The organism is Nonomuraea sp. B5E05 (genome assembly GCF_039880665.1).
Classification (GTDB): domain Bacteria; phylum Actinomycetota; class Actinomycetes; order Streptosporangiales; family Streptosporangiaceae; genus Nonomuraea.
In genome coordinates this window covers 1-57030 of record NZ_JBDPMJ010000013.1, presented here as the reverse complement: position 1 = coordinate 57030, position 57030 = coordinate 1, and the positions used below count along the sequence as shown (strand labels likewise).

The 57030-nt window shown below is 71.0% G+C and carries 51 protein-coding genes and 1 tRNA gene (1 of these 52 only partly in view); 19 read left to right on the top strand and 33 right to left on the bottom strand.

Features of this window, described 5'->3' with window-relative positions:
• Together ABGB01_RS24180 and ABGB01_RS24175 are read left to right on the top strand one after the other, a co-directional pair.
• Positions 1-917: the 3' portion of a sensor histidine kinase gene (locus ABGB01_RS24180; RefSeq protein ID WP_347775825.1), read on the top strand. 823 nt of this gene lie to the left of the window's left edge; 917 of the gene's 1740 nt are visible here — the last part of the coding sequence; its start codon lies beyond the left edge, outside the window; its stop codon occupies positions 915-917.
• Entirely contained in the window at positions 910-1587 is a 678-nt protein-coding gene (locus ABGB01_RS24175) for a response regulator transcription factor (protein ID WP_347775824.1), read from the top strand. The genes ABGB01_RS24180 and ABGB01_RS24175 overlap by 8 nt, the downstream gene beginning before the upstream one ends.
• Before the next feature lie 14 nt (positions 1588-1601).
• On the opposite strand, the gene ABGB01_RS24170 is transcribed toward ABGB01_RS24175, so the two are convergent.
• The 4 genes from ABGB01_RS24170 to ABGB01_RS24155 form a co-directional block, all read right to left on the bottom strand.
• Positions 1602-2249 (bottom strand): GPP34 family phosphoprotein, encoded by a 648-nt coding sequence (locus ABGB01_RS24170; protein WP_347775823.1) that lies wholly within the window; start codon positions 2247-2249, stop codon positions 1602-1604.
• Positions 2218-2481 carry a hypothetical protein gene (locus ABGB01_RS24165; RefSeq protein WP_347775822.1) on the bottom strand — a complete coding sequence of 88 codons (264 nt, stop codon included), beginning with the start codon at positions 2479-2481 and terminating at the stop codon, positions 2218-2220. Before ABGB01_RS24165 ends, ABGB01_RS24170 begins: the two co-directional genes overlap by 32 nt.
• A 5-nt stretch (positions 2482-2486) precedes the next feature.
• Positions 2487-3335: an SPFH domain-containing protein gene (locus ABGB01_RS24160; protein WP_347775949.1), complete on the bottom strand. Its 849-nt coding sequence runs from the start codon at positions 3333-3335 to the stop codon at positions 2487-2489.
• 240 nt (positions 3336-3575) lie between these two features.
• A complete protein-coding gene (locus ABGB01_RS24155; protein WP_347775821.1) occupies positions 3576-4421 on the bottom strand; it encodes a fused MFS/spermidine synthase in 846 nt (281 codons plus the stop codon).
• A 42-nt stretch (positions 4422-4463) separates the two neighbouring features.
• Between ABGB01_RS24155 and ABGB01_RS24150 the strand changes: the two genes are divergently transcribed.
• The 4 genes from ABGB01_RS24150 to lat all read left to right on the top strand — a co-directional run bounded on the left by ABGB01_RS24150 (position 4464) and on the right by lat (position 8660).
• On the top strand, positions 4464-5981 hold the full coding sequence (locus ABGB01_RS24150) for a penicillin-binding transpeptidase domain-containing protein (protein WP_347775820.1): 1518 nt from the start codon (positions 4464-4466) through the stop codon (positions 5979-5981).
• 67 nt (positions 5982-6048) lie between these two features.
• Positions 6049-6696: a hemolysin III family protein gene (locus tag ABGB01_RS24145; protein WP_347775819.1), complete on the top strand. Its 648-nt coding sequence runs from the start codon at positions 6049-6051 to the stop codon at positions 6694-6696.
• 121 nt (positions 6697-6817) lie between these two features.
• Positions 6818-7333 carry an HdeD family acid-resistance protein gene (locus tag ABGB01_RS24140; RefSeq protein ID WP_347775818.1) on the top strand — a complete coding sequence of 172 codons (516 nt, stop codon included), beginning with the start codon at positions 6818-6820 and terminating at the stop codon, positions 7331-7333.
• 58 nt (positions 7334-7391) lie between these two features.
• Positions 7392-8660 (top strand): L-lysine 6-transaminase, encoded by a 1269-nt coding sequence (gene lat / locus ABGB01_RS24135; protein ID WP_347775817.1) that lies wholly within the window; start codon positions 7392-7394, stop codon positions 8658-8660.
• Positions 8661-8666: 6 nt separating this feature from the next.
• On the opposite strand, the gene ABGB01_RS24130 is transcribed toward lat, so the two are convergent.
• The 9 genes from ABGB01_RS24130 to ABGB01_RS24090 form a co-directional block, all read right to left on the bottom strand.
• Positions 8667-9887: an NAD(P)/FAD-dependent oxidoreductase gene (locus ABGB01_RS24130; RefSeq protein WP_347775816.1), complete on the bottom strand. Its 1221-nt coding sequence runs from the start codon at positions 9885-9887 to the stop codon at positions 8667-8669.
• A gap of 261 nt (positions 9888-10148) precedes the next feature.
• Entirely contained in the window at positions 10149-10373 is a 225-nt protein-coding gene (locus tag ABGB01_RS24125; RefSeq protein WP_132601090.1) for a helix-turn-helix transcriptional regulator, read from the bottom strand.
• A 158-nt stretch (positions 10374-10531) separates the two neighbouring features.
• Positions 10532-10604: transfer RNA gene (locus ABGB01_RS24120), tRNA-His, on the bottom strand.
• 67 nt (positions 10605-10671) lie between these two features.
• A complete protein-coding gene (gene orn / locus ABGB01_RS24115) occupies positions 10672-11265 on the bottom strand; it encodes an oligoribonuclease (RefSeq protein ID WP_347775815.1) in 594 nt (197 codons plus the stop codon).
• Positions 11266-11334: 69 nt separating this feature from the next.
• Entirely contained in the window at positions 11335-12468 is a 1134-nt protein-coding gene (locus ABGB01_RS24110) for a DUF2510 domain-containing protein (RefSeq protein WP_347775814.1), read from the bottom strand.
• Positions 12469-12581: 113 nt separating this feature from the next.
• Positions 12582-13940, bottom strand: a complete 1359-nt coding sequence (locus tag ABGB01_RS24105; protein WP_347775813.1) for a hypothetical protein — start codon at positions 13938-13940, stop codon at positions 12582-12584.
• Between the two features lie 131 nt (positions 13941-14071).
• Entirely contained in the window at positions 14072-15685 is a 1614-nt protein-coding gene (locus ABGB01_RS24100) for a protein kinase (RefSeq protein WP_347775812.1), read from the bottom strand.
• A 107-nt stretch (positions 15686-15792) separates the two neighbouring features.
• Positions 15793-18207: a protein kinase gene (locus ABGB01_RS24095; RefSeq protein WP_347775811.1), complete on the bottom strand. Its 2415-nt coding sequence runs from the start codon at positions 18205-18207 to the stop codon at positions 15793-15795.
• An 84-nt stretch (positions 18208-18291) separates the two neighbouring features.
• Positions 18292-18930, bottom strand: a complete 639-nt coding sequence (locus ABGB01_RS24090) for a pyridoxamine 5'-phosphate oxidase family protein (RefSeq protein WP_347775810.1) — start codon at positions 18928-18930, stop codon at positions 18292-18294.
• A 138-nt stretch (positions 18931-19068) separates the two neighbouring features.
• Here ABGB01_RS24090 and ABGB01_RS24085 point away from each other — a divergent pair, with 138 nt between their 5' ends.
• Positions 19069-20439: a PLP-dependent aminotransferase family protein gene (locus ABGB01_RS24085; RefSeq protein ID WP_347775948.1), complete on the top strand. Its 1371-nt coding sequence runs from the start codon at positions 19069-19071 to the stop codon at positions 20437-20439.
• Here ABGB01_RS24085 and ABGB01_RS24080 read toward each other — a convergent pair.
• Together ABGB01_RS24080 and ABGB01_RS24075 are read right to left on the bottom strand one after the other, a co-directional pair.
• Complete coding sequence (locus ABGB01_RS24080; RefSeq protein ID WP_347775809.1) at positions 20420-21553, bottom strand: DegT/DnrJ/EryC1/StrS family aminotransferase; 1134 nt, start codon at positions 21551-21553, stop codon at positions 20420-20422. The genes ABGB01_RS24085 and ABGB01_RS24080 overlap by 20 nt on opposite strands.
• Entirely contained in the window at positions 21550-22632 is a 1083-nt protein-coding gene (locus tag ABGB01_RS24075; RefSeq protein WP_347775808.1) for a GNAT family N-acetyltransferase, read from the bottom strand. The genes ABGB01_RS24080 and ABGB01_RS24075 overlap by 4 nt, the downstream gene beginning before the upstream one ends.
• A gap of 157 nt (positions 22633-22789) precedes the next feature.
• Here ABGB01_RS24075 and ABGB01_RS24070 point away from each other — a divergent pair, with 157 nt between their 5' ends.
• The 3 genes from ABGB01_RS24070 to ABGB01_RS24060 all read left to right on the top strand — a co-directional run bounded on the left by ABGB01_RS24070 (position 22790) and on the right by ABGB01_RS24060 (position 26152).
• A complete protein-coding gene (locus tag ABGB01_RS24070; protein WP_347775807.1) occupies positions 22790-23815 on the top strand; it encodes a phosphotransferase family protein in 1026 nt (341 codons plus the stop codon).
• Between the two features lie 90 nt (positions 23816-23905).
• Positions 23906-24658 (top strand): SDR family oxidoreductase, encoded by a 753-nt coding sequence (locus ABGB01_RS24065; RefSeq protein WP_347775806.1) that lies wholly within the window; start codon positions 23906-23908, stop codon positions 24656-24658.
• Positions 24659-24766: 108 nt separating this feature from the next.
• The gene (locus ABGB01_RS24060; protein WP_347775805.1) at positions 24767-26152 is read left to right on the top strand and encodes a xylan 1,4-beta-xylosidase; all 1386 of its coding nucleotides are present in this window, start codon (positions 24767-24769) and stop codon (positions 26150-26152) included.
• A gap of 37 nt (positions 26153-26189) precedes the next feature.
• Here ABGB01_RS24060 and ABGB01_RS24055 read toward each other — a convergent pair whose 3' ends face one another.
• From ABGB01_RS24055 to ABGB01_RS24005, 11 genes are all read right to left on the bottom strand, one after another.
• Entirely contained in the window at positions 26190-27422 is a 1233-nt protein-coding gene (locus ABGB01_RS24055) for a DUF418 domain-containing protein (RefSeq protein ID WP_347775804.1), read from the bottom strand.
• Between the two features lie 41 nt (positions 27423-27463).
• Entirely contained in the window at positions 27464-29704 is a 2241-nt protein-coding gene (locus ABGB01_RS24050; protein ID WP_347775803.1) for a hypothetical protein, read from the bottom strand.
• A 1049-nt stretch (positions 29705-30753) separates the two neighbouring features.
• On the bottom strand, positions 30754-32070 hold the full coding sequence (locus tag ABGB01_RS24045; protein WP_347775802.1) for a hypothetical protein: 1317 nt from the start codon (positions 32068-32070) through the stop codon (positions 30754-30756).
• Positions 32063-32866 carry a polysaccharide deacetylase family protein gene (locus ABGB01_RS24040; protein WP_347775801.1) on the bottom strand — a complete coding sequence of 268 codons (804 nt, stop codon included), beginning with the start codon at positions 32864-32866 and terminating at the stop codon, positions 32063-32065. The genes ABGB01_RS24045 and ABGB01_RS24040 overlap by 8 nt, the downstream gene beginning before the upstream one ends.
• Positions 32866-33804 carry a glycosyltransferase family 2 protein gene (locus tag ABGB01_RS24035; RefSeq protein ID WP_347775800.1) on the bottom strand — a complete coding sequence of 313 codons (939 nt, stop codon included), beginning with the start codon at positions 33802-33804 and terminating at the stop codon, positions 32866-32868. The genes ABGB01_RS24040 and ABGB01_RS24035 overlap by 1 nt, the downstream gene beginning before the upstream one ends.
• 11 nt (positions 33805-33815) lie before the next feature.
• Positions 33816-34649, bottom strand: a complete 834-nt coding sequence (locus ABGB01_RS24030; protein ID WP_347775799.1) for a glycosyltransferase family 2 protein — start codon at positions 34647-34649, stop codon at positions 33816-33818.
• Positions 34650-34795: 146 nt separating this feature from the next.
• Positions 34796-35923 carry a GNAT family N-acetyltransferase gene (locus ABGB01_RS24025; RefSeq protein WP_347775798.1) on the bottom strand — a complete coding sequence of 376 codons (1128 nt, stop codon included), beginning with the start codon at positions 35921-35923 and terminating at the stop codon, positions 34796-34798.
• Positions 35920-36288: a hypothetical protein gene (locus ABGB01_RS24020; protein WP_347775797.1), complete on the bottom strand. Its 369-nt coding sequence runs from the start codon at positions 36286-36288 to the stop codon at positions 35920-35922. Before ABGB01_RS24020 ends, ABGB01_RS24025 begins: the two co-directional genes overlap by 4 nt.
• 292 nt (positions 36289-36580) lie before the next feature.
• Positions 36581-38149, bottom strand: a complete 1569-nt coding sequence (locus ABGB01_RS24015; RefSeq protein WP_347775796.1) for a sigma-70 family RNA polymerase sigma factor — start codon at positions 38147-38149, stop codon at positions 36581-36583.
• A 111-nt stretch (positions 38150-38260) separates the two neighbouring features.
• Complete coding sequence (locus ABGB01_RS24010) at positions 38261-39940, bottom strand: substrate-binding domain-containing protein (RefSeq protein WP_347775795.1); 1680 nt, start codon at positions 39938-39940, stop codon at positions 38261-38263.
• Between the two features lie 227 nt (positions 39941-40167).
• The gene (locus tag ABGB01_RS24005) at positions 40168-40722 is read right to left on the bottom strand and encodes a cation transporter (protein WP_347775794.1); all 555 of its coding nucleotides are present in this window, start codon (positions 40720-40722) and stop codon (positions 40168-40170) included.
• Between the two features lie 227 nt (positions 40723-40949).
• Between ABGB01_RS24005 and ABGB01_RS24000 the strand changes: the two genes are divergently transcribed.
• From ABGB01_RS24000 to ABGB01_RS23980, 5 genes are all read left to right on the top strand, one after another.
• Positions 40950-41720, top strand: a complete 771-nt coding sequence (locus tag ABGB01_RS24000) for a DUF4184 family protein (RefSeq protein WP_347775793.1) — start codon at positions 40950-40952, stop codon at positions 41718-41720.
• Entirely contained in the window at positions 41713-42525 is an 813-nt protein-coding gene (locus tag ABGB01_RS23995; protein ID WP_347775792.1) for an RNA methyltransferase, read from the top strand. Before ABGB01_RS24000 ends, ABGB01_RS23995 begins: the two co-directional genes overlap by 8 nt.
• Before the next feature lie 80 nt (positions 42526-42605).
• Positions 42606-42869 (top strand): DUF4235 domain-containing protein, encoded by a 264-nt coding sequence (locus tag ABGB01_RS23990; RefSeq protein WP_347775791.1) that lies wholly within the window; start codon positions 42606-42608, stop codon positions 42867-42869.
• A gap of 52 nt (positions 42870-42921) precedes the next feature.
• Entirely contained in the window at positions 42922-44052 is a 1131-nt protein-coding gene (locus ABGB01_RS23985; RefSeq protein ID WP_347775790.1) for a histidine kinase, read from the top strand.
• The gene (locus ABGB01_RS23980; RefSeq protein ID WP_347618790.1) at positions 44049-44705 is read left to right on the top strand and encodes a response regulator transcription factor; all 657 of its coding nucleotides are present in this window, start codon (positions 44049-44051) and stop codon (positions 44703-44705) included. Before ABGB01_RS23985 ends, ABGB01_RS23980 begins: the two co-directional genes overlap by 4 nt.
• Here ABGB01_RS23980 and ABGB01_RS23975 read toward each other — a convergent pair.
• Complete coding sequence (locus ABGB01_RS23975) at positions 44695-45360, bottom strand: DUF2306 domain-containing protein (protein ID WP_347775789.1); 666 nt, start codon at positions 45358-45360, stop codon at positions 44695-44697. The genes ABGB01_RS23980 and ABGB01_RS23975 overlap by 11 nt on opposite strands.
• A gap of 177 nt (positions 45361-45537) precedes the next feature.
• Between ABGB01_RS23975 and ABGB01_RS23970 the strand changes: the two genes are divergently transcribed.
• Positions 45538-46527, top strand: a complete 990-nt coding sequence (locus ABGB01_RS23970; RefSeq protein WP_347775788.1) for an NAD(P)-dependent alcohol dehydrogenase — start codon at positions 45538-45540, stop codon at positions 46525-46527.
• 13 nt (positions 46528-46540) lie between these two features.
• Here ABGB01_RS23970 and ABGB01_RS23965 read toward each other — a convergent pair whose 3' ends face one another.
• Together ABGB01_RS23965 and ABGB01_RS23960 are read right to left on the bottom strand one after the other, a co-directional pair.
• Positions 46541-46849, bottom strand: a complete 309-nt coding sequence (locus ABGB01_RS23965) for a hypothetical protein (protein ID WP_347775787.1) — start codon at positions 46847-46849, stop codon at positions 46541-46543.
• A 126-nt stretch (positions 46850-46975) separates the two neighbouring features.
• Entirely contained in the window at positions 46976-47815 is an 840-nt protein-coding gene (locus ABGB01_RS23960; RefSeq protein WP_347775786.1) for a serine hydrolase, read from the bottom strand.
• A gap of 110 nt (positions 47816-47925) precedes the next feature.
• Between ABGB01_RS23960 and ABGB01_RS23955 the strand changes: the two genes are divergently transcribed.
• A complete protein-coding gene (locus ABGB01_RS23955; RefSeq protein ID WP_347775785.1) occupies positions 47926-48117 on the top strand; it encodes a DUF1508 domain-containing protein in 192 nt (63 codons plus the stop codon).
• A 13-nt stretch (positions 48118-48130) separates the two neighbouring features.
• On the opposite strand, the gene ABGB01_RS23950 is transcribed toward ABGB01_RS23955, so the two are convergent.
• Complete coding sequence (locus ABGB01_RS23950; RefSeq protein ID WP_347775784.1) at positions 48131-50416, bottom strand: LuxR C-terminal-related transcriptional regulator; 2286 nt, start codon at positions 50414-50416, stop codon at positions 48131-48133.
• Between the two features lie 274 nt (positions 50417-50690).
• Positions 50691-51224, bottom strand: a complete 534-nt coding sequence (locus tag ABGB01_RS23945; protein WP_347775783.1) for a VTT domain-containing protein — start codon at positions 51222-51224, stop codon at positions 50691-50693.
• 164 nt (positions 51225-51388) lie between these two features.
• Here ABGB01_RS23945 and ABGB01_RS23940 point away from each other — a divergent pair, with 164 nt between their 5' ends.
• The gene (locus tag ABGB01_RS23940; protein ID WP_347775782.1) at positions 51389-51895 is read left to right on the top strand and encodes a hypothetical protein; all 507 of its coding nucleotides are present in this window, start codon (positions 51389-51391) and stop codon (positions 51893-51895) included.
• Here the strand turns inward: ABGB01_RS23940 and ABGB01_RS23935 are convergent.
• Positions 51885-55259: a BTAD domain-containing putative transcriptional regulator gene (locus tag ABGB01_RS23935; protein ID WP_347775781.1), complete on the bottom strand. Its 3375-nt coding sequence runs from the start codon at positions 55257-55259 to the stop codon at positions 51885-51887. The genes ABGB01_RS23940 and ABGB01_RS23935 overlap by 11 nt on opposite strands.
• Positions 55260-55510: 251 nt before the next feature.
• Positions 55511-56569 (bottom strand): lysylphosphatidylglycerol synthase domain-containing protein, encoded by a 1059-nt coding sequence (locus tag ABGB01_RS23930; protein WP_347775780.1) that lies wholly within the window; start codon positions 56567-56569, stop codon positions 55511-55513.
• A gap of 146 nt (positions 56570-56715) precedes the next feature.
• On the opposite strand from ABGB01_RS23930, the gene ABGB01_RS23925 reads away from it, so the two are divergent.
• Positions 56716-57030: transposase (locus ABGB01_RS23925; RefSeq protein ID WP_347775779.1), on the top strand; the 315-nt coding region annotated here is incomplete at its 3' end.

Here is a 57030-nt window from a genome sequence, read left to right as displayed (position 1 = left end):
CGGTCGGCGAGGTGCTGTCGGACCTGGGCACCGCGCTGGAGGACACGCCCGAGCCGGTGGAGCAGCTCGGCCGGCTGGCCGCCGCGGTGCGCGCCGGGCTGGAGCTCAGATGGGCGGCCGTGACGCTCGCCGACGGGACACGCGTGGTGGCGGGCCGGGCGGAGGGCCCGGCCGCGCTGACGATGCCGGTACGCGGCGGTCTCGGGCACATCGAATGCGGCCCCAGGGACGCCGGACCGCTGACCGGCCAGGACCGGCGGCTCCTGGAGGCGCTGGCCGTGCCCGCGGGCCTGGCGATCCAGAGCGCCGGGCTGGTCACCCGGCTGGTCAACGCCCAGGAGGCCGAACGCCGCCGCATCGAACGCAACATCCACGACGGCGTCCAGCAGCAACTCGTCGCCCTCATCGCCGGCATCGAGCTGGCCCGCGCCACGGGAGCGGGCGCCGACATGCTCGCCCACCTGCGCGAGCAGGCCCGCCAGACGCTCGCCGACCTGCGCGAGCTGGCGGCCGGCATCCACCCGTCGTCCCTCAGCCAGGGCGGCCTGGTGGAGGCCGTCGAGGAGCGCTGCTCGCGCCTGCCCGTGCGCACGACGGTGACCTCGTCCCCGGACCTGCGGTCGAGGCGCTTCACCGACGAGATAGAAGGTGCGATGTACTTCACCGTGAGCGAGGCCGTGGCCAACGCGCTCAAGCACGCGAAGGCCGCCACCATAGACGTACGCCTGTCGCGGGCGGGAGGCCGCCTGACCGCCGCCGTCGCCGACGACGGGAAGGGCTTCGACGCCGCGCTCACGCGGCGCAGGGGGCTGGCGACGTTGTCGGACCGGCTGGACGCCCTCGGCGGCGGCCTCACCGTCGGCAGCGAGCCGGGGAAGGGGACACGGGTGAACGCGTGGGTGCCGGTCGATGAGTGAGCCGATCCGCACGGTCGTGGCCGACGATCACTATCTGGTGCGCGAGGGCACCCGCCGGCTGCTCGAGATGTCGGGCGAGGTGGCGGTCGTGGGCGCGGTGGGCAACGCCGACGAACTCCTCGACGCCGTACGCCGGCTCGGTCCCGACGTCGTGATCACCGACATCCGGATGCCAGGAGGGGAGTGGCGGCCGGGCTTCGAGGGCATCGACGCCGCCCACCGCATCCGCTCCGCCCACCCGGGCGTCGGGGTGGTGGTGCTGTCGCAGTTCGCGGACGCGTTGTTCGCGTTCGAGCTGTTCAAGCACGGCACCGAGGGCTACGCCTATCTCCTGAAGGACCGGGTGGGGGATCTGGACGAGCTGCTCGGCGCGATCAACGCGGTGGCCTCGGGCGGCTCGGTCATCGACCCGAAGGTGGTGGAGGGCCTGCTGGCCAGGCGTGACGTGCGCGGCCAGCGGGAGGAGCTGACCGGCCGCGAGCGCGACGTGCTGCGGGAGATGGCGCACGGCCGCTCGAACTCTGCCATCGCCCGGGCCCTGCACCTGTCGATCTCGTCGGTGGAGAAGAACGTCAACGCCATCTTCACCAAACTCGGCCTGGAGAACAGCGGGGACGTGCACCGCAGGGTGGCCGCCGTGCTCGCCTACCTGGGGCCCGACCCGTCCTAGCGTCCTGTCCCCGCTCAGCCCTCACTGGCGTGAGCGGCCTGCACGGCCTTGCGCAGCGCGGTGGCCACCGGTTCGACCGGCTCCGACAGCTGCTCGATCCGTCTCCTGCCGTGGTGGCGTTGCTCCCGCTCCGGCGGCATGATCTTCAGCCTGGCCGCCGCCGCGAGGGCCGCCAGGATCCGGACGTCCTGGTCGAGGCGGCCCACGGGCCGACCGCCGAGCGCGGCCCTGCTGACGCGCTCGGCGAGCTTGCGCGACAGGTACGGCCGGCGCGGCGTGATCCGCTCGACGGGGAACAGCAACACCCGCCGCCGCTCCACCCGGATGAGCCGGGCGGCCTCCAGCTCGTCGCGGACGAGGCGGAACGCCTCCGCGCGGTCCTTGCGGATCCACTGCCGCCACGACCGGGGCGGGGAGTTCGAGATCTGCTCCCACACGGCCGCCTGGAGCGGGCCGGGATCGACGGGGGCGATGACCGCCCGCGCCATGCCCGCGTCGTCGGCCAGGTTGCCGGCCACCAGCAGCTCGGCCAGCGCCGCCGCGCGCAGCAGGTAGCCCAGCTCGCCGCGGTTGGCCAGTCGTTCCTTGCGCAGGTCGAAGGCGAGCAGGAACGCCGACCTCGGCAGGGACTCATCCCGCTTCACCCGTATCTCCGTCTTCATCCGCCGGCTCCTTGTCCTCCTGGGTTTCCTCCTGGCCCTCCTGGTTCTTCCGGGGCCGTCCGCGGGGCCGCATCCGCCCCACGCCGTCGGGCAGGCGCCCGGCCTCCGACAGGGCCCTGCGCAGCAGGAACTCGATCTGCGAGTTGGTGCTGCGCAGCTCGTCGGAAGCCCACCTGGCCAGCGCGTCGTGGACCACCGGGTCGAGCCGCAGGAGGATCTTCTTCCGTTCCACGACGTTTACTGGTAGAGCGTTCCGGTGTTCACGATCGGCTGGGTGTCACGATCGCCGACCAGCACTACGAGCAGGTTGCTCACCATGGCGGCCTTGCGCTCCTCGTCCAGCTCGACCACGTCGTGCTCGGCCAGCTTGGCCAGCGCCGTCTCGACCATGCCGACCGCTCCTTCGACGATCCGCTGGCGGGCCGCCACCACCGCGCCGGCCTGCTGGCGCCGCAACATCGCGTGGGCGATCTCTGGTGCGTAGGCCAGGTGGATGATGCGGGACTCGATGATTTTCACCCCGGCCGCGGCCACCCTGACGGAGATCTCCGCGGACAGCTTCTCGTTGATCTCGTCGGCGTTGTCGCGCAGGGACAACCGTGGCTCGCCGTGCGAGTCGTACGGGTAGCTGCCCGCGATGTGGCGCACCGCCGTCTCCGCCTGGATGGCGACGAACTCCACGAAGTCGTCCACCTCGAAGACCGCCTGCGCCGTGTCCTCCACCTGCCAGACCACCACGGTCGCGATCTGGATGGGGCTGCCGTCGGCGTCGTTGACCTTCGTCACGTCCGTCTCATGGTTGCGGATCCTGGTGGACACCCGCCGCCGCAGGGTGATCGGGTTGACCCACTGCAGGCCGGGCGTGCGCAGGGTGCCGACGTAGCGGCCGAGGAGCTGCACGACCCTGGCCTCGCCCGGGGCCACCGCGGTGAGCCCGAAGGACAGCACGACGCCGACGAGGATCACCAGCGCGGACGCCACGAGCAGCCACACGCCGCCCTGCCCGGCCCTCGAGGCGAGCATGGCGATCGCCACGATGAGCAGGGCCACCCCCGCGAGCGTGACCAGCGTGGACACGCCGACCATCACGAACCCGTTGGCCGCCCGGACCGGGCGCTCGCTCGTGCGCGGCGCCGGCATGTCGATGACGGCCCCTTCGACCGCGACCCCGCCTGTTGTGCCGGTCATGGCTGTCTCCTCTGCTTCTCCGGCGATTTCACGTTGCTATCTAAGTGATATCACTTTTTTGACAAGAGGGCGAGAGGGATTTTCCGGGCACGCGTCGGCCACTCTCGAAGCGGGGCGTGCGGGCGGGGTGGTTAAGGATCAGCCGAAGACGGCGGGTGGGGGGACGGGCGCCAGGACGGAGTCGCCGTCGTTGATGGGGGCGGCCCCGGCGACGAAGTTGGTCAGCGCCTCGCCGTACACGCAGCGCGCCTGGGTCAGGCCCCCCGCCGCCCTCCGGCTCAGCAGGTCGAGCGGGAGCCCGGTGCGGGACGCGGCCACGATGAGGTTGCCGAAGCGGCGGCCGCGCATGATCCCCGGCTCGGCCATCAGGGCCACGTGGCCGAAGGCGGCCGTCACGGTGGCCAGCAGGCGCCGGGCGAACGCCAGCCCCTTGCCGTCGGCCAGGTTGATCAGCAGGGTGCCCGACGGGCGGAGGACGCGCGCGATGTCGCCCATGTACTCGGTCGTGGCCAGCTCCACCGGCATCGTCGCGCCGGAGAAGGCGTCGAGCACCACCAGGTCGGCGGAGGCGTCCCAGATCCTGGCGGTGCCCTCGCGGCCTCCCTCGACGATGACCTTCAGTTTGGGGACGGACCGGAGGTTCAGCTGCTCGCGTACGAGGTTGACCAGCAGGCCGTCGGGCTCGATCACGATGTGGCGGGAGCCGGGGCGGGTGGCGGCGACGTAACGGGGGATCGTGCAGGCGCCGCCGCCCACGTGCAGGCAGCTCAGCGGCCCTTCCGCCAGGAGGTCGATCACGTCCGCCATGAGCCGGACATACTCGAATTCCAGAAATGTCGGGTCTTGTAGGTCTACGTACGACTGAGGTACGCCATCCTTGGACAGCACCCAGCCGTCCTGCCTGTCCAGATCCCGGAGAAGTTCGATCTCGCCGAACGTCACCGGATAAAGGCCGGGCATCGGTTCCCGCTGTCCACGTGCCACGCTGATCCCTCCTGGGAGAACCGTATGCGACGAAGAAGACTGATGGTGCTCGTTGTCGCTCTTGTCGCGGTGTTAGGTGCGGGTGCGTTCGCCGTGATGGCGTCGAGCCGGGTCAGAGGTAGCGCGTCCGAGACCGCCGCGGCGTATTTCGCGGCGTGGCGCGAGGGCGACGTCCTGGACATGGTCCGCCTGGTGCACCAGCCGCCCTCCGACTTCTCCCAGCGGCACTACGCGCTCACGGAGGAGCTGCACGTCGAGTCCATCCAGCTCACTCCCGGCCAGGTGAAGAGCGCGGGAGGCGAGAGCGCCGAGGTGCCGTTCTCGGGGGTGCGCCGGCTCGCCGAGCTCGGGGCGTGGCCGTTCACCGGCGTGTTGCGGCTCGGCGTACGCGAGCGGGCCTGGAAGGTGTTGTGGACGCCCGAGACGCTGCACCCCCTGCTCAAGGACGGCGGCACGCTGGAGCTGGGCGAGATCGAGGCGTCGGCGGCCGAGCTGGTCACCAGAGAGGGCCACAAGATCCCCAACGACAGCTACGCGGAGGCGTACCTCGATCCGCTCAGACCCGAGTTCGAGACCGCCGGCCACGGCTGGGAGCTGGTGTCCAGGGTCCCGGGCCGGCCCGCCAGGCGGCTGCTGGCCCGCGCGCCCGAGGCGAACGTCGAGCGCACCACCCTGTCGCGCCCGGTCCAGGCGGCGGCCGCCAGGGCGCTGGACGGGGTGGACGACTCGGCGGTCATCGTCATCCGGCCGAGCACCGGCGAGATCCTGGCGCTGGCCGACCGCCTCAGGAACAACTACAGCGCCGTGCGGGATGTCTTCCCGCCCGGCTCCGTCTTCAAGACGATCACCGCCGCCGCGCTGCTGAAGTCGGGGCTCGACCCGTCGGCCCAGGTCGCGTGCCCCGGCACGTACACCATCCCGTTCCACCGCACCTTCCAGAACGACGGCCAGGTGGACCGCGGCGTCGTCAGCTTCACCGACGCGTTCGCCCACTCCTGCAACACGACCTTCGTCCAGCAGGCCACCACCAGGATCGACGCGGGCGCGCTGCGCGAGACCGCGGACCTGTGGGGGTTCGGCCGGCCCATCGCGACCGGCATCGGCGGGACCTGCGGCGCCATGCCCGACACCGACGATCCCGACATGCTCGCGGCGGACGCGATCGGCCAGGGAGAGGTGGTCGCCACCCCGCTGTGCATGGCCACGCTGGCCGCCGCCGTGCAGAGCGGCGTCTGGCGCTCGCCCAGGCTGCTGTCGAAGGAGCTGGTACGCCGCATCGACGGTCCGCCGCACGACGACGTGCCCCTGGACCAGGCGGTCGTGAGCGCGCTGCGCGACATGATGGCTGCCGTGGTCGATCACGGCACGGCCAGCGAGGCCGGGCTGCCCGAGGGCGTGGCGGGCAAGACGGGCACGGCCGAGGCCCTGGACGACGAGGGGTCGCACGGATGGTTCATCGGTTACCGCGATGACCTGGCCTTCTGCGTGTTCGTCCGGCATGGGGGATCGGGGCGCCGGGCGGCCGTCCCCATAGCGGCCCGGTTCCTCAACGGGTTGTGACCTCTGGGGCTCCCGCGGTGCGGGGCCGGCCGCGTGAGGGAACAAACCTACGGTACCGTAGGTTTCCATGACGACCCTCACCGTCAAGCCAAGGCTGCGGGGCTGGTTGCACACCGGAGCATTGCCCGTCACGCTGGTCGCGGGGTTCGTGCTCGTGGCGCTCGGCCCGACCCTGCAGGCCCGCCTGGCCTCCGCCGTCTACGCGATCACCTCGGCCCTGCTGTTCGGCATCTCGGCCACCTACCACCGCAGCACGCTCGGCCCTCGCCTGGCGGAGTTCCTGCGCAGGTTCGACCACGCCAACATCTATCTGATCATCGCCGGCACCTACACGCCCTTCGCCCTGCTGGCGCTCGACGGGGCGGTCAGGGTCGCGGTGCTCTCCGTCATCTGGGGCGGCGCGCTGGCCGGCGTGCTTTTCCGGGTGTTCTGGATGAACGCCCCGCGCTGGCTCTACACGGTCCTCTACCTGGCGCTGGGCTGGACCGCGATCTTCGTGATGCCGCAGTTGCTGCAGGGCGCGGGCGTGGCCGCCGTCGTGCTGGTGGCCGTCGGCGGCGTGTTCTACTCGGCCGGAGCCATCGTGTACGGCCTGCGCCGCCCCGACCCGGCGCCCCGCTGGTTCGGCTTCCACGAGGTCTTCCACGCCTGCACCATCGCCGCCTACCTGGTGCAGTACATCGCGGTCTCGATCGTGGTCTACTCGCACGGGTGAGCGCGGCGACCCGTGGCCGGCGCCGGCGGCCGGGTCACTGACATTTGACCCGGTGCTGGTCTGTTCTCAAGTGATTTTCGGAAAACAGACCAGTATGGGTGATATCGCAAGTTCGTGGTGGATGCTGCTGATCCGTGGCCTCGCGGCCATCGTCTTCGGCTTCCTGGCGCTCATCTGGCCGGGCATGACGCTGCTCGTGCTGGTGGTCTTCTTCGCCGCGTACGTCCTGGTGAACGGGGTGTTCGCGCTGCTGTCCGCCTTCCGCCACGGCGCCAGGTCGCGGGTCTGGCTGCTCATCTCCGGAATCGTCGGGATCCTGGCCGGCGTCGTGGCGTTCGCCTGGCCGGGGATCACCTCCATCGCCCTGCTCTACGTCGTGGCCTTCTGGGCCATCGTCTCCGGCGTCGCCGAGGTCATCGCCGGGATCCAGCTGCGCAAGGACATCGACAACGAGTGGATGCTCATCGTCGGCGGCATCCTGTCGGTGATCTTCGGCGTCCTGCTGCTCATCTGGCCGGGGGCGGGCCTGCTCAGCCTCGTCTGGCTCCTCGGCGCCTTCGCCATCCTGTATGGCATCGCCGAGATCGCCCTGGCGCTTCGCGTGAAGAACTTCACTTCCAGTCCACGTGTGCCGTAAATTTTATGTGTGAGAAGGCGTTCCTCGAAAGGAACGTACGACCCTACGTGGAGGCGCCATGGACGTGCACACCCGCCTTGCCCACCACCTGCTCGTCGACGGTTACCGCCTGGTGCTCGACCTGGAGCTCAGCCAGGGCTCCTGGCTCGTCGACGCCCGCGACGGCCGCCGCTACCTCGACTTCTACACCTTCTTCGCCTCCGCCCCCCTCGGCGTGAACCCGCCCTTCGACGCCGACTTCACCCAGCTCCTCGGCCAGGTCGCCCGCAACAAGCCGGCCAACCCCGACATCTACACCGAGCACCTCGCCGACTTCGTCGACACCTTCGTCCGCGTGCTCGGCGACCCCGCGCTCCCGCACCTGTTCTTCGTCGAGGGCGGCGCCCTCGCCGTCGAGAACGCCCTCAAGACCGCCTTCGACTGGAAGAGCCGCCGCAACGAGGCCGAGGGCCGCTCACGCGACCTCGGCACCAAGGTCCTGCACCTGACCAAGGCCTTCCACGGCCGCAGCGGCTACACCCTGAGCCTGACCAACACCGAGCCCGGCAAGACCGACCGGTTCCCCATGTTCGACTGGCCGCGCATCGACGTGCCCGCCATCCACTTCGGCGACGTCGAGGCGGCCGAGCAGCGCGCCCTCGCCCAGGCCAGGGAGGCGTTCGAACGCCACCCCCACGACATCGCCTGCTTCATCGCCGAGCCCATCCAGGGCGAAGGCGGCGACAACCACATGCGACCGGAGTTCCTCCAGGCCATGCAGCGCCTGTGCCACGAGTACGACGCCCTGTTCATCCTCGACGAGGTGCAGACCGGCGGCGGGACGACCGGTACGCCGTGGGCCTACCAGCAGCTCGGGCTGGAGCCCGACGTGGTGGCGTTCGCCAAGAAGGTCCAGGTCGGCGGGATCATGGCCGGTCGCAGGGTGGACGCGGTGCCGGACAACGTGTTCCAGCTGAGCGGCCGCATCAACTCCACCTGGGGCGGCGGCCTGGTGGACATGGTGCGCAGCCGGGGCATCCTCGAGATCGTCGAGCGCGACGGCCTGATCCAGCGCGCCGCTACCCTGGGCACCGTGCTGCTCGAACGCCTCACCAAGCTGGAGGCCGAGCACCCCGAGACCATGGCGAACGTGCGCGGCCGGGGCCTCATATGCGCGTTCGACCTGCCCGACAGGGCCGCCCGCGACGCCCTGGTGGCCAGGCTCAGGGAGGAGCAGGGGGTGGTGGTGCTGCCGTGCGGCCCCCGCTCCGTACGCCTCCGGCCGGCGCTGAACATCCTGGAGAGCGACATCGACCACGGCATGGCGGCCCTGGCCGCGGCGCTCTGAGCGCGGTCACTGCGTGACGCTGGTGGCAGTGCGGCGCGGCCCGAAGTAGCGCCAGAAGAAGTTGATCAGCACGTTGACCCGGTTGCGCCCGCCCAGCAGGTACGCCACGTGCACGAAGATCCACACCAGCCAGGCGGGCAGCCCGCGCATGGTCATCCCGTTGGACAGCTGGAGCACCGCCTCCGCCTTGCCGACGGTGGCCATGATGCCCGGGTCACGGTAGGAGAAGCGCCGCAGCGGCCTGCCGTGCGCGGCGGCCAGGATCTGCCGGCCCACGTGCTTGCCCATCTGGATCGCCGGCTGGGCGAGCTGGGGCAGCGGCTCCGGCTGCCCCGACAGGTCGCCGGCCACGAAGATCTCGGGGTGGTCGCGTACGTTCAGCGCCTCCGTCAGCGTGACCCGGCCGCCCTTGCCCTGCGGCAGGCCCCAGTCGGACACCTGCTTGGGCGCGGCGACGCCGAGCGCCCACACGGTCACGTCGCTCGGCAGCCGCGTGCCGTCCTCCAGTATTACCGCGTCCGGTTCCACGGACGCCACCGTCGCCCCCAGCCGCAGCTGCACCCCTCTCCTGCGCAGCGCCTCGGCCGCCGCGTCGCGCAGCCGCGGTTTGTACGGCGACAACACGAAGTCGAACCGCTCGACGAGCGTCACGCTGGTCTGGTCGAGGCGGACCTCCGGATGCGTCAGCGGCGTCGTGTGCCGGCGCAGCTCGGCCAGCGTGCCCGCCATCTCGACGCCGGTCGCGCCCGCGCCCACCACCACGACGTGCGTGCTCTGGCGCCGGCCCGCCGCGGTGTCCTCCAGGTAGTGCTGGAGCCGCCGGCGCAGCACCGCCGCGTCAGCGAGGGAGTAGATCGGCAGCGCGTTCTCCGGCGCGCCCGGCACGTTCAGCCAGTTGGTGGTGACGCCCGTGGCCAGCACGAGGTAGTCATAGTCGAGCCCGCTGCCGTCCTCGAACTCCACCCGCCGCTCCGCGGGCAGCACCTTGCTCACCGCCGCCCGGCGGGCCCGCACGTTCGGCCACCTGGCCGCGAACGTCCTGATCGGATAGGACACGTCGGCCGTGCCCATTCCCGCCGTGGCCACCTGGTAGAGCAGCGGCTGGAAGGTCGAGTAGGGGTTGCGGTCGACGAGCGTCACCAACGCGCCGCCCTTGGCCAGTTCCCGGGTCGCGTTCAGCCCGGCGAAGCCGGCTCCTACGACGATGACTCGTGGTCTCCTCGCCATGACAGGTCCTCTCCCCGCGAACGGCGTCATGCATCCCTATGGCACCGACAGCGGCTTTTAAACCACCACAGGGAGAAGAGCGCTCCCTCCCGGCGCCCGCCGGGGCGTGGCCTCAAGGAAACGGATCGGCCGAGGGCGGGTTCGACGGCGGGGAGCATGGGCGAGCCGCAGCCGTGCGGCGCGGCCGGTCAGGGAATCAGGGGCGCAGGGGGATGACCCACCGGTGAACCCGTTCCGGTGGGCGTTCCCGGGCGCGGGCGGCTATTTCTGGCGTGACTGCCACAACCCGATGGCGGTGACGCGTGAGCTGACGCCGAGCTTCGCGTAGATACGGTTGACGTGGTTTTTCACCGTTTTCTCGCTGAGGAACAGGCGCTGCGCGATCTGACCGTTGGACTGGCCAGTGGCGATCAGGTCCATGACCTCGGCTTCGCGTTTGCTCAGGGACGTGAACACGCTATCGAACGCTGCGTCGTCGACTCTCATCCGGCCTCCGGGGGCGCGCAGACGGTCAGATCGCCGATGGCCCCCGTGCTTCCGGCGTTAGCGGTAGACAGCGAGCATAACTCGCATTGTCAGGATTTGGGGGCGTTGTTGGAAGAAAACGACGACGGCCGGTCCCGAAGGACCGGCCGTTCGCACAGGGTGAGTGAAGGGACTTGAACCCTCGACATCCAGGACCACAACCTGGCGCTCTACCAGCTGAGCTACACCCACCATGGCCGCCGCTGCGCGGTGGCACAAGAAAAGTGTAGCGGTGTTCGGGAGTCTTTACGCCACTGGTTTAGTCGCCGACACGCTCGGCAAGCGTTCTCGCGGTGGCCGAATCGGGCCCGGGCTGGGCCACGAAGATCGCGGCGCGGTAGTAGCGAAGCTCCCTGATGCTCTCCTTGATATCCGCCAGAGCACGGTGTCCGCCCTGCTTTTCGGGGGCGGCGAAATAGACCCGGGGATACCACCGGCGGACCAGTTCCTTGATCGACGAAACGTCCACCATCCGGTAGTGCAAATAGGCGTCGACCCCGGGCATGTCGCGGGCGATGAACGTGCGGTCCGTGCCGATCGAGTTGCCGCACAACGGCGCCTTCTTCGGCTCGGGCACGTGGCGGCGGATGTAGTCGAGCACGAGCGACTCGGCCTCCGCCAGCGTCACGCCGCCCGGCAGCTCGGGCAGCAGCCCGGAGGCGGTGTGCATCTCGCGCACGACCTCCGACATCTGCTCCAGCGACTCTGGCGGCGGCTTGATGACCACGTCGACGCCTTCGTCCAGCTGCCGGAGCTCGCTGTCGGTGATGACGCACGCCACCTCGACGAGCGCGTCGCGCCCGAGGTCGAGCCCGGTCATCTCGCAGTCGATCCAGACCAGCAAGTCACTCATTCGCTCTCCTCGCACAGCGGCTCGGAGCAATCCGCCCGCTTGTTACCCCCACCAGCCTAGTGCCACCGGTCATGCGGGCTTGAGCGAGTCGAGGACGTCACCCACCACATCGGTGCCCAGATTGTCGGGAACGGAGACGTAGACGATGGCCGGCCGCCGGCCGTCGCCGCGGTCCATGAGCACGATAGCGCCGTTCTCCTTCTTCCACTTGTAGTCGTTCTCCTCCGACACCTTGCTGAAGTCGAGCTCGAACCGCAGGATCCAGGCGTCACTGTCGCCGATCTTCATCGCCTTGTCCTCGACGATCTTGCTCTCGTGCGCGAGCCGGTAGTACCTGCCGAAGTTCATGAAGACGGCCTTGGCCGTGTCACCCAGACCGGAGGCGCCGGTGTAGGGGTAGATCGGGTTGAGCACGCCCGCGTAGACGTTGCCGATCCAGTCGCCGTCGCCCTCATAGTTCTCGTGCGAGACCTTCTGCACTCCGCTCGACCACTTCTGCTGGGTGGGGTCGGGGCCGTTGATGGCGCCGGACTCCGGCACCGTCCAGTCATCGGGCGCCTCGAAGGAGACCCCGGCCTGCGGGTCGGTGACGCGGCCGCTCACCGGTTGCGGGAGCTCGACGGCGCCCTGGCTGGGCGGCGGCTGGTTCGACGGGGGATCGTTGGTGGGCGGCTCCGGCTGGAACGTGTCGGTAGGCGACGGGCCGGCCATGGGTTCGGTGCCGCCGCGGTTGACGAAGACGACGCCTCCGACGACGATCAGCGCGACCACCACGAGCGCCGCCAGCCCGCCGAACACCCATGGCATCGGGTTGCCCTGCTTGGGCGGCGGGCCGTGGCCGGGCCCAGGCAGCGGAACGCCGCCCCACTGCTGCGCGGGCGGTGCGGGCTGGCCGTAGGCCGACTGCCCGTACGTCGGCCCGCCGTACTGCAGCGTGGGGTTGGCCGGAGTCGCCGGCCAGCCAGGGTCCGGCTGCGGTCCGGAGCCGGGAGGCCGGGGTCCCGGACCCTGCGACGGGGGCTCGAAGCCGGGCGGCTGGAGATCGGGGCCGTGCGCCTGGGGCCCGGTGACCGGCTGCCGGGGGGCGTCGGCGGCCGGCTCCTGCGCATGGGTGGCGTCGGTCCACTGGCTGCCGTCCCACCAGCGCAGCCGGGGCTCTCCATAGGGGTCCGGGTACCACCCCGCGGGGGTCTGCGTGGTCATGTTCGCCAGATTAGTCCTCTCTCGCGTGAAACTCGGACTTCCTGGTACGGCGGCCGGCCCGGGACCGAGCCGGACACGGGAGTGAGAGCTCTCCTGGCAGCCGGCCCCTGCGCTCAGCACTTGTAGGTGAAGGTCGCCCTGCCCGATCGCACGGGGCCCGGCGTGAGGACGCGCAGCGTCGCCGTGGCCTTGACGGTGCTCCTCCCCTGCAGTTTCCAGCGCAGCGGCAGCGCGTACGACGTCTGGTCGGCCCTGGTGCGCAGCGTCCCCTTGACGATTTCCTCGTCCAGGCTCTTGCGCCATTCGAAGGCGATCTCGCCGGGCGCCCCGTTGGTGACCACCGTGCCGGTGACCAGGACGGAGCTGCCGCAGCCCTGGGTCTTCTCCGGCGCCGTCACCTCGACCGACGTGATCGCCAGCTCGGGTGTTCCGCCCAGCCTGTACCAGGCCAGGATCGCCCCCGCCATGACGGCGGCGAACACCGCGGTGGACAGGATCGTACGCCGGCGCCGGGCTCGCGAGGCCTTGTCCGCCTTCTCCGGGCGCGCGGCGGGTTTGCCGCGCCCGTCCCGCCAGATCCGCTCGGCCGTGGTCTGCGGGCGCTGCGGCTCCGTGCCCACTCCCGGCCCGAACTGCACGGGCCCAGGGGAACGGCCGGGCACGTGCAGGAGCGTGACGACGTCGCCCTCGTCCCGCGGCACGACCGGCGCCGGCGCGTACGCGGGCGGCTGCGCGAAGGCCGACCTGCCGCGGGCCGCCCGGGCCAGCGCGTCCCTGCTGATCGTGCCGCCGGGCAGCGCCGACCGTTCGGCCACCAGCGTGTCCCTGGCGGCGGCCAGGCCGAGCGTGGTGGCGGAGGTGGCGGCGCGGGTGAACAGCCCGGCGGCCTCCGGCGTGCTCTGCTCGCAGGAGGCGGCCAGCCCGCGCGCCAGGGACGCCCAGCCGGTCGCGTCCCGCTCGGGCGGGCAGGCCTGGCCGCGGACGGCGTCGGACAGGCCGCGTTCCGACAGCAGCGCGGCGCCCTCCGCGGTGATCACCACCGTGCGCGGATGCACGGCGCCGTGCGTGACCCCGGACGCGTGCAGCGCGAGCAGGGTCTGGGCGGTCTCCACCAGTAGGGCCGCCGCGCCGTCGGCGGGGATCGGTCCCGAGGCGAGCAGGTCGGCCACGGTGGGGCCGGCCGCCTGCGCGGTGAGCAGCCACACCTGGTCGCCGGTGGCCACGACGTCGGCCACCGGGATCAGCCCGGTGAGGCCGGCGAGCACGAGCCGCTGGTCGGTCATCACCGACTGGACGACCCGGTCGCGGACCCCGGGCAGTACGATGATCTTGGGATCGAACAGCAGCGCCCCGGCCCTGCGGCCGTCGGGGGAGATGGCATCGATCCAGTTGCCGAGCTCGGTCACCCAGGTGTGCTGGGTGAGCCGGAAGCCGGCGATTCCGTTACCGGGGCCGTTCGCAGGGTCGTCCATCGCCGTTACCCCCCGCCTGTGAGTGTCTAGCGCTTGCCTCTGTGGCGCCGCGCCTTGCGGCGCCGCACCGCAAGTGTGACCGGAAGCGTGCCCGTCGTCACGAGTCCGGTCGCGAACAGCAAGGCCTGCGCCTAACCCGAGGCGTCCTGCCGGGGCTGCTCCCCAGCGGTCGGCAGATCACCGGTGGGCCGGTCGTCGGTGGGGCGGTCGTCTCCCGGCTCGCTGCGCGGCGGTGTCCCGGGCTGTGGCGACTGCTCGCCTCCCGGCCCGTCGGAGGCGGGCGGTTGCGTGGGCTCGGTCGGCCGGTTCGTCGGGATGGTGAAGGTGGGCGCGGACGTCGGGGTGGGGTCGGGCGACGTCGACGGCGGCCGGTCACCGCCGGGCACGTGGACGTCGCCGCTCAGCCGCGGCCGCTCGGGGGTCGGCGTCGGGGTCGCGGTCGGCTTCGTGCTCTGCCGGGGGGTCCTGACCCGGGTCGGCGTGGGCCGGGGCTTCGGGGTGCGCGTCCGCGTGGCCGGGCGGCTGCTGGAGGGGGCGGGCGGCGCCGTGTCGCTCACGGTGGGAGCCGGCGTGGACGGCGTGGGCTCCGGCGTCCGGCTGGTCTCCTCCGGCGAGGGCGCCGGCTCCTCCTCCGTCATCGCGGGCTCCGGTGCCCCAGGCTCGGTCGTCGCCGGCGTGATCCGGGTGAGCTGCGCCTGCAACACCGGCTTGTCCTCGGCCGCGTTGACGAGGAGCACGATCGCGGCGACCAGCACGACGGCGGCGGTGGCGCCGATGGCGAGCTTGGCGGGCAACGTGCGCAGGAGGCGCGACGGGTCGCCGAAGCGGGTCTCGACCACCGTCGTGCCCGTCTCGGCCGGCTCGTCGAGCCCGGTCGGGAAGAACAGCACCAGCATGCCGGCCAGGGCGGCCAGGCGGCGGCGTCCGCGCTCTTCCCAGCCGGGGCCGTACGCCCCGGCCGCGACGGTCTCCAGCTCGGCCAGGAACGCCTCGGCCGACGACGGGCGCTCGGCCGGGTCCTTGGCCAGGCCGCGTTCGACCAGGCCGCGCAGGTGCTCGGGCACGTCGCCGACCGGCGGGGTGGCTCTCTGGTGCTGGTGGGCCAGCGCGGCCAGGTTGGCCGCGCGGAAGGGGCGGGAGCCGGTCAGGCACTCGAAGAAGACGACGGTGGCGGCGTAGACGTCGGTGGCGGGCCCCGCCGGAGCTCCCGACCACTGCTCGGGAGCCATGTACGGGGGCGTGCCCGCGGGGCTCGCACCCTGGCCAGTCCTGACCGCGATGCCGAAGTCCACCAGCTTGCTGGTGCCGTCGCTCTGGACCATGACGTTCTCGGGCTTGAAGTCACGGTGCACGACGCCGATCGCGTGGGCCGAGGCCAGACCCCTGAGCGATCCCTTGAGCACGGTCAGCGCCGCCTCGGGGCCCGTGGGGCCCTCGGACCTGATGAGCTCGCGCAGGGAGACCCCGTTGACGAGCTCCATGATGATCGCCGCGCCCTGGCCGCTCTCGACGTAGTCGATGAGGCGGGCGTGATAGGCGCTCTGCAGCGTGGCGAGCAGCCGGGCCTCGTGCCGGAAGCGGGCGACGAACCCGACGTCGGAGCGGAGCTCGTCGCTGAGGTATTTGATGGCCACCTCGGCGCCGTCGTAGTCGCGCCGGGCCAGGACCACGCGACCGGCGGCGCCCGCCCCGAGCTCACGAACCGCGGCATAGCCAGGGACCCCCCACTGTCCATCACCATGCATAGCGGTCTCCTCCGGAGTCGTACGGGCCCCCACCCTCATCAAACGGTCCGTAGCTTAACCAGAGGGAAGCATGATCCCGCTACTGATATCGCTAGATGTCAGCATTGTCACCTGATGGTGCCGGGCGACTCCGCGCTCGGGCTCCGGCTCGGCTCGTCCTCCGGCTCCTCCTTGGGGCATTCCGGCGTGCTTCCGGAGGCGCTGGAGCCGCCGTTGCCCGCCGCGGGCACGGTGGCGGCCGTCACCGTCCACGTCGAGCCGCAGCCCAGCTTGGCGGGGAAGCGCAGCGTTCTCGTGTACGACGTGTCGCCGGACAGGGTGACCGTCCGGGTGCCCAGGCGTTCGCCGCCGGCCGCGAACGAGACGGCCAGGCGTACCCGCTGGGTGTCCGACGTGGTCACCGCGACCGTCGCGGCCAGCCCGCCCTCGGACGCCGCGGCCCGCTGGACCGACACCCGCCGCACGGCCGGAGGGCAGGAGACCTGGGTCCGCGCGGAGGCCGTCCTGCCGCCCGCGCGCACGGTCACCGACAACGTCGCGCCGCACGGGCGTGACCGGAAGGTGTGGGCGAGCGAGCGGGTGTACGAGGTCCGGCCGGACAGGTTCGCGGAGCGGGTGGCGACCGGGTCCCCGTTGATCGCGAACTCGGCCAGTAAGGGGATCTCCGCCGTGCCGCTCGCGCTCACCCGCAGCCGGGCGGTCGCGGTGCGGCCTGGCGCGGCCGGCAGGCCGAGCGAGACGCGCAGGCCCGTCACCTCGGTCGGGCAGGGCGGCAGGGAGAACGTGCCCGACCCGGCGCCGCCGGCCGCGGCGGGAGACGTGGTGACGGTCAGCCGGAGCGTGCCGCCGCACGGGCGCTCTCCCATGGCCCAGGTGAGCGTGCGGGTGTACGACGTGGCGCCGCTCAGGCGTACGCGCTGGACATCGCCGTCCGTGCCGGGGGCCCGCCAGGTCGCGACGGCGACGACGGGGGCGGTGCCGCTGGTGCGCAGGGTGACCGTGCCGCGGGCGACCCCCTTCCCATCCACCGTGAGAGCGCCCACGCCGACCCGCAGCACCGACGTGGCCGGTGCGGACGTCGGCGTGGAGGTGCCGGTGGGCCCGCCCGGCGTGGACCCGGACGGGTCCGGGGTCCGTACCGGTGTGGTGGTCGCGCCGGGACTGCGCACGGGCGTCACGGGCGTCAGGGTCGCGCCGGGGGTTCGTACCGGTGTGGTGGCGCGAGGTGTCCGCGCCGGGCCGGTGGTCGCGGGCGGCGGGGCGCCGCTCTCCTCGGGCGTGCTCGCCTCCGCCGAGCTCGTCGGCGTGCTCTCCGGCGGCGTGCCGGTCGTGCTTTCCACGGGCGTCCCCGGGGTCGTCGCGGGCGTCGTCTCAGGCCCGCCGGAGACCGGTGCCGTCGAGAGCTCCGTCGGCGGCACCGCCGCAGCCGCGCCGATCTGCGCGGGGGGCTGCCGGTTGACCAGCACGACCGCCACCGTCACGGCCGTCGCCGCGGCCACGCTGGCGGTCACCACCACGCGGGCCGCCTTCGAGCGCATCCCGCGGAGCACCCTTGCACGGGCCGCTCCCGACCGCGTCCTCACGCGGCTCGCTTTGGAGCCCGCTCCGCGGAACACCGTCCTGGCCAGCGACGTGCCGACCTCTGGGGCGGGTGTTTCCGGCCGGGGCAGCAGCAGGGCGAGCAGCGCGACGAGCGCCGCCAGCCGCCGCCTGCCGCGCTCCTCCCAGTCGTCCCCGTACGCCGCCCTCGCGACGGCCTCCACCTCGGCCACGAACGCCGACGCGCTCGCCGGCCGCAGCGCCGGGTCCTTGGCCAGGCCGCGGCTGATCAGCCCGCGCACCGGCTCGGCGACGTCGTGGGCGGGCACCGGGGCGTACAGGTGCTGGTAGCCCAGCACGCTGGGCTCGGTGGACCGGTAGGGCCGGTGCCCGGTCAGGCACTCGAAGAAGACCGCCGTGGCCGCGTACACGTCGGTGGCGGGGGAGGCGGGCCGCTCCTCCCACAACTCGGGGGCCATGTAGGGAGGCGTGCCCTCGGTGCGCGCGACCGTGCCCTGGCGCACCGCGATGCCGAAGTCGACGAGCTTGCTCACCCCGTCGTCGCGGACGATGACGTTCTCCGGCTTGTAGTCCCGGTGCACCAGGCCGAGGGCGTGCGCCTTGGCCAGGCCGAGCAGCGAGCCCTTCAGCACGACGAGCGCCGCCTCCGGCCCGGTCGTGCCGTTCTCGCGCAACAGCGCCCGCAGCGACACGCCGTTGACCAGCTCCATCACGATGGCCGCGCCGTGAAGGTCCTGGATGTACTCCCACAGCGTCGCGATGTGCGGGTCGCGCAGCGTGATCAGCAGCCGCGCCTCCGACTGGAACCTGGCCAGCGCGGCGGGATCGTGCAGCAGCCGCGTCGACAGGTATTTGACGGCGACCTCGACGCCCGTCTCGTCATGGACGGCCAGCGTCACCCGCCCGCTGGCACCCTGCCCGAGCTGCTTGATCTCCGTGTAACCGGGGGCGCTCCACTGCATATGCCTCTCCCATCAGGGCCGGCCCACCTGATGAGACGTGTGATCAAGCACTCAGGTTTTCCAGGTGCGCCTGGCTTTATGGAACTACTCCCGAGAGAGGACGTGAACAGGTGCGGCGATACCTTCTGGGAGCACCGGATCGGGCTCCGGCTCGCCCCAGGACGTGACCAGGGGCACCAGCCCGGCCCACACGGGCAGCTCGTAGTCCTCGGGTTCGTCCTTGGGCGCGCCGCGCCGGATCTTGACCGACGCCTCCTCCAGTGACAGCGCGAGCACGGCCGTGGCGGCCAGCTCCTTGCGCGAGGGCAGTCGGGCGTAGTCCCACTGGCCGGGCGCGAGCTGCTCGGACAGCGCCCGCAGCGCCTCCATGCGCTCGTCGGGGTCGGTCACCAGCCTGGGGCGGCCGTAGATGATGGCCGAGCGGTAGTTGAAGGAGTGGTTGAAGATCGAGCGGGCGAGCACGATGCCGTCCAGGTGGGTCACCGTGACGCACACCTCGCTCCCGTCGCCGGCCCGCAGGGACCGCGCGCCGGTGGAGCCGTGCAGGTAGAGGGTCTCGCCGATGCGCCCGTAGCCGGTCGGCACGACCATGGGGTGGCCGTCGACGACCACCCCCAGGTGGCAGACCAGCCCGGTGTCCAGCACCTCGTAGAGATCGTTCCTGTCGGTGCTGCCGCGCTCTTTTGCGCGGCCGAGCGTGGTGCGCGAAGTGGTGGAGAGCATGGTTCGACCGTACGGGCGAAGTGGACCTATCCTGTAGGGCCACTATCGGCCCCTTCATAGAGACCACTTCCACCGGTGCACGCTTCGCCATCCACCGCGGGCCGTCGGCCGCAGCCTACCGCCCGCACCCACGTCGACCTGCCCGTATCCCTGTCGCGCGACTCGGCGGAGCCGCTCACGGCGCAGCTCGCCGGCTGGCTGCGCCGCGCCATGCTGGACGGCGCACTGGCGCCCGGCGAGCGGTTGCCGTCCACGCGGGCGCTGGCGGTGCAGCTGGCGGTGAGCAGGACCGTGGTCACCGAGGCCTACCAGCAGCTCTACGCCGAGGGCTGGCTGGACGGGCGGCACGGCTCCGGCACGTACGTGGCCGACATCGAGACGCCGCGGCCGCCCCAGGAGAGGCCGTCACAGGAGGCGCGCGTGTCCGCCGGGCCGCCGCTCACGGACGGCGGGATCGACCTCAGGCCGGGCCGGCCCTGGGTGCGCGACTACGACAGGGCGGCGTGGAAGCGGGCCTGGCGCAAGGCGGCCGACCTGCCGCCCGGCGGCTCGCCCGACCCCTGCGGCCTGCCGCGGCTGAGGGAGCTGCTCGCCGACCATCTGCGCCGCGCCAGAGGGATGGCCGTCGGCCCGGAGAACGTCCTGGTCACCCGGGGCACCGGCAACGGGCTCGACCTGTGCGCGATGGCGCTGCTCGGCACGGGCGCCAGAGCGGGGGTCGAGGACCCCGGCTATCACGTGGCGCGCACGGTCTTCGCGGCCAGGGGCGCGGAGGTGGTGCCGTGCCCGGTGGACGCCGACGGCGTCGTCGTCGACGGGCTGCCCCGCGACCTGCGCGTGCTCTACACCACGCCCGCCCACCAGTATCCGCTCGGCGGCCGGCTGCCGATCCCGCGCAGGGAACGCCTGCTGGCCTGGGCCAGGAGCACCGGCGCGACGATCGTCGAGGACGACTACGACGCCGAGTTCCGCTACGACGTCGCCCCGCTGCCCGCCCTCTACGGCCTCGACCCCGCGCGGGTGGTGCTCCTGGGCACGCTCTCCAAGATCCTCGCCCCTGACGTCGGGGTCGGCTGGCTGGTCGGCGACCCCGCGCTCGTCGAGCGGATCGCGGGGCTGCGCCACACGGTGGCCGACCGCACCAGCGGCCCCGTGCAGCAGGCCGTCGCCACCTTGCTGGAGCGCGGCGACCTCGACCGGCACCTGCGCAGGATGCGCCTGGAATACGCGCGCCGCCGGGCGCTGGTCGTCGACCTGCTCGGGCCCGTCTGCACGCTGCGGGGCGACACGGCAGGGCTGCACGTGCTGGCCGAGCTCCCCGAGGCCGTCGCGCCCGCGGTCGTCGCGCGGGCCAGGGAACACGGAGTCCTGCTCGACTCCATCGACCACCACCACCACGGTCGTTCCCGCCTGCACGGCCTGGTGATCGGGTACGGCTCCGCCTCGCTCGCCGACGTCCGGCGCGGCTGCCACATCCTGGCCGGCCTGATCAGGCGGACGACCGGCTGACCGGGCCCTCCGAGGGCTCCAGACGGCGCAGGACGGGCAGGGCGCGGGCGGCGTACAGCGGGTCGACGGGCAGCACGTGCCCGGCCCACCAGCGCGCGGGGCCGGGGTGCGGTGACGCCTCGGCGTAACCGGGCGCGTAGTCGTCGTACGGCGGGTCGTACAGGTAGCCCGTCGCCACCCCGTGCCGCTCCAGCTCGGCGATGGCCGCGTCCCTGTCGCGCACCAGCAGCGGCACGCGGAACAACGGCTGGTCCAGGTTGTCGCGCACGGCGGGAGCGACCGTGGGAAGCTCGGCCAGCCGCCGGACGCCCGCCAGGCGGCGGGCCCGCGTCCCGGGCACCTGGGCCAGCCGCCTCGACCGGTACCAGCGGACGAGCCGGCCCCGGTGACGGCGGTAGTCGTGCAGGTCGGCGCGGACCCAGGGGTCGAAGGGCGGCAGCGCGGGCGCCTGCTTGAGCGCCGCCCGCAGCCCGTCGGGATCGAGCGCGATCCGGTAGCCCTCGCGCGACTCGTGCAGGCCGAGGGCCCTGGAGAGGGCGAGCGCGGGGCGTACGAGGTTGGATCGGAGCGCCGCCTGGCGGGCCATGGACGTGGCCACGCTCATCAGGTCGGCGCGCAGCGAGCCGGGGGCCAGCAGCTCGTCGCGGGCGCGGGCCAGCGCCTTCATGTCCGACACGTTCTCGACGGCGAGCACGCCGCCCGAGCCGGCCCCGGCGTGTTTGGAGAGGCTGAAGACGCCCGCCTGGCCGAAGGTTCCCAGCGGCCGGCCGTCGACGTGGCTCTCCAGGGCGTGGGCCACGTCCTCGATGAGGATCTTGCCGGTGAGGGCGGAGACGCGGTCGGGCAGGCCGTACAGGTTGGTGGTCAGGACCGCGTCCACGCCGTCGAGATCCACCCGGGAGACGTCGATGTTGCCGTCACGGGGGGAGAGCGGGGCGATCACCGGCCGCAGCCCGGCCGCCAGCACCAGGAACAGGATCTCGTCGGCGGAGATGGGCGACATGAGCAGCCGCTGGCCGGGCAGGCACCAGTGGCGTAACGCCAGGTAGAGGCCGAGCCGGTTGGATGGAAGCGACAGACAGTGACGGCCCGTGCGCTCTGCGATCAACTTCATCCTTGTAGGACAGTACGCAGCTTTCCATATGTTTTCAACGCCTTGTCGGCCGTCTTGAGCAAGATCGGGTTGGCCATCACCGTGGCGCGCGTCTTGCGCGCGGGCACCCGGACCATCCAGTGCAGCCCCGCCGCCGCGCCGACCCTGGCCACCCTGCCCTCGGCCACCTGCAGCTCGCCGGTCTTGAGCTTGTCTTTGTACTCCTTCTGGCCCCGGCCCATGTCGATGACGCGGATGCCCGCCTCGGCGGCTCGCTCGGCCATCGCGAGATGGTGGATGAGGCCGGGGGAGTATTTCGCGAAGCGGGGGTCGTAGGCGGGGAACCAGCCGACCAGCGTGGTGCCGGTCCGCAGCCCGAAGTGCCCGGCCACCGGCTGGTCGTCGGCGTAGACCATGTCGAGCACCCCGGCGAAGCTCTCCGACCGGGTGGCCAGCAGCCGCTCGACCAGCTCCACGATCCACCGGTGGGAGAACCGGTCGGTGCGGCCCGTGCGGCGGTATTGGTCGGTCTTCCAGCCGAGCAGCGTACGCAGCGGCGCCATGTCGGCGCTCGCGTAGTCGTGGCGGATCTTCCCGACCTCGCGCTCCAGCTTGCGCGCCTTGGCCAGGGTTGATTTGTACGTCTTGCCGGAGTGCTGCCTCAGGAACTCGGTGTAGTGGTCGTAGCCGTCGCTCAGATCGATGATCGGCGACGGGTGCCGCTCGTGCCGGGATTCCAGCAGCGGCTGCCCTGCAACCAGGTGGTCGAACTCGTAGACCGACAGCCCGCAGTCCCTGATCAGCCGGCGGGGGTCGAGGTCGAGGTCCTTGACGTGGACAATGCCCTGCGCGTCGGTGAGCCCGGCGGCGACCGGCTTGCCGATGCCCAGCGGATGCCGCTCGAAGGGGAAGAATCCGACGATCTCCGGACCGTCGTGAAGCACGGCCACGCGGACGACGTCGCGGACCTCGCCCACCGTGATCGTGAACTCGGGGGACAGGAACGGGTTGTCGAAGACGGTGCCGGGCTCCTGCAGGCTCCGCCACCGATCGATCTCGGGCTCTCCCAGCTCACGAGGCAGGGCAAGGGTGACGCGCATGGGCTCCTACTGTGTGCAGCCACTCTCTGTCCAGCGTCCGGGCAGACGTATACCTCCCAGAATAAAGGATCTCGCGTCGTGCGAATCGCCGCTGGTCTGGAACGTTACGCAACTCCCAGCTGGCATTCAGCACAGAATGAGGTTCTATTGTGTGTTCATGACCGTACCTGGCATCGACCACCCCAGTCTGGTCGCGTGGATGGGCCGGAACGTGCCCGACGCGGGCGAGCCCCTGTCCGTCTCGCTGATCTCGGGTGGGCGGTCGAATCTGACGTATCTGGTCGAGGCCCGCGACCGCCGGTTGGTGCTGCGCCGGCCGCCGCTCGGCCATGTGCTGCCCACCGCCCACGACATGCGACGCGAGTTCCGGGTCATCTCCGCCCTCGCGCCGACGCCCGTGCCGGTGCCGGGTCCTGTCGCGTTCTGCGCCGACGAGGACGTGATCGGGGCGCCGTTCTACCTCATGGAATACGTGGCCGGCGCGGCCGTGCAAAATAGGGAACAGCTCGGCGACCACACGCCTGAGCAGGCGCGGCGGCTGTCGGAGCGGCTGGCCGAGGTGCTGGCGGCCATCCACGCCGTCGACTACCGCGCCGTCGGGCTCGCGGACTTCGGGCGGCCGGAGGGCTACATGGCCAGGCAGCTCGACCGGTGGTGCCAGCAGTGGGAGCGGTCGAAGACGTCGGAGTCGCCGGAATACCACCGGCTCGTCGGCCGGCTGCGGGAGCGGCTGCCCGCCGAGTCCGCCGGCACGCTGGTGCACGGCGACTACCGGCTCGACAACACGCTGATCAGGCTGGGGGAGCTCGAGATCGCGGCCGTGGTCGACTGGGAGATGTCCACCCTCGGCGATCCGCTGGCCGACCTGGGGCTCACGCTGACGTACTGGCACGACGCGGGGGACGACGAGCGGGCGGGGATCCCGGTGGCGGGCGACGTGACGGTGGCGCCCGGGTTCATGAACGCCTCCGAGTTCGCCAGCCACTACATCAAAACGTCAGGTCGGGATATCTCGGATCTTGGGTTCTATGTGGCTTTCGGTAACTTCAAGCTGGCGGTCATCGTGGAGGGTATCCACGCCCGCTTCCGGCAAGGTAAGACCGTGGGAGAGGGATTCGACCACATCGGCTCCGCCGTGCCCACGCTGATCGCCCGCGCCCACCGCATGCTCGACCGGCACTGAAGAAGCTCGGCCGGCGAACGACCGGCACTCGACCGCCGCTGAGACGCTCGACCAGCCTGGACCCCGGGCCTCGACCCCGCAAGGAGCGCCATGAGCACAGTTGCACTGATCACCGGAGCGGCCAGCGGCATCGGAGCCGCCGTGGCCCGCCGGCTCTCGGCCGGCGGCGTCAAATGCGTGCTCGTCGACCGCGACGGCGAGGGCGTGGAACGGCTGGGCAAGGAGGTCGACGGCGTGTGGCTGGCCGCCGACGTCAGCGAGGAGCAGGCCTCGCTCGAGGCCGTCGCGCTGGCCGAGCAGCGGTACGGCCGGCTCGACCTGGTCCACCTCAACGCCGGCGTCAGCGGGCGGGTGGACCTGGCCGACTTTGACGTCGAGCGCTACCGCCAGGTGGTCGGCGTGAACGTGGACGGCGTCGTCTTCGGCGTCAGGGCCAGTGTCCCGCTCCTCGCCCGTTCCGGCGGCGGCGCCATCGTGGCCACCTCGTCGCTGGCCGGGCTCGTGGCCTTCTCCGGCGACCCCGTCTACACGATGACCAAGCACGCCGTCGTCGGCCTGGTCAGGGCGCTGGCCGAGCCGCTGGCCGCCCAGAACATCTGCATCGGCGCCGTGTGCCCCGGCTTCACCGACACGCCGCTGGTCGCGGAGTCGCGGGAGGTGTTCGTCAACGCGGGCTTCCCGCTGCTCACCGCCGACGACGTGGCCGCCGCCGTCGAGTCCGCCTTCTACGCGGAAACCCCGGGCACCCTCCTCATCGTGCAGCCCGGTAGGCAGCCTGTGCCGTACCGTTATGCCGGGGTGCCCGGCCCCGCGGGCGGCCAGCGGCCACCACGCGTGGATTGACGGTAAGCGATCCGCAAGTGGAACGATTAGCGTCATTAAGGCTGGCCTACGCCCAGCCTTTCTGTATGTTCGTCCCCTTGTGGGCTCGTGAGGAATGAGGAGCGTTCAGTGATCCCGACCGATGGCCGTCATGCGCGCCGACGATCGCCCTGGCCCATAGCCCTTGGAGCCGGCATCCTCGCGGTCGTCCTCGTGGCGGGCATCATGGTCTACGCCTCGCTCAGGTCGCAGGGACGCAGCGAGTTCAACGGCCAGGTCGCCACGAAGGTGCCCACGGAGCCGGCTCCCCAACTGGAGGAGCCGCCCGCGCTGGCCAACTGGCCGCGCTGGGGCGTCACGCATACGCAGTTCAGCGCCGACAACGAGCCGGAACACGTCGTCGAGCAGGCCAGGGGCGTGCTCGGCAGGGTGCCCATGGTGCAGAACCAGCACATCATGGGCTGGGGCGTCGGCAACCCCGAGCCGAGCCCGGGGCAGTTCAACTTCCGCGACCTCGACCGGCGGCTGACCTTCATGTCGTCGTCGCGGGGACTGCCGGTGATCACGCTGTGCTGCGCGCCCGACTGGATGAAGGGCGGCAAGGCCGGGCGTACGGACTGGAGCAAGAACCACACCGTCGCCCCCGAACCCGAGCACTTCGACGACTTCGCCAAGCTCGCCGTCAGGGTCGCCAAGCAGTATCCGACCGTCAAGCACTACATGGTCTGGAACGAGTTCAAGGGTTTCTGGGATCCGGCCACCAACAAGTGGGACGCCAAGGGATACACCGAGCTGTACAACAAGGTCTACACGGCCCTGAAGAAGGTGAACAGCGACATCAAGATCGGCGGGCCGTACATCCCGATCGAGAGCAACGCGAGGAGCCAGGAGCCCTCCGAGCTCAGCGGCTCCTGGGGGACCGTCGACCAGCGCGCGCTCGACGCCATCCAGCACTGGATCGACAACAAGCAGGGCGCCGACTTCATCGTGGTCGACGGCGCGTCGATGACCAACGACAGGGGCAACATCCCCAACGACTTCGCGGCCCAGGCCAAGTTCGGCGCCATCACCTCGTGGCTGCGGCAGGAGAGCGGCGACCTGCCGGTGTGGTGGGCGGAGTGGTACGTCGAGCCGGAGAACTCCGGGTGGACGGAGGAGCAGCGCACCGCGGTGCAGGCGACGGCGCTGATGGAGTTCGCCGTCAGCGGCGTCACCACGGCGCTCTACTGGAACCCGCAGATGAAGGACGAAGGCGAGTGCCCCGGCTGCCTGTGGGCGCCGAAGGTGGGCGGCGAGATGCCGATGGCGGGCCTGCTGAGCGGATTCGCCAAGTGGTTTCCCGCCGGGGTCGAGGTCTCCAAGATCCGGACCTCCGACCAGCGGATCAAGGCCATCGGCCAGCAGCGCCAGAGCGTCATGGTGAACACCTCCGGCGAGGACGTCACCGCGACCGTCGACGGCAGGCAGGTCACCCTGCGGCCGTACGAGATCAGGTGGTCCGGCAGAGGCATGTGAGCATGCCGGCGCCTGCTGTGTTCCTCTCCCGGGTTCCTCATCGGTGACCGGGAAGGCGACGGCTCGCTCCGATCGGGCGGGCCGGCCTGGTCCCGTACGTCAGGTAACGCAGCAGCCACTCCACCGGCCCGTACCGGTGCCCGCTGAGCCACGAGCGGCTGTAGAGGACCTGGGCGGCGAAGATGCCCGCGACGATCAGCAGCTCCATCGGCGGGCTGACCCGGTCCACGAGCGCCAGCCCGTACCCCGTGAAGATCAGCGCGCAGATCAGCGACTGCGCCAGGTAGTTGGACAGCGCCATCCGGCCGGGCGCGGCCAGGGCTCGCCCGATGCGCGGCACGCGCGGCAGCAGCCGCAGGAACGTCGCCGCGTACGCGGCCGCCAGCAGCGGCGCCGTCGCCAGGTCCACCGCCTCGCCCCAGAACTTGTGCACCACGCCGGTCCAGGCGGACAGCGCGGCGAAAGACGCACCCGCCAGACCGGCGGTGAAGCCCGTCCACTGCAGCCTGCGCAGCGTTCTCGTGTGCGCGGACAGGTCGCGCAGGGCGCCTGACTTGCCGGCCGCCAGCCCGAGCAGGCACGCGGCCAGCACCGCCGGCCCCTGGAAGAGGACGCGCAGCACGATGATCAGCGACAGCTTCCTCAGGTGCTCCGACACGATCTGCCAGAAGCCCCCGCCCAGTGCCGTGTCCGACCTGGCGGCCTCGGCCGCGCCGTCCGTCATCGTGCCCGACAGATCCAGCCCCAGCGTGGCCAGCACGGCCGCCAGCACGAAGCCGAGCGCCAGCACCGCCGTCAGCGCGACGGCCAGCAGCACGGCCGTCCTGGGCCTGATCCGGTGGAGGAACAGCAGGACCAGGCCCACGGCGGCGTACGTCGTCAGGATGTCCCCGGGGAACAGCAGCACGGCGTGCGCCAGTCCGATCAGGAGCAGCCCGGCCAGCCGCCGCAGGAACATCGGCCGGAACGCGCGCCCCTGCCGCGCGGCCGAGTCGAGCTGGAGCGTGAAGCTGTAGCCGAACAGGAACGAGAACAGCAGGTAGAACTTGTTCTCGACGAACATCGTCACGAACCACCGCACGGCCCAGTCGAACGGCGAGTCGAAGGCGGGCTCCGCCAGCCCGGCCATCCGGTATCCGGAGGCCAGGAAGGCGATGTTGACGACGAGGATGCCCAGGAGCGAGAAGCCCCGCAACGCGTCGACGGAGACGATCCGTGCAGCAGCGGTACGTGCGTCCGGTCCGACGGGAAGTGCCCTCTGTGCCCTCATTGAGGGCATCATCCCGTAGAACCTTAGAGTTTCCTGGGAATTCAGTTATTTTGTGCGATGTAGATGAACCGCTCGATGATGACCGCGATGGCCACCACGAACGCCGGGGCCGCCAGGAACAACAGGCGTTTGCGCGTCTTGCGCGCCCGGTTGGGGCCGTTCAGGCGGATGATCTCGTAGCCGAGCAGCGCCACCCACGTCACGATCAGAGCCCCGATGCCCACCGGCGTCCACGGCGAGGTGGGGTCGCCGCGGCCCTTGTACGGCCGAGCCTCGGGGATCTCCGTCCCCCTGACGAATTTCTTCCAGGTGTAGAGCGCCGCGTCGTCGTTGGAGTACACCCGTTTCAGATGGGGCGAGGCGTCCAGCGCCGCGCGGAACTTCTCTCCCCAGTCCGCCGGATAACCCTCGTTGAGCTGCAGGTAGCTCACCTGGCCGGTGCTCACTATCAGGTACGAGTTACGCGGCTGCCCCTGCAGCGCCTTCACCGCGTCGGCGATCTTCGTCGGATCCTTGTGCACGAGCGCCTGCTCGTTGAAGGCGACCAACTCGACGTCGCGCTCGCCCCACGGCAGGGTCGGCGTGACCTCCGGCCCCAGCTTCGGCACCAGATAGAGCACCTTGGCGCTCGGCTTGTCGTGGTCGTAGACGTAGTGCAGGGCCGCCACCTCGCCGGTGGTGACCCGCTCGAACTTCTCGTTGCCGTACCTCGCCAGCAGGAACGCCATCGCGAACACCACCGCGAAGCACGCCGCGAGCACGACCGAGATCTTCCTGGTCAGCTCGGGGTTGAAGCGCACGTTCCGCTTGCGCAGCGGCACGGTCTCCTCGCGCACGTCGGCGCTGTCGGCCGGCAGGTTGGGGAAGAACGCGTACGCGGCCAGCAGGCACGCGCCGGGCAGCGCGAACATGTAGATGCGCAGCCCGATCTCGCCGCCGTAGTTCTGCAGCCCCAGCGCCAGCACGGGCACGCAGAGCAGGATCAGCGCCGACCTGTCGAACACCCCGCGCCGCAGCCTTCGGAACAACCCGGCCGCCGCCAGCCCGAGGATCACCACCAGGATGCCGAGGCGGGCCTGCAGCACCATCGCGTGGGCGGGGTCGGTGCCCTCGATCCGGTCGCCGGTGTTGCTGCGCAGGTTGGACAGGACGTTGCCCAGGCCACCGAAGATCGTGTCGATCTGGCTCGCCCAGAAGCCCACCGTCATGTAGCTGATCCAGGCCGCCACCACGAGCCCGAGGAAGAACGGCAGCCCCCACGTCAGCGAGGTCCGCTTCACCAGCAGGAACGCCGTCAGCACGCCGAGCATCATGAACGGCGTGATCTGGTGCGAGGCCACCGACGCGATGAACAGCGCCATCAACATCATCAGCATGAGCAGCCTGTCGGCCCGGTAGGTGCCGGTGTTGGCCAGTTCGCCCGGCGTCATCGCGTCCAGCCTGCCGAGCAGCCTGCGCAGGCCCTTCGGGGCGATCGGCCTGGTCCGCGGCTCGACCCGCCCGAACCATCGCAGCAGGATCGCCACGTACGCCAGATACAGGGCGAACGTGAAGCCCTGCGGCGAGAAGTAGTCCTGGCCGATCCACTGCGCCAGCACGAACAGCAGCGCCGCGAACCACCGCGCCCGCGTGGTCGCCACCACCTGGCGCAGGATCAGCACGAACGGCAGCAGGTAGAGCAGGTTCGACAGGAGCGGCGTCCACTGCAGGATCGTCGTCATGTCGCTGATGCCGGCGGCCTTCGTCACGAACGCGAACAACGCGAAGAAACCCGGCCAGCCCATGCGGGCGTCGATGTTGATCGCCGTCTCGCCCGTCCTGCTGATGAACTCGACGAAACCGGCATGAATGTACGCCGTGGGGAAACGCGGCTCACTCGCCACCAGCGACCCGACGCCGTGCAGGGCGAACGCGATGGCGGCGATCTGGAACAACAGCAGGAACTTGCGGTCGGTGCTCTGGGCGACCGTGACGAAGAACGACACGAGCATGATCAGGATCGCCAGGAACGCGGTGACCGGGAGCGCCGAGATCAGCCCAAGACCGTCGATGTCGGCCGGGTCCACACCTCGCAGCGGCCCCGGGGACACCTTGACGGCGAGGATGAACATGAGCAGGCCCTCGAGGACCAGCACCACGGGCAACCACCGGGGCGCGCTGGCGATCAGCGCGCTGAACCGGGCCCGCAACGTCTGCGGCTGCGCCGTCGCCCGCACCTGCGCGACCGGCCCCTGCGGCCCCTCCAGCGCCACACCCACGGGCGCCTGAGGCGCCACACCCACGGGCCCCTGAGGCGGCGCCCCGGGCGGTGCCCCGACGGCCGCGGACGGCGCTCCACTTCCCGCGTGAGGGCCTCCCGCCGCGGGGGGCACCGCGAGGTTCGGGTTGGTGTCGCGCGAGTCGTCCTCGGCGCCCGCGTTCCCGCCGAACGCCCCGGACCGCGCCCCACCGGGCGGCTGCTGCGCCTGCCCGGCCGGCTGCTGCGTGCCGGCGGCAGAACCACCACCCTGCGCAGGATGAGCCGACCCGCCCGCCTGCTGCGGATGGACGGTCTGGGGTCCGCTGGTGGGTTGTGGCCGGACGTCCTGAGGGCCGCCGGATTGCCCGGTCCCGGTTTTGGTGCTTTGTCCGTGCCCAGCCGCGCTGGCTTGCTCACGCCCGGTTGTCGTCGCGCCTGGGCCGACCTGCCCGATCGCGCGCGTCTTCTCGCTGTCGCCGACTTGCCGCGCTGCACCGGGCTCGTCGCGTCCACCGGCGGGTGCGCTGCCGCTGCCGCTGCCGGGCTTCGTCCCGTCGGACGTCTTCGACCCGCTGGAAGGTTTCGTACCGCCGGCAGGCTGCGCGGTGGCGGCGGCCTGCGTCGCGCCGTACGGTCGGGCCCCCACGGACGGCCGTCCACCACCGGCCGGCTTCGTCTCGCGGGATGACTGGGAGCCCCCCGGCGGTTGCGACGAACCGCCCGATGTCTGGGACCCCGCCGACGGCCCCGGAGAACCGCTGGGCTTCGGAGGGGAGCCGGTGTCCGGGGTGTTCTTGCCCGGCGCCGGTGGCATCGGGAGGCGGATGGCCGTGGTGCGGTCGGGGCCGGGATCGGCAGTGGACTCGGCGGTGCTTTCGGCAGTGGATTCGCCGGTGGTCTCGGCGGCTTCCGCCTCGGTCTTCTCAGACGTGCCGGAGCCCTCACCAGAGGGCTCGAACGTCAGCTTCGGGATGATCCCGGTAGCTTCCGGATCGAAGGGCACGTCTGAGTCCTCCTTGTCCCCGCGCGCATCCGGGGAGCCCGTGGTCCCCGGCGTCACGCCATTGCTGTCCCGTTGCCTCGCGTTGACCATCATGCGGTCCCGGACGACCCCTGAGTGACAGCCGGTCGACCTGTATCGCCGAATCCGAGAATCTTACGCAGATTTCCGAAAATCAACAGCGCAACTAGGAGCTCGCTGGCCAGCAGACCGTATCCCACCGCGTTCACTCCGGCGAAGGGGAACAGCGCGAGCGTGGACACCAGCACCAGGACGGCCAGCCCGATCTGGACGACGGCCAGCGTGCGCGCCCTGCTCTGGGCGCGCAGCGCGCTCAGATAGACCTCGATCAGCACCCGGGGCAGTACGGCGAGCGCCATGAGCCGCAGCAGCGTCGTGCCCTCCTCGGCGAAGGCGGGCCCGAAGATGGTCAGGATGAGCGGCGCCCCGGCGATCGCCACCGTGATGATCGGAATGACGATCATGAAGGCGCGCCGCAACGCCCGCCGGCAGTTCTCCGCCAGCTGGGACCGGTCGAACGAGCCCTCGACGGTCAGCGACACCGCCATGTTCATGGCCAGCAGCTCGATCATGCTGGCCAGGGTGTGCGCCATCGAGAAACGCCCGAACGTGGCCTCGCCCACCTGGGTGGCGATCACCACGGGCACCAGGTAGACGATGGCCAGGATCGACAGCGTCCCGGGGAAGTCGCCCGCCAGGAACCTTCCAATTTCGCGCAGACGAGGAGGCTGCAGCTCCGCGCCGGCCTGCCTGGTGTGCCGGGGCACCACGACGCCGAAGATCAGGAAGTTGATCGGGATCAGTGCGAGGGCGGTCGGGACGACCCAGGAGACGAAGATGCCGCCGGAGGGCAGCGCGCCGGCGAGCGCGACCAGCAGCCCCATCTTGACCAGGCCGAAGATCAGGTTGTTCAGCGGGACGAACGGGGCCCTGCGCAGGCCGGTCAGCACGACGTCCTGGAGGGTGAAGACCGCCCACACCACCACGGACGCCAGGAAGAACAGCCCCGGCCCGAACCCGGCCAGCACCGAATAGGTCTCGCCCCACAGGGGGAGCGTCAGCAGGAAGCCGACCGCGGCGACCCCGCCCGTGGCGGCGGCCAGGCCGTACCCGCGCAGGATGAGCTCGGGCGTGCGGCGGCCGGCCACCGGCAGGTAGCGGGCGAGCGCTCCGACGAACCCGAGCGCGACCAGCGACGCGAACAACCGCATCGCCGTGATCACCGCCTGGCCGCGGCCGAACTCGTCGGGGGTGTAGTAGTGGGCGGCCAGCAGCCAGTAGCCCATGCCGAGCACACCGGTGATGACGGTGTTCGCCATGAGCGCGTAACCCTGCCGGAACAGCGGGTTGCGCAGGTCGACGAGGATCCGCCCCCAGACCCTAGACATTGCCGCGCACCCGTTGCAGCCCGTACCTCGTCCTGCGCACGACGGCGTAACCCTTGGTGAGGATGCGCTCGCGCATGTAGATGAGAGGTACGGCGGTGCCTTCGACGGCGCGCTTGAACATGTTGATGGTCGTGCCCTTGCCGACCGTCAACCGGGGGATGGCCAGCATGTCGTGCCGGTCCGCGGCGATCGTGTTGCTGACGGCGCAGGCGGCGAAGTAGCCGGCCTTGCGCACCTCGCGGCGTACGCGGGCGCTGGAGTAGCCGTAGGGGTAGGCCATGGTGGCGACCGGCGCGCCGATCTTCTCCTCCAGCAGGCCCTTGTTCCTGCGCAGCTCCTGCCGGAGATCCTCGGTGCGGAGCTGGTCGAGCTGGGGGTGGCTGTGGCTGTGGCCGCCGATCTCGATGCCGGTCTGCGCGGCCTCGCGGGCCTGGCCCCAGGACAACATGTCGTCGAGTGGCCTGCCCGCCGCGTCGTCGCCCGCGTCGGACACCCAGCCGCTGGTCAGGAAGACCGTGGCGGGGAAGTTGTAGCGCTCGAGCAGCGGCAGCGCGTGGCTGTGGAAGTCGGCGTAGCCGTCGTCGAAGGTCACCACGACCGGCTTGTCGGGCATCGAGCGGCCGTTGTTCTTGTTGAGCGAGGCCACCAGGTCGCCCAGCGTGAGCGGGGTGAAGCCGTTCTCCGACAGGTAGGCCAACTGCTCGGCCAGGTCGGAGGGCCGCACCGCGTGCGGCCTGGTGTCGTCGTTGGGGCCGTCGGTGACCGAGTGGTACATCAGGATCGGGACGCGGATCATCAGCGTGCCACCTTCAGCCGTGCCGTGCCCACCACGTAGCCCCAGGTCGTCCAGGCCAGCCCGATCACGATCGCGGCGGCCCGGCCGAGCCCGCCCAGGTCGCCCCGCAGGGCCTCGCCCACCCCGCGCAGCGCGCCGAGCGGCAGCGTCTTGATGGCGTGCGCCCGCTCGCTGGCGAGCCCGTCCTGGGTGCCGACCTCCTGCGTCACCAGGGCCTTCGACAGGCCCTCCGCGTAGCACCTGGACCGGAAGTAGGCGAAGCCCTCGCGCTGCTTCGACACCTTGTGCCCGATCACCGCGCGCGGCTCGAACAACATGACGGAGCCGGGCTTGCGCTGGGTGAGCCGGATGCAGAACTCGGTCTCCTCGCAGCCCAGCGGCCGCGACTTGCGCCCTTGGACGCTGCGCCCGATGCCGCTGTGGAAGCCGCCCACCTCGGACACGACGTCGCGCAGGAAGGCGGCGTTGCCGCCCATCACGTTGCGGATCGGCGCCCTGACCGCGGGCATGCCGCGGTAGGTGCAGCCGACCGTCCAGTCGAACTCGTACGGGAACCACCGCGGCCGCCTGCCGGACGCCCACAGGGGGTCGGTGCGACCGCCCACACCCACCACGCCGGGTTCCTGGAAGCCCTCCTCCAAAGCCTCCAGCCACCCGGCGTCGGCGACGGCGTCGTCGTCGAGGAACGCGACGATCTCACCGTTGGCCGTGGCCGCCCCGGTGTTCTTGCCTCCGGACAACCCCTGCTCGTGCGTGTTCTCCACCACGATGGCCTGTGGATATTCGCGCTTGAGCTTGAGGTGCAGGTCGGGGTTGTGGTCGACCACCAGGATCAGCTCGTGGGCCGGGCGGGTCTGGTTCTCGACCGACTCGACTGCCTGCCTGATGTCCTCCCACCGGTCCTCGGTGTAGACGCAGATGACAACAGACGTGTTCACAACGGTCCTTTTTATGCGACGCCTCGGTCAGCGGCAGGAGTGGCGGTGGGCTCAGGCTGGGGCGGAGAGGGCTGGCGGCGCCACTCCTTCAGGATGGTCTTGAGCACACGGAAGCCATCTCGTACGACGTGCAGGTTGCTCTCGCCGTGGATGCGGTTACGTTCGTGACTCGGCACCTCGTGCACCTTCAGCCCGGCCTTGGCCGCGCGCACGTTCATCAGCGTCTCCACCTCGAAGCCGTCGCAGTCGAGGTCGAGCACGTCGAGGTGGCGCGCCCAGAAGGCGTTGTAGCCGTAGCACAGGTCGGTGTACTGGGTGCGGTACATCACGTTGACGATGCCGGTGAGGACCTTGTTGCCCAGACGGCGGTTGAGCGTCAGGTCGTCGCTGCCGCCGCCGGCGGCGTAGCGCGAGCCCTTGACGAAGTCGGCGCCGGTCACCAGCGCGCCCACGAAGTTGATGATCTCGCGGCCGTCGGTCGAGCCGTCGGCGTCGATCATCACGATGATGTCGCAGGTGCACGCCGCGAAACCGGCGGCCAGGGCGTCGCCCTTGCCCTTGCCCGTCTGGGTCACGACCTTCACGTTGGGCCGCAGCCGCCTGGCCACGGCGACCGTGTCGTCGACGGAGTTGCCGTCGACCAGCACGATCTCGTCGACCCACTGCGGGATGGTGGCGAAGACGTGCGGCAGGTTCTCGGCTTCGTTCATCGCCGGCACGACCACGCTGACCGTCGGTGAGATGGCCAGGTGCGGCGTCACGGGCGTGAAGCTCGACGGTGGCGGCATCGACCGTAGGGGTCCGGCCTGGATCTTGCCGTTGTGCTTGGTTATCTCGGGACTCATGGCGAGGGAAATCCTTCCGGGACCCCGTCGTGCGAACCGGACGAGGCCATCCCCGGGTGCTGCGGGAATGACGAACCGGTGGGCGGTGCATCGGGGGTCCTGCGTGGAGAGTGAGGGTGTATGTGCTGGTGCCGGGGTGGGAGCGGTCAGCTCGCTCCCGATGCTTCCTTGACTACATTGGGTGACTCCTGCTGTTGCACTGAGGTGCGCACCCGACCAAAGCCCTTGAGGACACGGTCGGCCGCCTTATAAAGAGACGGTCGGTCCATGACAATTGTTCGGGCCTTGTTGAAAGGAGTTCGGCCGATCCAGTGCACCGCCGCGGTCGCGGACGGTCTCGAGATGCGGCCTTCGGCGACGTACAGGACCCCGCTCTTGAGCCAGTCTTTGTACTCCTTGCCGCCCTTGCCCATGTCGACCATGTGCAGCCCGTCGTTCGCGGCGGCCTCGGCCATCTGGAGATGATGGACGATGCCCGGCGAATAGCGGGCGAACTCGGTGTCGTAGGCGGGGAACCACCCTACAAGCGTGGTGGCCGTACGGAGGCCGAAATGTCCAGCCACTGGAACGTCGCCCGCATAAAGCATGGTGAGCACGCCTCCGAAATCAGCTGACTTTTCGGCATGCATCATTTCCGTGAGCTCGACGATCCACGGCTGGGCGAACCTGTCGACCCGGCCGGTCCTGCGGTATTGGTCCGACTTCCAGGCCAGCAGGGTGCGCAGCACCTCGGGATCGGGCGAGGCCCACGCGAAGCGCAGCTCTCCCTGGTCCCTGCCGAGCTTTCGCTCTTTGTAGCGGACGGTCTTGAGGTTCTTCGGCGAGTTGGCCTTGACCTGGTCGATCCAGGCCTCGAACCCCGAGGTGAAGTCCATGACCGGGGCCGGCCGGACATCCTGCTCGTAGGGGGCGAAGGTGGGCTGCCCCGCCACCAGATGGTCGAAGTCGAACACGCTGAGCTTGCAGGCTCGCAGCAGCGCCTTGGCGTCGAGCTCCAGCTCCGGCGTGGCGATCAGGCCGTGGCAGGTGGTCAGGAAGCCGCCGAGCGGCTTGCCGATGCCGAAGCTGTGCCGTTCGTACGGGAAGAAGCCGGCGATGCCGGCGCCGTCGGAGATGACCGCCACCCTCACGTAGTCGCGCAAACGGTCCATCGCGACGGCGAACTCGACGGACAGGAAGGGGTTGTCCAGACTCGGGTCCGCCTTCTGCAGCTCCCGCCACCGGGCGCGTTCGGGTTCACCGAGGTCTCCCGGCCGAACTACCTGGATGTTCACCTTGCCCTGGCCCCCTGTTCGGTCTGCATGCTCTTCCCCCGGTACAACACGCGAAGCACGTACATGAACCCTCCGAGCACGGCGACGGTCGCCACACCGGCCCTCGGCGACCATGCGTTGAACAGCAGCATGGCCTGCGCGAGAAGCACGTTCAGTACGAGACTTGCGGCAGCCCCTACTGATAGTGCGGCAAGGGGATCACGATCACGCAACAGTCCCACCACCGCGGCCCCAGGAACGAACAGAAGGAACAGGGAGATCAAGAACGGGCGCAGCGGTGTCTCGATGTCGAACAGCGCGACTATCGCCCCCGCTATGCAGGCGAACGCCAGCACCCACGCCAGCGCTCTGCGGTGCTTGAGCATCTCCTGGGTTTCTCCTGATCTTCCTGGTCGGAGCGTATTTGATCGCAGTTCATGGGACCAATCAGCGCCTGGCACGTCAATGCCGACGCTTGGTGACGCTGACCGGTTCACCCGCGGGCTGAGATTTCTCATGTGAACTTCAGCACATGGTCAAGCGCTCTTTGGCCCAGGAGTGGTCCCCAAGCACACCAGAATGCCCTATGAGGCCGGGGATCTTCGAGCCAGGGCCCGAATTATGCCCGATTGTCGATTAATCGGCGATCTACCAGCGCTTGGCGCGACGATGACCCGTTCACTCGTCCATGGTGTCCACGGAGGAGCTCTCCGCACCGGCGGTGGGCGTCTCCGGAGGCTCGCTGATGTCCGTGGGCACATCGCCGTCGGGCGCGTCGGAGGCAGGCGGCCGCTGGTCGGCCATCCAGGACAACGAGCAGGATCTGGTGCCGCCGTTCGAGGTGAAGGCGACGCGGCCGCTGCCGGACACGGTCGGATCGATGGCCGTCACCACCACCCGCACGGAGCTGCCCGCCTTGATGGACCCGCTCGCCGGGTGCACGTCCAGGCCCTGCGAGGCGGTGGCCACCCAGGAGACCTGGGCGTTGCGGGCGCTGAGCCCGATCCTGGCCAGGCCGTCCGTGCCGTCCGGGCACGACGCGACGAGCCGCGGGCCGGGCGCGGGCCTGCGCCGGGAGGCCGTCGGAGCGGGCGCGGGCCTGGTGCGGGGCCGCGCGGCGACCGGCCGCCCGCTCGGCGTGCGCCTGTCCGGCCGGGTCGCGCTCGGCGTCGGCGTCGGCGTCGGCGAGGGCGTCGGCTCGTTCTCGTCCTCCTCCAGAACGGGCTCAGGAGCGGGGCTCTGCGCCACGGAGAGCGTGGGGGAGGGCGCCGGCGGCAGCGCGGTGCCGCCGGAGACGTCCCGGCCGTTGATCACGACCACGGCGCCCGTCGCGGCCAGCAGGCAGGCCCCGGCCAGCACCATCGGCGCCAGCCGGCGCGGCCTGCGCCGGCGCGAGCGGCCCTCCGCGGCCACGGGGAACCCCGTCCGGTCGAAGTTGTCGCCGCGGTCGGTGATCAACGTACGGGTCTGGTCGCGCTCCGGGTTGACGCACGTGTCGACCACCCGGCGGCGCAGCGACAGCGGCGCGAACACGACCGGCACCATGTCCAGCAGCCGAAGGGCCGAGATCTGCCGGTGCCGGCCCTCGGTGCACACCTCGCACCCGCCGATGTGCCCCGACAACCGCCGGCGCAGCAGCGGGGTGAGCGGACCCTCCCACGAGTCCACCATCGCCGACAGGTCGGGACAGTGCGCCCGCCCGGTCCTCGCCAGCACCACGGCGGCCGCGGCGTTCTCCAGGTGGTCGCGCGCGCGGCCCAGCCTGGCGCTCACCTGCCGCGAGGTCAGCCCGAGCACCACGCCCACCTCGGCCGGGGTCAGTCCGTGGCGCAGCGACAACACCAGGACCTCGCGCTCGTTCCTGCTCAGCTCGCCCAGCGTCTCGTGGACCAGGTCGGCCAGTTCGGGGTCGTCATGGTCGCCGGGCTCCGGCAGCGGCAGTCCCTCCACAGGGGTGCCGCTCCTGTGCGACATCCTGGCCTGCGCCTGGAACCGGGCCAGCGCGTACAGCCAGGCCCGCAGCCTGGCGGGCTCCTTCAGCCGGTCCACGCAGCCCTGCGCGGTGACGAGCGCGTCGTGCACGGCGTCCCCGGCGACCTCTCGCTCCTCGATGAGCGAGCAGGCGTAGTCGTGCAGCCGCTCGCCGTAGGAGTCGTACAGCCTGGCGGGGGCATCGGTGTCCGCGCGCCGCAGAGCCTCAACGAGCTCCTGATCGTCGGTACGGTCGACGGTCGGCCATCCAGGCACGGATTCCCTCCCCGCGGGTTCGTACGGGCTACTCAGCCCCACGCGGAGAGGACGCCGCCCCCTTCAGCCCGGTTCGCCCCCCATGCCGAACGGTTATGAGGGTGGGTAGGCTCAGCCGTCGCAGTTGGGGGAGCAGAGGCGGCGCTCCATGCCCTGCAGGAAGAAGTCGCGGACCTGCAGGATGTCCTTGGCGATGTACGCCTCGCCGCCCGTGGCCTTGGCCAGCGCGTCCATCTGCCGCTTGCCCTTCTCGGCCTCCGGGCCGAACGCGATGAGCAGGATGCTGATGGGCCGCTTCGGGTTGTAGGTCTTCTTCAGGTACCGCAGGATCTCGGCGTCCTCGACGCCGCCGTCGGGATCGTCGTTGCCGGCGCCGTCCGTGAGGATCAGCAACGTGTTGATCTTGTCTTGCCGGAACGTCTTGGTCAGCTCCGCGTAGGCGGCCCTGATCGTGTCGTTCAGCCCGGTGTCGCCCGTGGGTTTCGCCTGGATCTGGGAGAACGTCGTGGCCAGCGCCTCCTTGCGGAGCGCCCCGTCGATCGACTCGGACAGCGGCCCGACGGAGACGAGTTCCTTCCAGTCCTTGTCCCGTCCGTCCAGATGCGTGGAGAACGTCCACAGGCCCACCTCGGAGTCGGCGGGGAAGAGCCCGAGCCCCTCGGTCGCGATCTTGTTGATGGCCTGCATGCGGGTCATGTTCGTGCCGGGCACGGGCAGCGCCATCGTTCCCGAGACGTCGAGCAGGGTGAGCAGCCGGGAGCCGAGGTTCAGCCTGGACCAGGTCTGCACCATTCTGGCCACGGTCGCGGTGTCGGGCGGCTCCAGTGCGGTCGGCGGGTCAGGGGTGAAGCCCTTCTCCTCCGACAGCGCGTTGCCCGCCTTGCCGTCGGTGCCGCGGAACCCGGCGGCGCGCAGGATCTTCCCGGCCGACTCCGTCGTCAGGTTCTGCTTGAAGTCCGCCGCCGCCTTCAGCACCGCCGGGTCCTTGGCCAGGATCGTGACGGGGTAGTCGAGGCTGAGCGTGCCCTCCTTCGGATAGAGGGCCACCACCGGCGCCTCCGGCTTCTTGGCGTTGTGGGCGTGGATGGCCTGCTCGGAGGTCACCCCGACGGGCACCCTGCTGGACTTCACCGTGAGGCTGGCCAGCAGCGCCGTCGAGTCGGGCGCGAGCTGGCCGGACAGCTCCTTCAGTGCGCCCACGAGCGCCTTGTCCTGCTTGGCCTCCCTTGCCGTGCCGGCGGCGGCCAGCAGGGCGGCCAGCCCCGCCGAGTTCTTCTGGGGGTCGAGGGCCAGCACGCGTACCTTCTTGCCTGGCCCGTCCACGTTCGCGACGTTCGCCGCCGCGATCATCGCGCTCCAGCTCGGCTGCAGGGTGCCGGTGAGCTTCTGCGCGGCCGACTCGGCCGCCGCCAGCACCACGGGGGAGGTCGCGATCGACCCCTCGACCTGCGGCAGCTCCTTGCCTCCCGAGGTCTGGCGCATGCTCTCCATCAGCAGGCTGGAGTCGGCCACCCAGAAGTCGGCCGGCACCTTGCCCGCGGCCAGCGCGTTCGCGGTCTTCGCCGCCGCCTGCTTGGCCACCGTCACCTCGACGCACTTGCTGTCGATCGAGTGCATGGCCTTGTTGTAGTTGCCGGCGATCTTGTTGAGCGCGGGGTGGATGTCGGGGGTCGCGACGACCCGCAGCGGCAGCTTTCCGCTGGAGCAGTCGTGGTTCCTGGTGAAGATGACGAACGCGGCGACGCCGAGGAGCACGGCCATCGCGACGGCGCCCGCCAGCGGCACGAGCACCCTGCCGCGACCGTTGCCGGAGTGTCTGCGCGGGGGTGGAGGTTCGCTGGCTCTGTATCCGCCGTCGAGATCGTCTGTGCGGTGTCGCCCCACGATGCCCTCTTAGGTGTGTAGGAACCTTCCGGAGACCCTAGCGGGAGAAGCTCCGCAATACTCCGGGAACGATACTCGGTGCGGTCAGTGTGGTTAAACAGCCCTTTTGGTGCGGCGATTACGGTGTGTTGCCATCAATGGCAGCATGCGTGACCGCGCCACGCGCGCCTTCCCTCGCGTACGGCGACCACCGCCAGAGCGACCGCGACGGCCGGGTCGACCCACCACCAGCCGATCGTGTTGAGCCACAATCCGGCGAGCACGCCCGCCGCCATGGCGGCGCAGATGAGGTTCTGCGTGCCCTCACCCGCCGTCGACGGCGACGCCAGCCGCGCGCCGAGCCGCCGCTTGGCGATGCCCAGCAGCGGCATGCTGACCAGGCTGACCGCCGTCACCACGATCCCCAGCACGCTCGGCACCGCACGGTGCCCCGCCCCCAGGTCGTACGCCACGTGGATGACCAGATAGGGCGCGAGCAGCCAGAAGCTCACCGCCACCGCCCGCCTGGCGGTGGTCTCCGCGCTCGGCGACAGCGTGCGGGCGCCGGTGAACCGCCACACCACGATCATGCTGGCCGCCGCCTCCATGACGGCGCACAGGCCCCATCCGATCAGCGCGACGGAGTGTGCCACGAGGCCCGCCGCCAGGCCGAGCGTGCTTTCCACGCCCAGCCAGGCGAGCGTAGCCACCGAGAGTGTGCGAGCCGCGCGAGCGGCGCGCAACCAGTCTGCTGACGCGGCCGGATGCTCACGAATCCGCTGGTCAGGCACCATGAACCCCCGAATTCCCGGCTATCCGGCCGTCGACAGCGCTACGTACCGTACCCACTACTCTCAGTAACTTTAGATCGCGGGGGCAAAGGATGTTCAAGGTTCGGCGCATAATGTGACGAAGATCGTCAGATGGGGGGAGACGATTGCCGTTCACGCCCAGTCACATGGCCGCGGTGGTGCCGCTGCTGGCATCTTCCCGGATGCGCAGGTTCGCCGACCCGTGGGCGCTGGCGCTGGGAGCCATGGTGCCCGACCTGCCGCTGTTCCTGCCGTTCCTGCCCGACTACACCGACTGGCACTCCTGGTCGGGCGTGGTCACTCTCGATCTCGCCGCGGTGCTCGTGTTGCTGCCGCTCTTCCACGTCGTGTTCAGGGACCCGCTGGTCGCCCTGCTGCCCGCCGCCCTCGCCGGCCGCGCCGCGCTGCTGGCTCCCGAACGGCTCAGGCTCATGCCGATCGCCGCGGGCGCGGTGATCGGTGCCGCCTCTCACGTGCTCTGGGACTCCTTCACCCACTCCACCGGGGTCGTGGAATGGGGCGGCCGGCTCGGAGACCCCCTCTTCGGCGAGATCCCGCTCTTCCGCCTCCTGCAGTACGTCTCCTCCGCGATCGGGCTGGCCGTCGTCGTGTGGTGGGGCCGGCGCGGACTGTCCAGGATGCCCGCCGAACCGGTGCCCGGCCGCCTGCGGATCTCGCCGCGCGCACGGTGGTCGGTCCTGACCGCGTGCACGGCGGGCACGGTGGCGGGCGCCCTCCTGTGGCCGCTCGTGGACGAACCGAGCCCGGAACTGGGCGTCCCCAGCGTGCTCACCAAGACGGGCACGGGCACCCTGATCGGCCTGTGCCTCGTCCTCACCTGCTACGCGGTGGTCTGGCAGGTCAGGCGGCGCATGGCAGTATCGGAAGGTGCTTGAGTACGTCACCGACCCCGACGACCCCCGCCTGAGCGACTACACCCGGCTCAGGGACGTGGAGCTGCGCAAGAGCCTGGAGGCCGAGCGCGGGCTGTTCCTCGCCGAAGGCGAGAAGGTCATCAGGCGCGCCATCGGCGCCGGCTACCCGATCCGCTCGGTCCTGACCACGCGCCGCTGGCTGGCGCCGCTGGAGGACGTGATCGGCGACGCCACCGTCTACGTGGTGAGCGACGAGATCATGTCCGGCATCGCCGGCTTCCAGGTCCACCGCGGGGCACTGGCCTCGATGGAACGCCTGCCCCTGCCCGGCGTCGAAGCCCTGCTCAAGCGGGGTGGCCGGCGCCTGCTCGTGCTGGAGGACCTGGTCGACCACTCCAACGTCGGGGCGATCTTCAGGTCGGCGGCGGCGCTCGGCGTGGACGGCATCATCCTGTCGCCCCGGTGCGCGGATCCCCTCTACCGCAGGGCGGTCAAGGTGTCGATGGGTGCGGTGTTCTCGATCCCGTACGCGCGGATGGACGACTGGTTCGAGGGGCTCGCGCACCTGCGGGAGGCGGGCTGCCAGACACTGGCCCTGACCCCGGACCAGACCGCCGTCCCCATAGACGAGGTCAGGGTCGCGGGCCGGGTGGCGCTGCTGCTGGGCGCGGAGGGCGACGGGCTCTCCTCCCACTGGCTGGAGGAGGCCGACCAGGCGGTGTGCATCCCCATGAGCGCCGAGGCCATGGCCGCCGGGGTCGACTCCCTGAACGTCGTGGCGGCCGCGGCCATCGCCTGTCACGGGCTGATGCGCTCGTCCCTTTGACCTCTCACCCGGGTGGGCTCGGCTGGTACGCGTTTAAGACGCGCACACGGGGCACGGCGAAACCGTCGTGAGGAGACGAGATGCACCCTGTACACAAGGCCACCTCGCTGGGAATGGGCGTGCTCAGCGGCGCGCTGGCGACCCTGTTGTTCCGTCGGATGTGGAAGTGGGCCGCGGGCGAGGACGACTCGCCTGACGCCGAGGACCTCGAACGCGACCTGACGGAGATCCTGGTCGCCGCGGCCCTGCAAGGGGCGCTGTTCGGCCTGATCAAGGCCATGGTGCACCGGGCGAGCGCGAAGACGTTCCGGCGCAGGTCGGTCCAGGGCCGGGCGAAGGCCTGACGAACGCTGCCGGCCTGGTCCGCGGCGGGGCGGACTCTCGTACGATGAGGGCGTGCTTCGTTCCGTGTGGAACGAGCCCCCTCCCGCCGGCCCGCCCGCACGGGGCCGGCGGGACTGGGCGCTCGTCGGGGTGCTCTTGTCGCTCGCCCTGCTCGAAGGAGCCGTGCGGCCGGACATGCCGTGGCGGGCCGTCTCGGTGATCGTCACCGTCGTGCTGGTGCCCACGCTGCTCTGGCGCAGGACGCGGCCGCTGCTGATGGTCGTGATCGCCTTCACCACCTCGAGCGTCGTCCCGCTGTTCATGGACGGCGGCCGCCCCGACGCGTACACGATGGTGTTCGTGCTGATCCTGGTCTATTCGTTGTTCCGCTGGGGGTCCGGCCGCGACGTCGTGATCGGGCTCGCGGTCATGCTCCCCGGAGTGCGCTTCTCGCTGGCCGGCGCGCCTCTCGCCCTCGCCGACGCCGTGGGCGCGTTCGCGGTCTTCTTCTCGGCCATGGCGCTCGGCGGGGCGCTGCGCTACCGGGCGAGGGCGCGGATGCGCGAGCTCGAGCAGGTCAAGCTGCTCGAACGCGAACAGCTGGCCCGCGACCTGCACGACATCGTCGCCCACCACGTCTCGGCCATGGCGATCCGCGCCCAGGCGGGCCTGGCGACGGCGGTGACCCGACCGGAGGCCGCCACCGACGCGCTGCGCGTGATCGAGGCCGAGGCGACGCGTGCCCTCGCCGAGATGCGTGCCATGGTGCGCGTCCTGCGCAAGAACGAGCCGGCGGAGCTGGCGCCCAGCCGGCACATTTCCGACCTGCGGCAACTCGCCGGCAGGGGCCGCGTCGGCCCGTCCGTGGACGTGCGGCTCGCCGGAGATCTCGACGACCTTTCCCCGTCGGTCGGGGCCGCGATCTACCGCATCGCCCAGGAATCGATCACCAACGCGCGGCGGCACGCCCGCCACGCCACCCGCATCGACGTCCTGGTGGCCGCCGACGACACGTCGGTGCGCTTACGGGTGAGCGACGACGGCGACACCGCCTCGCCGCGCCAGGTGGACCCGCCCGGCTACGGGCTGCTCGGCATGATCGAGCGCGCCGACCTGCTCGGCGGCACCTGCGAGGCCGGCCCGGGCCCCGAACGCGGCTGGACCGTGACCGCCGTCCTGCCCAGGGCCGGGGCGGCGACGTGAGCATCCGGGTGATCGTCGCCGACGACCAGGAGATCGCGCGCACCGGGCTCAGGATGATCCTGGACGCCCAGCCGGACATCGAGGTGGTCGGCGAGGCCGGCGACGGGCGGCGGGCCGTCGAGCTCGCGCGCCGGTTACGCCCGGACGTGTGCCTGTTCGACATCCGCATGCCCCACCTCGACGGCATCGAGGCCACCCGCTCCGTCGCGGGGCCGGCCGTGGACGCCCCGCTGGCCGTCGTCGTCATCACCACGTTCGACCTCGACGAGTACGTCTACGCCGCGCTCAGGGCCGGCGCCCGCGGGTTCCTGCTCAAGGACGCCGGCCCCGACCTGCTCGGCCAGGCCGTACGCGCCGCCGCGGGCGGCGACGCCCTCATCGCCCCGAGCGTCACCGCCCGGCTGCTCGCCGCCTTCGCCGACTCGGGACGCGGCACGCCGCCGGCGCAGCCCGTCGAGGCGCTGACGGACCGCGAGGAGCAGATCCTGCTCACCGTGGCGCGCGGCCGGACGAACAGCGAGATCGCCGCCGAGCTGCACATCTCGCTCAGCACCGTGAAGAGCCACATCGCGAGCCTGATGACCAAGCTCGGCGTGCGCAACCGCGTCGAGATCGCCATGTGGGCCTACGAGACCCGCCGCGTCAGGCCCTGACCGGGCGGCCCGCCCGCCGCCTCCTGATGATCCACTCGGCCACGGCGAGGTTGATCACCCAGCCGGCGCCCACGAGCAGTGCCCTGCCGGCCTCATCAGGAGGAGCGGCCACGAAGAGGAACCAGAGCGCCTGCGTCACCGCCTGCGAACCCGCGCCCAGGCCGAGCGCGTACGCGCGCATCATCCAGGCGCGGTGGCGGGCGATGTCCCGGCGCAGGATCGCGGCGACGCCGAGCACGAGGGATCCGGCCATGACCGTGCCGAACACGAGCCGGAAGGCGGCGAGCAGGCCGCCGTCCCCGGGCGGCAGGGCGGAGAACAGCGTCAGCCACAGGCCGGTCAGCGCCGCCACGAGCCCCAGCGGGACCAGGGTCCTGCCGAGCACACGATGCCGCCGCGGCCGCCACCGCCCTCCGAACTGGAAGGCGCCCAGCAGGTTGTACAGGCAGGCGGCGACGATGTGCAGGGCCACGGGGAGCGGCGCGGCGAAGAACCGCGCGTTGTCCGGCGTGACCTCGGCGCCGCCGGTCAGCTCGGTCAGGCGGATCGCCCCCGCGAGGAGGGGGACGAGGCCGAGCGCGATCAGGCCGGTGCGCGCGAGCCAGGTCGCCCTGCCCGACCTGGAGCGGGTGATCGTCGTGCTCTCGTGGGTCATGCCCCGATCGTGGGCGCGCGAGAGGCCACGGTCATCGCCTTTCAGTGCCGGTTCCGGGCGTCCGAACGGCCGATGGGAAGGTCGTACTTTCGGCTGTTACGCCCTCGTGCGGGGCTGTTCACACTGACGTTCGTGGTGGTACGCGGCCGGCGTCACCAACGGCACGAGGAGCATCCCATGAAGGCTTTCGTTCTGCGCTCGTACGGCTCACCCGACGTCCTGGAGCTCAAGGAGCTCGGCAAGCCGGAGCCCGGCGACGACGAGGTGCTGGTCCGGGTGCGGGCCACCTCCGTCCAGCCCTACGACTGGCACCTGATGAGAGGCGAGCCGATCGTCGCCCGCCTGATCGGCGAGCTCGGCCTGCGCCGACCGAAGATCAGCATCCTGGGCGCCGACGTGGCCGGCGAGGTGGCGGCGGTGGGCAAGAACGTGACGGAGTTCAGCCCGGGCGACGAGGTGTACGGGATGCCCCTACAGGGCGGCTTCGCCGAGTACGTCTGCGTTCCCGAGCGCGGGCTGGCGCCGAAGCCCGGGAATCTGTCGTACGAGGAGGCAGCGGCGGTGCCCCTGGCGGCCGGCACCGCCCTGCTGGCCATCCGCGACCACGGGCAGGTGCAACCAGGGCACAAGGTGCTCGTCAACGGGGCCTCGGGCGGCGTGGGCACGTTCGCCGTGCAACTCGCCCGCGTGTACGGCGCCGAGGTCACCGGCGTCTGCAGCTCGCGCAACGTGGACCTGGTGCGGTCGATCGGCGCGGACAAGGTCATCGACTACACCCAGCAGGACTTCACGCGGAACGGGCAGCGCTACGACGTGCTGATCGACATCGCCGGAAGCCACCCGGGATCGGCCTGCCGGCGGGTGCTGACAGGGAAAGGGGCGCTCGTCGCCGTCGGCGGGCAGGCGGGCCGGTGGTTGCAGCCCGCCGGGCACGTCTTCTCGGTGCTGGCAGCGGGGCCGTTCGTGTCCCAGCGGGTGTCGTCCGCGGACGTGGTGAGGTGCGAGGAGACCAAGCGGAACCTGCTGGCGCTGACCGAGCTCATCGAGGGCGGCGAGGTCTCGCCCGTCATCGACCGGAGCTTTCCGTTCGAGCGCATCCCGGAGGCCGTCGCGTACCAGGAGGCCGGGCACGCTCCCGGAAAGGTCGTCATCACGGTCGGCGACTAGGAGCCCGGGGCTGTCAGGGCTGCTCTTCGTTGAGCCAGCCGGGGTGCCAGTCGGGGTGCCTGCCGGGGTCGGCGACGACCGGACGGCTCACGATGGCGCTGTCGAGGCCCGTCTCCCTGATGTGGCGTTCGAGCGCGGGAGCCTGCCACGCGGTCGTGATGAGCGTGAGCTCCCAGCTGATCTCGTCGTGGCGGGTGGTCGGGCGTGGCGTCTCGGCTATGTCGATCGACGTGGCCAGTCCCGCGCGGAGGATGCCGTTGGCCAGCACGGCCGCCCTTTCGTGGCCCTCGATCGTCGCGCGGATCTCGATGAATTCCGCCATGGTCATCCTTTTCGAGGGTTGGACGCCCACCCTACTGCGCTCAGGTGGGAGGTGGCTGTGCCCCAGATCACCCCTAGCGCTGCTAGACGTACGGTCGTTGCTCATCCGGCTCATGGGCCGGACCGGTCAGCCGAGGGCGATCCGGTCGCCCGCGTGGTCGAGGAGCCGTTCGGCCGTGGTGAAGCGGCGCTCCGCCGAGCTGTCGTTCAGCAGCACGCCCACGACCCGCTCGCCACCGCGTACGCCCGCGAACAGCAGGCAGTATCCCGCGGCCCTCGTGTAGCCGGTCTTCACGCCCAGCACCCCGTCCGCGCGCGTGAGCAGCTTGTTGGTGTTGTGCCAGGTGTGCGCCCGGTGCACCTTCGTCTTGGCTACCCTGTGGACCGTGTGCCCGACCACGGTCGTGAACGTGTCGTCGCCCAGCGCCCACTGGGCCAGCCTCGCCTGGTCGGCGGCCGTCGAGTAGCCGCCGTTGCCCGGGGTGGGCATGCCGTCGGCGTTGGTGTAGCGGGTGTCGTCCAGGCCGAGCGAGCGGGCGGTGCGGTTCATCTTGGCGACGAAGGCGGTCTTGCCCGGGCCGTAGCGCCGCGCCAGCGCGTTGGCCGCGTCGGCGCCCGAGGGCAGCATGAGGGCGTACAGCAGGTCCCTGACCGTGAAGCGCTCGCCCTTGCGCAGGCCCGCCGTCGCGGCGCCGTTGCGCGCGGCGTACGTCACGTCGGTCGCGGAGATCCTGACCGTGTCGCTCAGCCGGGCCTCGCGCAGCACGACGTACGCGGTCATGATCTTGACGAGGCTGGCGACCGGCATCCGGCGCGTCTCGCGCTTGCCGAGGTGGATCGTCCCTGTCGAATCGACGACGTACGCCGCCTTGGCCGCCACGGCGGGCTCGTCCGCCGCGACGGCAGGGGTGGCGACCCCGACCAGCGCAGTGACCACGACAGAACCCATGAAACCGGCGATACGCATGGCAATCATGGTGTCAGGAGATCAAGGGTTCGTTTGCCTGACACGGCCATAGGTATGGATCAGGCACGGGTAAATGGTTGATAGATCCGACATGACGGGGGACGGCGACCATGGCAGGCAGGTTCATCATCAGTAAGGACGAACAGGGCGGTTACCGCTTCGCGCTCGTGGCGAACAACGGGCAGACGCTCGCGGTCGGCGGGGGATTCCCGACCAAGGTGGCCTGCGTGAACGGCATCGAGACCGTGCGCAGGAACGCCCCCGAGGCCGTCATCGACGACCGGAGCGAGCAGGGCGCCTAAGGCGGCGTGCGGGCTACCGGTCGTGCGTGGGGGTGTCCCGCTTCTTGGCCCAGACGGCGATCTGGGTGCGGGAGTTGAAGCCGAGCTTGTTCAGGATGTGCTCGACATGTCCCTCGGCGGTGCGCTGGGCTATCACCAGAGCGGCGGCGATCTCCTTGTTGCTCATCCCCTGCGCGACGAGGCGCGCTATCTCAGTCTCCCTGCGCGTCAGCGGTGACCATGACATTTTCCCGCCGAGCGGTTCGTCCGTGGCCTCGATCTCGCCCAAGGCGTAGGCGATCCCCTCGTCGTAGGAGAGCCCGGCGCCTTGCCTGGCGGCCGCTTCGAATGCCGGCTTGCCGAGAGCCTCTTGGGCACGCGACGCGCTCTCGTCGTGGTGGCGAAGGATGAGTTCGTACCTGAACGGCACCCTGTGGACGCCTTGGTCGTGTCTCCGCAGGAACCCCAGCAGCGTGGCCGCGTGGCGGTGCCGTTCCTGACCAGCGGCGATCCACGCCAACACCGCGATGTTGACGTTGCTGCCGAGCAGGTCATCGATGGAGTGCTGGAAGCGCAGGCTCTCCCGCTCCAGAACGGTCGCGCGCGCGGCGTCGCCCTGCAACCAGAGCGCGACGCCGAGCACGGTCTTCCCGTACGCCCTGATCCACCTGTCGCCGTGCGCTTCACACACGGCCAGGCATTCCTCACCGGCGGCCACGGCGCGGGAGGTGTCCCCCAGCAGGGCGCGGGTCAGGCAGAGCCGGAACAGCGTCATCGTCAGGCCCTGCGGGTCGCCGGTGGCGCGGTGACGGGCGACCGCTTCCTCGTAATGCGTGACCGCGGTTTCGGCGTCTCCGCGATACATGGCGATCATCCCGGAGACAAGCGCCGCGTAGGCCAGCACCGGCTGCAGCCCCAGCTGCTCGCCCAGCTCCCGGGCCTGGCGTACCGCCGTCTCAGCGGTGGCGCCGTCGGCCTGGGTGATGGCCAGCCAGGCGTTGACCCACAGTGCCCGGCCGCGCATCTCGCTCGCCTCGGTGACGACGGCCAGCCCATGGTCCAGGCGGGCTCGTCCCTCGCCCAGATAGTTTCCGGTCATCCAGTGATGGAAGAGGTCAGCGGCCATGCCGAGGCCGGTTTCGATCTCGCCCGGCACGGCGAAGCAGTAGTCCAGGGCCTGGCGCAGGTTGGCGTGCTCGATCCGCTGCCTGTCGAACCATTCGACCTGATTCAGGCCGAACATCTCGGCGGCCGCCCGTGCCGCCAGGTCGCGGTAGTAGTCGCGGTGCCTGCGCCGCATCGCCCGCTCCTCCCCGGAGGCGAGAAGCTGCTCGCGGCCGTACTGCCGAATCGTCTCCAGCATCCGGTAGCGTACGGTCGCCTGGATTTCCTCCCGGACCAGCACCGACTTGTTGACCAGCGAGGTCACCAGATCGAGGACGTCCTCGCGGGCGACGCCCTCCCCCGAGCAGACCTCCTCGGCCGCTTCCAGGTCCAATCCGCCGGCGAACACCGACGCGCGTGCCCAGAGCAGCTGCTCCGGCTCCGTGCACAGGGCGTAGCTCCAGTCGACCAGCGCACGCAACGTCCGCTGCCGGGGCGGACCTGTCCGAGGCCCGGTGGTGAGCAGGTGAAAGCGGTTCTCCAGCCGGGCCAGCAGCTGTTCCGGCGACAACATCCTCAGCCGCACGGCCGCCAGCTCGATGGCGAGGGGCAGGCCGTCCAGCTGGCGGCAGATCCGCTCAATGGTCCCCCGGTTACTCTCGGTGATCGCGAATTCGGGCAGCACAGCCGCGGCTCGCTCGCCGAACAGCTGCACCGCCTCCCCCTCGGGCTCGGCCAGCGGCTGCGAGTCGTCAGAATCGGGCAACGACAGCGTCGGCACGGCCAGAAGGCGTTCGCCCTCGATGCCCAGCGCCTCCCTGCTGGTGGCCAGGATCCGCAGCTCGGCCGCGGAGCGCACCAGCGTGGCGGCCAACACGGCGCAGTCGTTCAGCAAATGTTCGCAGTTGTCCAGGACGAGCAGTATCCGCCGGTCACGCAGATGCTCGACGAGCACCTCCGTGGGCGGCTGAGAGGAGCGATTCTGCACGTTAAGAGCGCTGAGGACGGTGGGGGCGAGCATTTCCGGATCCTCCAGCGCGGCGAGATCGACCAGCCACACGCCGTCGCTGAAAGACCGCTCGACCTCGGCGGCGACCTTGAGAGCCAGCCGGGTCTTGCCGACGCCGCCGACGCCGGTGAGGGTCACCACGGGGGCCGTGCCCAACAGCCGCTTGATCTCGGCGGCCTCCTGCCGGCGCCCTACGAAACTGGTCACCTGAACAGGCAGCGTGCCCAGCCTCTGCCGCCTGGCAGGTGTGGTCGTCACTGTGTTCATGCGCGCCTCACGTCGCCCCTCGACCAGCGGATCACCATGCGCTGAGTCGGCTTGTCTCAGCCTACGGCCTCGTCCGAGCGGGTGTTCACATCGGGTGCGACCGCCGCCACGGTTCCTCCGCCGCTGACCTGGCCGCCGACGAGACGTCCGTCAACCAGCACGTCAATGACCATCGCGGAGGGCCGGAACGGCGCGGAGCCGGGAGTTCGAGGTCCTATGAGACCGGTGCGATCTGGTCCTCGTCGGCGCGGCGCCGTCTGCGGCGGCGGACCACGAGCGCGGCCACGGCGGTGACGGCCACCACGGCCACGGCGGCCGCGGCGAGGGGCGAGGCGGCGGCGAGTTGCAGCCACCCCCACACGATCGCCGTGCCGCCGAACCACCACAGTGGCGCCCAGGTCAGGCAGCCCAGCGCGCTGGCGACGACGTACCAGGGGTAGGACACGCGCAGCGCCCCGGCCACCCACGGCAGGGTGTGGCGCAACATGGGCACCCAGAAACAGCCGTAGACGGCCAGTGCGCCCCATTTCTCGACGACCTGCTCGATCTTCGTGATGCGCTCGCGGCCCAGCTTGACGCCGACGCGGGACTCGTAGAGCTTCTCGCCGAGCTTGCGGCCGACCCAGTAGTAGACCTGGAACGCTCCGAACAGGGCGAGCATCAGGATGGCGCCGACGAGCCAGTAGGGGAGGCCGAGCCAGAACGGCTCGGCGAAGCCGTCGGAGACGGGGGCGATCGCACGCACCATCCGCAGCCACCCCTCCCTGAGCCTTAGGTCAGCCTTACCTTAATTCAAAGCCCTACTTGCCTGCCATACCGGCTGCAAGTCTCCCGCAATGGGTGCAACCAGCCGACAAGCGGGACTCAACCGCCCTGCCTCACTCTATGGGGGAGGCGAAAGGGGTGTTGACGATGACGACGAGAAGCGCAGCCGCCCTCGCCAGTGGCACCGCGAACACGGTCAAGCTCTTCGTGGCCGCGCTCGCGTTCACCAGCGCCTACGTCGGCTTCTCCGCCTACCACAACGCCAACTCGGCGACCGAGCCCGTGACGACCATCACCCTGTCGGCCCGCGAGCGGCCCATCTCCGCTCCGATCAGGCAGACGGCCACCGCCGCCAGGGCGGGAGAGGTCTCCGTCGGCGGCGGCGCCGGCTGCGCCGACCCGTACGTGGCCCGGAGCGTGGTCGTCAACCCCGACCCCGACCAGGCCGTGACGTACGGCTGGCGGCTCACCCGCTGGAGCCCCGCGAGCCGGACCTGGCGCACCTACCTGGTGGACCACGACGGCTTCGCCTCCGCCGCGAGCACCGTCGAGTGGCGGTCCCACGTCTCGGGCAACCCCGGGTGGTACCGCATCGAGCTGGCCGTCGAGGGCGCCAGGACCATCAGGAGCGAGCGATTCCAGGTCAGCTGTTGACCGACTGCCGCGCCGCCTCCACCCAGCGCGGCACGCCGACCCGCCCGGCCACCTCGAGAGCCTTGCGGTAGTGGTCGCGCGCGGCGTCGGGCTGCCCCAGGCGGATGGCGAGATCGCCGAGCGTCAGCGCGACGGGCCACAGCGCCACCACGCCGGTGCCGGCGCCCGCCACCCGGTCGGCGAACGGCTTGAGCTTGTCGTAGCAGTCGACCATCCGCTCCCGGTCGTCCAGCAGCATGCCCGCCAGTGCCCGCCAGGTCATCACCAGCTCGTAGAGGAAGTCGGGACGCACCGGCGGCCGGGTGGCGGCCACGGCCCTGGCCTCGTCGAGACGGCCCGCCGAGGCGAGGGCGAGGGCGTAGGCGTCGAGCGTCCACTTCGCGCCCCGCAGGTGGGCCTCGGCGAGCTGGTCGACCATCCCGGCGGCCCGGCCGTCGACCAGGTGCAGGCAGAACGTCGTGATCAGCGGCAGGTCCTGGCGGCCCTCCAGCATGCCGGCCCGCTCCGTCATCCTGGCCGCGTCGCGGTAGGCCCGCCCGGCGCCGGCGTAGTCACCGGCGATCATGAGCCGCTGGCCGGCGTACCAGACGACGACCGCGGCCGGCGCCGACAGGTCGTACTGCTTGGCCAGGCGGTCGGCGGCGGCGGCGTGCTCGTCGGCGGTCGCGAACTCGCCCCTGGCCGCCGCGCACTCCAGCAGCACCAGATGGGCCAGCGCCTGCGTGGCCATCTGGCCGGAGCGCTGGGCGACCTCCAGCAGCTCCCTGCCGATGCTCTCGCGCGTGTCGACCGCGGGAATGTCGTACGACTGGCGCAGCCGACCGCTGAGCGCGGCCGCGATCAGCGCGGGGTCGCCGCTCTGCCTGGCCAGCTCCAGCGCCTCCAGCGACGCCTGCCGGCCTCGCTCGGGGGAGGAGGAGCCCTCCAGCTCCAGGGCGAGCGTGGTCAGCAGGCTGGCCCGCAGCCGCTGCTCGCCTTCGGGCAGCTCCATGAGCGCCCGCTCGGTGACGTCGACGATCTCCCACGCGGTGCGGGTGAAGTCGCGGGCCATGCCCTTGTGCGGCACGGCCAGCGAGGCGGCCACCTTCGCGGTGATCTCGAGGTCGCCCAGCGGCAGCGCGGTGTCCATGGCCTGGCGGCGCAGCACCCGGGCCGCCGACATGTCGCCGCACAGCGCGAGGGCCCTGATCTGGCGCAGCATGAGCGCCAGCCGCTTCTTGGTGCGCTCCGGCGTCTGCGCGCCGCCCGGCTCGTCGTTGCGCGAACGGTCGAACGCGGCGATGGCCTGCTCCCACAGCGTGGCCGCCTCGCGGTGGGCGAAGCGCCGCTCGGCCTGCTCGGCCGCCAGCCCCGCGTAGTGGACGGCCTTCTCTGCCGCGTCGGCGAGGAAGTAGTGGTGGGCGAGCGCGGCCACGTCGGACGGAGTGCGCTCCTCGATGACCGCGGCCACGGCCGCGTGCAGCCGGGTGCGGCGCAGCCGGGACGCGTCGGAGTAGATCGTGTCGCGCACCAGGTCGTGGTCGAACCTGAGCAGCCCGGGCCCCGGCTCGGTCACCAGGCCCGCCAGCAGTGCCGCCTCGACGGCCTCGATGACGGCGTCCTCGTCGCCCGCCACGGCGATGAGCACGTCGAGGTCGACGTCGCGGCCGATCACGGCGGCCTGGAGCAGGATCTGCTGCGCGCCCGACGGCAGCCGCGAGATGCGCCGCCGCAGCACGTCGCGCACGCCGGAGGGCACCTGCGAGAGCACCTCGGTCGCGCTCGCCCGGTCGGCCGCGCCCTCGGAGTCGAGCAGGCGCACGGTCTCGCGAACGAAGAACGGGTTGCCGCCGGTGCGCTCGACGATCGACTCGACCGCGTCGTCGTCGATCTCGCGCACGCAGGTGGCCTTGACCAGCTCGGCCACGGCCTTCGGGTCGAGCCCCGACAGGCCCACGCGGACCGGGCCGAGCCGGGCCAGGGCGGCCAGCACGTCGGACTGGCGGTCGTCGAGCTCGCTCTCCCTGCACGTCACCACGAGCAGCACCCGGCTGGTGGCCAGCAGGCTGGGCAGCGCCCGCAGCAGGGCCAGCGTCTGGTCGTCGGCCCAGTGGAGGTCTTCGAGCGTCAGCAGCACGGGCGACCTGCGCGCGACCCCCGCCAGGTAGCCGCCGACCGCGCGGTGCAGCCGGAAGCCGCCGGACACCTCGTCCTCGTCGGGGTCGGGGGCGGCGTCGTCGAGCAGCGGCGCGAGCAGCTGGGCGTATTCGCCCGCGCCCGTCACGCCGATGAGGGCGCGCAGGATCTCGACCCACGCCCAGCCGGGCGGGGTGGCGCTGGAGTCGGGACAGGCCCCGGACGCGGCGATCCAGCCGTCGCCGGCCAGCCGGGTCTCCACCTGGCGCAGCAGGGTGGTCTTGCCCGCGCCCGCGACCCCGGTCACGATCGCGACCTGGAACCTGCCGGTGCGGGAGGCCGCCGTGGTCAGCCTGGTCAGCTCGGCGTCGCGGCCGACGAACGGCTCCGGCTCCAGCGGCGGCGGGTCGACGGGCGTGGCCGGCCGGGGCGGCCAGGTGTCGGTGACCGGCGCCGGCCGCGCGGGCCGCGCAGGAGCGGCCAGCTCCAGCTCGGGCGACTGGGCCAGGATGTCGGACTCCAGCTTGCGCAGCGCCGGCCCCGGGTCGATGCCCAGCTCGTCGGCCAGGATGTTGCGCGCCCTGCGCAGCGCGGCCAGCGCGTCGCCCTGCCGGCCGCAGCGGTAGAGGCCCAGCGCCAGCAGCCGCCAGCCCTCCTCGCGCAGCGGATGTTCCGTGGTCAGCGCCTCGAGGTCGGGCACGGTCTCGGCGTGCATGCCGAGCCGCAGGCCGGTGTCGGCGTGCCGCTCGCGCGCCACGAGGCGCAGCTCGGTCAGCCGGTTGACCTCGGCCTCCGCCCACGGCTGGTCGGCGAAGTCGGAGTAGGGGGTGCCGCGCCACAGGCCCAGCGCCTTTTCCAGGCGGCCGCGGGCGGCCTGCGGATCGCCCTCGTCGAGGTGCTCGCCGGCCGCGCGTACGAGCTGCTCGAACCTGAGCGCGTCGACCTGGTCGGAGGCCACGCGCAGCGCGTAGCCGGACGCGACCGTCACCAGCAGCCGGTTGGGGCCCCCGCGAGGGCGGCCGGGCTCCAGCACCCTGCGCAGGCGCGAGATGTAGACCTGCAGGCCCGACTGCGCGCCCTTGGCCGCATCGTCGTCCCACAAGTCGTAAAGAAGCGTGTCAACGGGCACGACCTGGCCTCTGGCCACGAGGAGCCGGGCGAGGACGGCCCGTTGCCGCAACCCGCCGAGGTCGAGCTCGTCGTCGTGTTCGTACGCCTCGACTGGCCCCAGAACTCGGAACGCCACCATGTCAGCCGCCACGCTATGCGGGCCTGCGAATCACGCACAAGGTCTTTGTTGGGTTTGGGATTGTCACCGATCTACCTCCGCATGGAAACCGCGTCCCCCGGTGCGGTGAGTCGTTGCAGGGTGCCAGGACATGGTGTTCACCTCGTGGTCGTGATGCAGTGACCCGGAGCGCGTGCCGACGGCCGCCGGGCGCGGCGGACGGCTCGATCCGGGTCGCGGAACGTCTACGGCCGAGCGGGCCGGAGCGGTGGTCAAGAGGGGGCCTTCGAGATCGTGGACGGGGGCTCCGCCTCGGCGTTTCGGCCGTTTCGCCGGCGCAGGAGCGCCCATGCGCCCAGTGCCAGGCCGCCGAACGGGATCTCGATAGTGTAAGTCCAGAAGCCGAAAAGCAGTGCGGTCGCGATCGCGGGAGTGCCCGGCACCCCGAACGCGATCAGCAGGGCGGCCACGCCGCTCTCCATGATCCCCGCGCCGCTGGGCGTGATCAGGGCGCTGGTCAGGACCCTCGACAGCGCGAAGACGGCGATCGACTCGGCCAGGCCGGGCCAGGCGCCGGTGGCGTGCATGCAGGCGGCCATGATCGCCCACTGGAAGCCGAGGAAGAAGATCATGCCGAGCGACAGGCCGGGCCACCGGGTCCTGACGATCCCGGCGGTGTCGGCGCGCAGCCGGTGGAAGGCCGCGGAGGCGTGGAACTTCACCCGCAACAGCCTGGTGAGGCCGTCGAGCGCCCGGCCGAGCAGCGTGGCGGCGCGCTCCCAGTAGAGTGCCGCGGCCACGACCGCGCAGAGCACGAGGATGGAGATCGCGCCCGTCCAGCCCGCCTTGGCGACCGTCGCGTTGGGCGCCTCGTCCGCCATCAGCAGCGCGATGATCCCGACGGCCGGCAGGATGAACCTGAACAACGTGTTCCAGATGCCGCTGACCAGCGTCATGACCACGAACGAGCGGTTGGAGAAGCCCCATCCCTTCGTCATGGCGAACGACACCGCCACGCCGACCGCCCCGCCGAACGGCAGGAGGTTGCTCACCGCGCTGCCCGCCGCGTTGAGCGTGAGGCCCTGCAGGTTGTTCAGCCCCGGCAGGGAGTTGGTCAGCACGAACGTGTAGGCCACCAGGCTCAGCAGCCACAGCACGGCCATGATCGCGATCTCGCCCGCGCCGAGCGCGCCGAACACGGCGCCGATCTCGGCCCAGGAGACCGGTTTGCCGGTGAGCGCGCGCACGATCTGAGGCAGGTAGACCACGAGCAGCACGGCCAGCCCGAGCGACAGGACGGACAGGGCGATCTGGAGCCACTTGTTCTTCATCGGATACCTCCGAGGAGACCCCCGCCTTCAGGCGGGGGAGGAATCGCTCTCCTGCGGAGCAGGGCAGGGTGAGGCGATTCGCCGCCAGGCGGACCGTATAGAACACACACGCGATTCTTAGCTGATCGTGCGGTAGGATGTGAGGCGTGGCGCAGATCGTGAAGCGGGCCTACAAGTACCGCTTCTACCCGACCCCCGAGCAAGCCTCCGAGCTTGCCCGGACGTTCGGCTGCGTCCGCCTCGTCTACAACAAAGCCCTGGAAGATCGGTCCCGCGCCTACACGCTGCAAGGCCGTCGCGTCTCCTACGTGGAGTCCTCGGCCGCCCTCACGGCGTGGAAGCGCAGCGGAGACTATGACTTCCTGTCCGAGGTGTCGTCGGTCCCTCTTCAGCAGGCGCTTCGCCACCTCCAGGCCGCGTTCGCGAACTTCTTCGCCAAGCGGGCCAAGTACCCGACCTTC

Bases quoted from the DNA above. Each gene is read 5' to 3' on its own strand.
- ABGB01_RS24175 (WP_347775824.1), top strand. From the start codon at position 910: ATGAGTGAGCCGATCCGCACGGTCGTGGCCGACGATCACTATCTGGTG.
- ABGB01_RS24170 (WP_347775823.1), bottom strand. From the start codon at position 2,249: ATGAAGACGGAGATACGGGTGAAGCGGGATGAGTCCCTGCCGAGGTCG.
- ABGB01_RS24160 (WP_347775949.1), bottom strand. From the start codon at position 3,335: ATGGTCGGCGTGTCCACGCTGGTCACGCTCGCGGGGGTGGCCCTGCTC.
- ABGB01_RS24150 (WP_347775820.1), top strand. From the start codon at position 4,464: ATGGTGCTCGTTGTCGCTCTTGTCGCGGTGTTAGGTGCGGGTGCGTTC.
- ABGB01_RS24145 (WP_347775819.1), top strand. From the start codon at position 6,049: ATGACGACCCTCACCGTCAAGCCAAGGCTGCGGGGCTGGTTGCACACC.
- ABGB01_RS24140 (WP_347775818.1), top strand. From the start codon at position 6,818: ATGCTGCTGATCCGTGGCCTCGCGGCCATCGTCTTCGGCTTCCTGGCG.
- lat (WP_347775817.1), top strand. From the start codon at position 7,392: ATGGACGTGCACACCCGCCTTGCCCACCACCTGCTCGTCGACGGTTAC.
- ABGB01_RS24130 (WP_347775816.1), bottom strand. From the start codon at position 9,887: ATGGCGAGGAGACCACGAGTCATCGTCGTAGGAGCCGGCTTCGCCGGG.
- ABGB01_RS24125 (WP_132601090.1), bottom strand. From the start codon at position 10,373: ATGAGAGTCGACGACGCAGCGTTCGATAGCGTGTTCACGTCCCTGAGC.
- orn (WP_347775815.1), bottom strand. From the start codon at position 11,265: ATGAGTGACTTGCTGGTCTGGATCGACTGCGAGATGACCGGGCTCGAC.
- ABGB01_RS24110 (WP_347775814.1), bottom strand. From the start codon at position 12,468: ATGACCACGCAGACCCCCGCGGGGTGGTACCCGGACCCCTATGGAGAG.
- ABGB01_RS24105 (WP_347775813.1), bottom strand. From the start codon at position 13,940: ATGGACGACCCTGCGAACGGCCCCGGTAACGGAATCGCCGGCTTCCGG.
- ABGB01_RS24100 (WP_347775812.1), bottom strand. From the start codon at position 15,685: ATGCATGGTGATGGACAGTGGGGGGTCCCTGGCTATGCCGCGGTTCGT.
- ABGB01_RS24095 (WP_347775811.1), bottom strand. From the start codon at position 18,207: ATGCAGTGGAGCGCCCCCGGTTACACGGAGATCAAGCAGCTCGGGCAG.
- ABGB01_RS24090 (WP_347775810.1), bottom strand. From the start codon at position 18,930: ATGCTCTCCACCACTTCGCGCACCACGCTCGGCCGCGCAAAAGAGCGC.
- ABGB01_RS24080 (WP_347775809.1), bottom strand. From the start codon at position 21,553: ATGAAGTTGATCGCAGAGCGCACGGGCCGTCACTGTCTGTCGCTTCCA.
- ABGB01_RS24075 (WP_347775808.1), bottom strand. From the start codon at position 22,632: ATGCGCGTCACCCTTGCCCTGCCTCGTGAGCTGGGAGAGCCCGAGATC.
- ABGB01_RS24070 (WP_347775807.1), top strand. From the start codon at position 22,790: ATGACCGTACCTGGCATCGACCACCCCAGTCTGGTCGCGTGGATGGGC.
- ABGB01_RS24065 (WP_347775806.1), top strand. From the start codon at position 23,906: ATGAGCACAGTTGCACTGATCACCGGAGCGGCCAGCGGCATCGGAGCC.
- ABGB01_RS24055 (WP_347775804.1), bottom strand. From the start codon at position 27,422: ATGAGGGCACAGAGGGCACTTCCCGTCGGACCGGACGCACGTACCGCT.
- ABGB01_RS24045 (WP_347775802.1), bottom strand. From the start codon at position 32,070: ATGTCTAGGGTCTGGGGGCGGATCCTCGTCGACCTGCGCAACCCGCTG.
- ABGB01_RS24040 (WP_347775801.1), bottom strand. From the start codon at position 32,866: ATGATCCGCGTCCCGATCCTGATGTACCACTCGGTCACCGACGGCCCC.
- ABGB01_RS24030 (WP_347775799.1), bottom strand. From the start codon at position 34,649: ATGAGTCCCGAGATAACCAAGCACAACGGCAAGATCCAGGCCGGACCC.
- ABGB01_RS24020 (WP_347775797.1), bottom strand. From the start codon at position 36,288: ATGCTCAAGCACCGCAGAGCGCTGGCGTGGGTGCTGGCGTTCGCCTGC.
- ABGB01_RS23990 (WP_347775791.1), top strand. From the start codon at position 42,606: ATGCACCCTGTACACAAGGCCACCTCGCTGGGAATGGGCGTGCTCAGC.
- ABGB01_RS23975 (WP_347775789.1), bottom strand. From the start codon at position 45,360: ATGACCCACGAGAGCACGACGATCACCCGCTCCAGGTCGGGCAGGGCG.
- ABGB01_RS23970 (WP_347775788.1), top strand. From the start codon at position 45,538: ATGAAGGCTTTCGTTCTGCGCTCGTACGGCTCACCCGACGTCCTGGAG.
- ABGB01_RS23965 (WP_347775787.1), bottom strand. From the start codon at position 46,849: ATGGCGGAATTCATCGAGATCCGCGCGACGATCGAGGGCCACGAAAGG.
- ABGB01_RS23960 (WP_347775786.1), bottom strand. From the start codon at position 47,815: ATGCGTATCGCCGGTTTCATGGGTTCTGTCGTGGTCACTGCGCTGGTC.
- ABGB01_RS23955 (WP_347775785.1), top strand. From the start codon at position 47,926: ATGGCAGGCAGGTTCATCATCAGTAAGGACGAACAGGGCGGTTACCGC.
- ABGB01_RS23945 (WP_347775783.1), bottom strand. From the start codon at position 51,224: ATGGTGCGTGCGATCGCCCCCGTCTCCGACGGCTTCGCCGAGCCGTTC.
- ABGB01_RS23940 (WP_347775782.1), top strand. From the start codon at position 51,389: ATGACGACGAGAAGCGCAGCCGCCCTCGCCAGTGGCACCGCGAACACG.
- ABGB01_RS23935 (WP_347775781.1), bottom strand. From the start codon at position 55,259: ATGGTGGCGTTCCGAGTTCTGGGGCCAGTCGAGGCGTACGAACACGAC.
- ABGB01_RS23930 (WP_347775780.1), bottom strand. From the start codon at position 56,569: ATGAAGAACAAGTGGCTCCAGATCGCCCTGTCCGTCCTGTCGCTCGGG.